This is a genomic window from Pseudomonas sp. NFX224, from assembly GCF_048565165.1.
Classification (GTDB): Bacteria; Pseudomonadota; Gammaproteobacteria; order Pseudomonadales; family Pseudomonadaceae; genus Aquipseudomonas.
Genome location: NZ_CP183416.1, coordinates 4,795,519 through 4,851,089 on the forward strand (window position 1 = coordinate 4,795,519; position 55,571 = coordinate 4,851,089).

The following is a 55,571-nucleotide window of genomic DNA, read 5'->3' on the forward strand; positions in this document are numbered from 1 at the left end:
TGGACAACCCGGCAATCGACTTCTGCACGCGCATCACCACGGCCTGGCCGCTTCCGGCGAGGGTATCGGCCGATTGCGAGAGGTCACGGGTGGCGCCGGCATGCTGGGCGATGTGGTAGACCGTGGCGGTCATTTCGTTGATGGCGGTGGCGGCCTGGTCGGTTTCGCTCTGCTGGCCGAGCATGCCGTGGCGCACTTCGTTCATGCTTGACGCCAGCCGAGCGGCGCCGTCGTCCAGTTGCCGCGCGGTGTTGGCGACGGTGTTGACCACCCGTTGATAGCCGGCCTGCATGGCGTTGAAGGCATTGGCCATTTGCCCGACTTCGTCGCTGCACGCCAGCGGGACGCGGGACGAGAGGTCGCCGGTTTTCTCGACGTGCAGCATCACGTCTTTCAAGGTGTTGAGCTGGCTGAGCAAGAAGCGGATCAACAATTGAGAAGCGCCGAGCATCGCCAGCATCAGGATGAACACCGCTACCGCATAGTTGGCAAAGCGCTCGCCGAATACCTGGCTGAGGCTCTGGCCATGAGCAACAACTGCCACCTGCTGGCCGTCTGCGCGTGTAAACACCTCGGCGCCCATCAGCAGATTGTCACCGAACAGCGGGGGGGTGTTGATCTCGACCCAGCCGTTGGCATCGGCCAGTTCAGGTACCGATTGATGGTTCAAGACAGGTGCTCGTCCGCGGTTGAACGTCAGTAGGTTTTCGGCGTTGGGCAGCGGTTGTCCGGCAGGCCAGGCGCTGAGCAAGCGCGCCTGGGCTTGGGCCGATGCCTGAAAGGCGTGATTGCGAGCCTGTTGTTCGAGTTGTACGGCGTACAACACCAGCAAAAGGGTGGTGACAAAGGCGACGGCATTCACCGCCCAGAATTTGTACTTCAGCGAGATATTGCTAAGCCAGGCACCCATGGAGGTCTTCTCTGATAGCGGAAACAGTATTGGCAAGGTGCCAGCATTGTGCCGCTATGCAGGGCTTCAGATCTTGACGCAGGTCAATGGCAGGAGCGAGCTGTGTTCACAGGGGGATAGTCGGCAAGCCATAAAATGCCCGTGCGCACGCGGTCGTGTGCGCCGCCAGATCTTCCGCTGTCTCCTCCCGATGTAGCGCCACCTCACGCAACACCTCGGTCAGATACGCCGGCTCATTGCGGCCGTTCTTCGGCTTCGGCCGCAGGCTGCGCGGCAGCAGGTACGGCGCATCGCTTTCGAGCATCAGCCGCCCGCGTTTGATCTCTTTCACCAGCGGATGCAAATGAGTACCGCGGCGTTCATCGCAAATCCAGCCGGTGATGCCGATGTGCAGGTCCAGGTCGAGGTAACTGAACAGCGCCGACTTTTCCCCGGTGAAGCAGTGCACCACGGCGGCCGGCAATTGATCGCGGTATTCGCGCAGGATTTCCAGCAGGCGTTGGCTGGCATCACGTTCGTGCAGGAACACCGGCATCTGCAACTCGACGGCCAGCGCCAGATGCTCTTCGAGGACTTTCTCCTGTTGCGGGCGCGGCGAGAAATCGCGGTTGAAATCCAGACCGCATTCACCCACGGCCACGACGTTCGATTCCTTGAGCAGGCTGCGCAGTCGACTGGCACTGTCGGCGTTCCAGTCGCTGGCCGCGTGGGGATGAATGCCAGCGGTGGCGAACAGGCGTTGCGCGCTTTCATCCAGTTGCTGGCACAGCTCCAGCGCCTGTTCGCTGCCCTCGACGTTGGTGCCGGTCAGCACCAATTGGCAGACGCCGGCGGCATAAGCGCGGTCGAGTACAGCCTGGTGCTTGTCGGCAAAACTGGGGTTGGTCAGGTTGACGCCGATATCGATGAGTTGCATGGTGCTACCTCGGACCAAAGGCCGGAAAGCATATCAGAGCTGTAGATTTATAAGAAAAACCAAGAACTACAACGAGTTATAGCTGTCATTTGATTCCGCGGGAGTGGGCAGGGTGGTCAGAGTGCCATCACTGTGCCAGTCTTTCGCACTTTGCCAGCGCTCAGGCGCTCTGTTTTTGTCGTGTGATTTCATGAAATCACTCATGTGATCAACCCGAATTCTTTGCGGAGAGTGGATGATTCGTCCCTCGGTTTTGCTCCTGCTGTGCTGTTCGCTGCTGCTGCCGGTCTCGGCGGTCGCGCGTCTGCCCGGGCCGCTGCAAGCCGTGCCGGCCGCCAAGGTCCGGGACCTGACGGAAATCCGCAGCGGTCGCGTGCTCCGAGTGCTGGTCAACCAGAGCCGCAACAGCTCCGGCGAAGTCCAGGGCCAGGCCATCGGTGTTGAATACCATCGTTTGCGCGCCTTCGAGCAATACCTCAACGGTCACGCCCGTGACGGTCAGGAAATCTCTCTCAAGATCATTCCCAAGGCCAAGGATCAGTTGCTCGGCGCGTTGCAGCGCGGGGAGGGCGATCTGGTGGCGCCGGGTGAATTGCTTGACCTGCGAGCGGGATACGCCGTCAGTACCAGTGAGCCGATTGCCAGCAACATTGCGCTGGTGCTGGTCGGCATTAAGGGCGAACGCCGCTATACCCGTCTCGAACAACTGTCGGGCAAAACCCTGGCACTGCCCACCGGCAGCGCCGCCGGGGATGCCGTCAGCCAGATCAATCAAAAGCTCGCGCTGCACAAATTGCCGCCGGTCACCATTGAGTGGGTCGATCCGAGCCTGGCGGTCGAGGACGTGCTGGAGATGGTCCAGGGCGGGATTTTTCACCTGACCATCGTCGAACAACCGATTGCCGAGCGCTGGAGCAAGATCCTGCCGAAATTGCGTCTCGACCGGCAGGTGCTGATCAGCGAGCCAGGCGAGGAGTTCTGGTTTGTGCGTCGCGATGCCTCGATGTTGCGGGCCAGCATTGACCGTTTCCTCGCCGGCTACAAAAAACCGTCGGACCAGGACGTCGCTTTCCTGCGCATCTATCGGCGTCTCTATCAAGTGCACTATCCCTTGGCCAAGGCTGACCGGCAGCGTCTGGAAAAGCTTCGTCCTGTGCTGCAAAAACATGCCGACGGCCAAGGCATGGACTGGCTGAACCTGGCGGCGCTGGCGTTCAAAGAGTCAGGTCTGCAACCCAAGGCGCGCAGTGGCGGTGCGCCGACCGGCCTGATGCAGATCACGCCTTCCGCAGCGCAGCGAGTCGGTGTCAGCAATATTCAGGATCTCGATGCCAATGTGCAGGCCGGGGCCAAGTACCTGGCAATGATTCGTCGCAAGTTCTTCGCCAGCCCCAAACTCAACGAGCGCGAGCGCATGGCGTTCGTGCTGGCGGCCTACAACATTGGCCCGGAGCGGGTGCAAGGGATGCGTGCCGAGGCACGGCGACGTGGGTTGAATCCCAATCAGTGGTTCTTTCAGGTGGAACGCATCGCCATGGAGCAGGTGGGAATGGGACCTGTCAGCTATGTTAATAGCGTGAACAAGTACTACTTGGCGTTCGATCGGGAGCGGGAGTCGTTGGAGCCCCAGGGGCAAAAAGTTGCCCTTCGTAAATGATCGAATAAACTGATTGTTAATGCGAGATTTTTGCGCTTTTAACATGAGATTTACTGATTAATATAGCGGCCAACCAACACACTCTCACAATGGATGACACAGCATGAGCACACTGATCAACAAGGTTCTGTTTACCCGCGCTGGCTACGGCCTGACTGTTCTGCGAATTTTCGTCGGCATCATCTTCGCTGCCCACGGTTCGCAGAAACTCTTTGGTGCGTTTGGCGGCTACGGTCTGGCCGGCACCGCGCAGTACATGGAAAGCATCGGCCTGGCGCCGGGTTACCTGATGGCGACGCTGGCGGGCGGTACTGAGTTCTTCGCCGGTCTGGCATTGATCATCGGCCTGCTGGCTCGCCCGGCGGCGTTGGGTTTGACCTTTCTCTCGCTGGTGGCGATTTTTTCGGTACACATCAGCAACGGTCTGTTCATGGCCAACAACGGTTACGAGTTCGCCCTGGCCTTGCTCGGTGGCAGCATCGCGGTACTGATCGAAGGCGCCGGCAAGCTCTCGGCCGACCGTGCCATCGCTGGCTGACCGCTCTGGCTCAAGCAAAAGGCCTGCATTGCGCAGGCCTTTTTGTTGTGCGTCATTCTTGACACTGTCCGGTCAGCTTCACTAGGATGCTGCCCATGCGCCGATTTAAACAGCTACTTGCGGGGCGCCAGGTGACTCATCCAGTTGCCGATAGAAGCTTGAAACAGGCTTCGAAATACCGCTAAAGCGCTGGTTCGGTGTTGCCTCTCACCTGCCATGCAGACTTTGAGGCAGAGACACGACACGATGAATGCACTAAGCCCCGTTATACGTCCCGCGCCGATCACGGCACATCTGACCCAGCGCAATCCAAAAATCCTGCTTGGCGGCAAACATCAGCCGACGCTCTTGCGTTACCTCGATGGCTGGCCACGTCGCACCGGTGGTCCGGCAGCTTTCCTGATCCAGTTTGTCGAAGATGGCGAATCTTTGGCTCGCTTTGCCGGCGACAGTTTCGACCTGGCGGTGATTCAGTCGCCCAACGCTGAAGATGCCCCCGAAATGATCCGGCAGCTGACCCGCGTCGCCCGCCAAGGGCTGATTACCCGGCGCTGAAGCGTCAGGGATAATCGATCGCCACGATATACACGCACTGTTCGCCGGTAGGCGTCTGGACCCGTACTTCGGCGTCCAGTGCCTTGCCGATCAGGGCGCGAGCCAGCGGTGAGTCGATGCTGATCAGGCCTTGTTTCAAATCCAGTTCATCCGGCCCGACGATGCGATAGCGCGATTCTTTGCCGTCTTCGTCTTCGATGGTGACCCACGCGCCGAAATAGACTTTGTTCGGATCGCTGGGTTTTTCGCTGACGACCTTCAGGGCTTCCAGGCGTTTGGTGAGAAAACGCACGCGACTGTCGATTTCGCGCAGCATCTTTTTACCGTAGGTGTATTCGGCGTTTTCTGAACGATCGCCCTGTGCCGCTGCTTCGCTGACAGACTGCGTCACTTGCGGTCGGCGAACGTGCCAGAGCTCGTGAAACTCGGCGCGCATCCGCGCTTCACCTTCGGGGGTGATCAGCGCGGTGCCGGCGGTGCGGGGAGGGCGATAACGGCTCATGGCGACTTCTTGTGATTAAGAACGCTCGAGTTTATCAACCCTCGCGCAGAACTGTCAGCGGGCTGGCATTCAAGGCGCGTCGGGTGCCAAACACACCGGCACCGCCGATCAGCACGGCGCCGATCAGAGGCAGCACCAACAGCCACGCATGCGGATGCCAGGGCAGGTCGAACGCATACCGGTAAAGCACCAGGCTCACAACTTCCGAGCCGATCGCCGCCAACAAACCGCTGACCGCGCCGAGCAAACCGAACTCGATCCGCCGCGCCTTCACCAGCAATTGCCGCTCCGCCCCCAGTGCGCGCAGCAGCGCACCCTGACGGATGCGCTCATCCAGCGTCGCTTGCAGGCCGGAGAACAGCACTGCCATCCCGGCTGCCAATACAAACAACAGCACATATTCCACTGCCAGGGTGACCTGCGCGAGGATGCTGCGCAGCTGCGCCAGCAAAGCTTCGACTTGCAGGATGGTGACCGCCGGGAAAGACCGGGACAGATCGACAATCTGTTGATCGTGACCCGCCGCCAGATAGAAGCTGGTCAGGTAAGTCGCTGGCAGGTCCTTCAAGGTGCCGGGCTGGAAAATCATGAAGAAGTTCGGCTGGAAATTGTCCCAGTTAATCTCGCGCAGGCTGGTGACTTTCGCCTCGCGATTCGCCCCGCCGACGGTGAAGACCAGGTGGTCGCCGAGTTTGAGCTTCAGGCTCTCGGCGACTTTGCCTTCCACCGAGACCCCGGGAATCTCATCCGGTGTCTGCTGCGGCCACCAGTCGCCGGCGGTAAGTTTGTTGCCCGCTGGCAGGTCCGCCGCCCAGGTCAGGCTCAGGTCGCGCTGGATCGCCCGGTCACCCGCCGACTCTTTGGTGACGATTTGCTGCACCGGTTCGCCGTTGATGCTGATCAGTCGCCCCGGCACCACCGGGTATAGCGGCGCCGATTGCGCGGATAGTTCCATCAGGCGGTCGGCGAAGGCCTGCTTGTCCGCGGGCAGGATGTTCAGGGCGAAATAGTTTGGTGCGTTCTTCGGAAGCTGGTTTTGCCAGGTGTCGAGCAATTCGCCGCGGAGCAAGGCGATCAATGCCATCGACAGCAGAATCAGGCCGAATGCCAGGGATTGTCCGGCAGCGGCCAGAGGATGACGCAGTAACTGGCCCAACCCGAGGCGCCAGGGCAGGGAGGCACGGGCGAGCATGCGTCGCAGGCTTTTGAGCAGCAGCAACAGTAAACCGCCCAACACCAGTGCGGCAATGACGCCGCCGCCGAGCAGGGCGAAGGTCAGCACCAGGTCCAGGCTCAGGCGCCACATGATCAGGCCGAGGGCGCCCAACGCAGCGCCATAAACCATCCAGGTGCTTGAAGGGATCGGCAGCAAGTCCCTGCGCAATACCCGCAACGGTGGCACCCGACCCAGCGCCGCCAGCGGTGGCAAGGCAAAACCGGCCAATGCCACCAGCCCGGTGCCGATCCCGGCGATGGCCGGAAACAAACCACCCGGTGGTACATCGCTGGGCAGTAAATCATGCAGCAGGGCAAACAGCCCCAGTTGCGCCAGCCAGCCAATGACGGCACCGCTGATGCTGGCGAGTAATCCAAGGACCGTCAGTTGCAAACTGAACAGCAACAGGGTTTCCCGGCGGGACAATCCCAGGCAACGCAACAGCGCACTGGCATCGAAGCGGCGAGTGGCAAAGCGCGTCGCCGACAACGCCACCGCCACCCCGGCCAGCAACACCGCCACCAGACTGGCCATGTTCAAATAACGCTCAGCCTTGCCCAGGGCACCACCGATCTGCCGGTTGCCATCGCGGGCATCCTGAATACGCTGGTTGGCGGCCAGGCCCGGTTTGATCAGTTGGCGATAGGTTTCCAGCGCCGTGGCGTTGCCGCGCCAGAGTTCGCGGTAACTGACCCGGCTGCCGGGTTGCACCACGCCGGTAGCTTCAAGATCGCTGAGGTTGATCAGCACCCGTGGCGTCAGGCTGTAGAAGTTGCCGGCACGGTCCGGCTCGTAGGTCAGCACGCGTGCCAGTGTCAGGGTTTTCATACCGACATCGATGCTGTCGCCGATCTTCAGGTCAAGTGCCGTCAGCAACCGCGCCTCGACCCAGGCTTCGCCGGGTTTCGGTCCGCCACCGGACTGTTCCGGGGCGAAGGGCGCAGGTGCGCTCTTCAGTTCGCCGCGCAGTGGGTAGACGCTATCGGCGGCCTTGATGCTGGACAGTTGAATGCCGTTGTCGGTGGCGATGACGCTTGAAAACTCCACGACTTGCGCGTGTTCGAGGCCCAGCTCGGTGCCGTTTCTGATCTGTTCGGTTCGCGCTGGCGAGCTGCCTTCAAGCACCAGATCGGCACCGAGAAACTCGGTGGCGCGCAACATCATGGCGCCGTTGAGGCGGGCACCGAAATAACCGATGGCGGTACTCGCGGCCACGGCCACCAGCAGCGCGAAAAACAACACGCGCAATTCACCGGCGCGGGCATCACGCAGCAATTGGCGGATGGCGAGACTGAACAGGCGCAACAGCGGCAGGCGTGCCATCAAGGCTCCAGAGGGGCGACCAGCAGGCCGGCTTCAAGACGGATCAGGCGCCGGCAGCGATGTGCCAGGCGTTCATCGTGAGTCACCAGCACCAGGGTCGTGCCGCGCTCCTTGTTGAGTTCAAACAACAGATCGCTGATGCGCTCGCCGGTGTGGCTGTCGAGGTTGCCGGTCGGTTCATCGGCAAACAACACATCGGGCTCGGCGGCAAACGCGCGGGCAATTGCCACGCGCTGCTGCTCGCCGCCGGAGAGTTGGCGAGGCGAGTGGGTCAGGCGCTGTCCCAGGCCGACCCGTTGCAGCAGTTCGGTGGCACGGCCTCGGGCGTCTTTGCGGCCATCGAGTTCCAGCGGCAGCATGACGTTTTCCAGGGCGTTGAGGCTGTCGAGCAACTGGAATGACTGGAATACAAAACCCACGTGTTCGGCGCGGATGCGCGCACGCTGGTCTTCATCGAGATTGCTCAGGCCCTGGCCGGCGAGGGTGACTTCGCCGCTGCTGGGCAGATCGAGGCCGGCGAGCAAGCCGAGCAGGGTGGATTTGCCGGAACCGGACGCGCCGACGATGGCCAGGCTGTCGCCCTTGTTCAGTTCCAGGCTGAGTTCGTGCAGGATAGTCAGTTCACCTTCCGCGCTGGGAACCACTTTGCTGAGGTTCTTCGCGGTGAGAATGCTTGCGCCCATGGAGAATCCGATGCGTGTGTGGTTTTTGAGTGCTGGCCTGGCCTTGATGTGCATGGCCCAGAACGCAGCGGCGGGTACTGTCCTGATCGTTGGCGATAGTATCAGCGCCGGTTTCGGGCTGGATACCCGGCTGGGGTGGGTGTCGTTGCTTGAACAACGGCTCAAACACGAAGGTTTCGACGATAAGGTGGTCAATGCGTCCATCAGCGGCGACACCAGTGCCGGTGGCCAGGCGCGGCTGCCTGCGCTGCTTGCAGAGCATAAGCCGGCGCTGGTTATCCTCGAGTTGGGTGGCAATGACGGGCTGCGCGGATTGCTGCCAACGCAATTGCAACAAAATCTTGCTTCGATGATCGACAGCTCCCGCGCCAGTGGCGCGAAGGTGCTGCTGCTCGGCATGCAGTTGCCACCCAACTATGGCGCGCGTTACACCAAGGCTTTTGCCGAGGTCTACAGCAACGTTGCCGAAGAGAAGAAAATCCCGCTGGTGCCGTTTTTTCTCGACGGCGTGGGCGGTCATCCGGACCTGATGCAGGCCGACGGCATACACCCGGCGGCCGGGGCTCAGGACAAGTTGCTGGAAAATGTCTGGCCTACGCTAAAACCGCTGTTATGACACTTTTCTAGAGGCAGGCTTTCGGCTAAGGTGGCGCCCCCGATTTGGAGCCCCCGATGCCGCGTCCCGCCTGGTCACTTTTTGCCTATCAACTGATCGAGCCTGACGAACAGCTGGATCTGTTCGCCTGCCAGGAAGTGCGGGTGCATCTGGTGACTCGTCAGCTGGAGTTGGGTGGTTCGGCTGATCGCACTTTGTGCGGGAGCCTGTTGCCTGCGCAGCCACGTTGGTCGAGTGTTGATCGGCGGGTGTTTCAGGATCAGCGGTTGTGTTCGTTGTGCCGGGCTATTCTGGAGTCGCAGAAGCGTGGGACTTCGCCGATCTGGCCTGAGTTGCGGTTTGAGCTTTAGTCTTTTGATGCCCTGGGCACCTGTGGGAGCAAGCCTGCTGGCGATGACTCGCTTCGCTCGACCGCTGCTACAGGGGGCTGGGTGCTGATCCAAAGCAGAAGAACGCCTTGCATCGCCTGCAATCGGGCGATTTCCCCGAAATAACAGACAGCGGTGTACAATCGCGTTCTTATACCCTCTGTTGATCATGCGAAGGATTTTCCGGATGTTGCCGCGCTTTCCTGCCGTCACCCGCTGCCTGACTCTTGCCGCCCTCTGCGTGGCGGGTCCCGTTGCAGCTTTGGAGCTGCCACTACCACCGCCTGGGGAAGACATCGTCGGCCAGGTACAAGTGATCAAGGCCAAGTACGAAGATACCTTCGCTGACCTTGGCACCACCTACGACCTGGGCTACACGGAAATGGTCGCGGCCAACCCGGGCGTCGACCCATGGTTGCCAGGCGCCGGCACCGAGATCGTGCTGCCGACCCGCTTCATCCTGCCGCCCGGCCCGCGTGAAGGCATCGTCATCAACCTGGCCGAGTATCGCCTCTACTACTACCCGAAAGGCAAGAACACGGTATACACCTTCCCGCTGGGTATCGGTCGTGAAGGCTGGGGTTCGCCGATTGCCCACACCAGCATCATTGCCAAGACGCCGAACCCGACCTGGACGCCTCCAGCGTCGATCAAGGCCGAGCACGCCGCTGACGGTGATCCGCTGCCCAACGTGGTGCCGGCAGGTCCAGACAACCCGCTGGGGCCGTTCAAGTTCACTTTGGGCACGCCTGGCTACCTGATCCACGGTTCGAACAAGAAGTTCGGCATTGGCATGCGCACCAGCCACGGTTGCTTCCGCATGTTCAACAACAATGTGCTGGAAATGGCCGGCATGGTGCCAGTCGGGACGTCGGTGCGTATTATCAACGACTCGTACAAGTTCGGCGTGAGTGGTGGCAAGGTTTACCTGGAAGCGCATACGCCGCTGGACGACAAGGGCAACCCGTCGGTGGTCGACAAGCACACCGCGGTGATCAACGCGATGCTCAAGCGTGAAGACATCACCAACAATCTGCGCATGAACTGGGATGTGGTGCGTGATGTGGTCGCGGCCGAAGACGGCCTGCCAGTGGAAATCGGTGTCCCGAGCGGTGCGGCGCCAATGGTGACCAGTGCACCCCTCGACCCGCTGCAGTAACGTTTGAACCGAACCCGCCGACGCAGACCGCGTCGGCGGGTTTTTTATTGGTGCGCCAGGCATGGCGCGTTGCGCGTAAGCGCAACCAGCTTGGCTGTGGTGGCCACGCTGGTGACTTGGAGGTGAAAGTCCTCTACACACCCGGCAAGGGGAAGTGTTAGCCAGAGGCAAGGGTGTCGCGGGTGACTGCGAATCTGAAGGAAGCCCGAGGCAAAATGCTGGCCTGACGAACAGGAAGCGGATTAGGCGGTGCAGCGGGGTAAGAAGGCCAATATCTTCAAAGCCCAATACTTGTACGGAACGCTGTGACGTAGATCCGACAGGCATAAGCAGGAAGGTCGCGCGAATTACCCAGGGAGATCTGTATAGCCTGCCATGTGCTACCGGCGTCGCGAGATGACGGGATGGGCGACAGAAGTCAGCAGAGGCCGTAGTAGTTGCTCGACACCGGAGTAACGAAGGGCTGAACCTGCCATGAGTGGATAGTCGGGTGTGATCTCTGTTGGAGCGTAAAGCAGAAACACCGCATAGCGGGGGTCGAGACCATCAGGAGGTAGGAGCCGGAAGCTCCGAGGGCCGGTCTGGGCGCTTAGATACCACAGGCGACACATCAACGGAACCAAGCTCGCTGACGTTGTATGTCAGTAGGCAGGAACCGCCGTATACGGAACCGTATGTACGGTGGTGTGAGAGCACGGCGGGGGCAACCCCGCCTCCTACTCGATCTCGTAACAAATGCCAGGCAATAAAAAAGCCGACCCAAAAAATGGGTCGGCTTGATAACAATCCCGAAGGACTATTACTTGCGGCTAGCTTTTTCCAGCATGCGCAGAGCACGCTCGTTAGCTTCGTCAGCAGTCTGTTGTGCTTTTTGAGCAGCAGCCAGAGCTTCATCAGCTTTACGGTAAGCTTCGTCTGCACGAGCCTGGGAGCGAGCAGCTGCGTCTTCAGTAGCGGTCAGACGTGCTTCGGTTTCTTTCGATGCGCTGCTGCAACCGGTAGCCAGAACTGCGGCCAGAGCCAGAGCAGAGAATTTCAGAACGTTGTTCATCGTGTTCCCCTTCAAGGACTTTCTATTAAGTAGCTGTCTCCTCAGAGTGAGGAAATAGCCGGCATACATACTACCCATAACTTGTAGTAAGTAAAACTGACGTGAAGCAAGAAGCAAAAAAAATTGTAGGCGTTGATTCTTTTTCGAGCAACTTTTAACTGCACTGTTTAAAAAACATCCAGCTGGGAGGCCCGAGATGAGCGAGCTGGATAAGAAAAGTTCCCCGCACCCACAGCTCTTTTTGCGGTCTTGGATAAAGTCTGGCTAGATGGATTCGTCTACACTTTTGTTCGGATTTTGCACGGCGCCTCTCAATATCTTTCTCCATGTTCAGGTGACTTTAACTACGGGCGCTCGTCTTAAGTCTCAACATCCGGCAATGTTCAGGCTATCGACCTTGGAAAACCTCCGGTCGGGCCGTTCCTGCGTATCCCGGAGCAGCACCTTCCAACCAGCACGATGACGAGCGCACCTTGAGCATTTCGGTCAATGGTGGCTACTATTTGTACGTGCTCGGTTGCGCGAGATCGGTGTAGCTCTTCTCGGTGTCCATTCAGGCACGGGGTGGCGTAGATGTTCCTTCGCCGGAAAAACATCGGTAAGGTAGGGGTCGGAATTCAAGACCCGCGAGGAGTAGTGATGAGCGAGGCGTTGTCCATCCACCATGACCAGGCTGGTCATCAGTTCGAGACCAATGTGGACGGTCATCGTGCCTACCTGACTTATATGGATCTGGGGAAACAGACCCTGGATATCTATCGCACGTTTGTGCCTAACGCGTTGCGCGGTCGTGGCATTGCCGCCGCGCTGACCGAGCAGGCGCTGCAATACGCCGAGGAAATGGGCTACACCGTCATTCCATCGTGCTCCTACGTCGAGCGCTACATGGAGCGTCACCAGCGGCATGCGGCCAAGCTGAGCCAGTGACATTCAGCAAATCGAACACATAAAAAAAACGCCGGGTATTGCCCGGCGTTTTTTTGTCTGCAACAAACAGCGATCAGGTGCGCTCGCGTTTCGGCAGAACGTCCTTGAGCTTGGCGTGCATGCTGCGCAAGGTGTTCTCGGTCGCGGTCCAGTCGATGCAGGCATCGGTGATCGACACGCCGTATTGCAGGTCGGCGAGGTCTTTCGGGATGGCCTGGCAACCCCAGTTCAAATGGCTCTCGACCATCAGGCCGATGATCGACTGGTTGCCTTCGAGGATCTGGTTGGCGACGTTTTCCATCACCAGCGGTTGCAGGGCCGGGTCTTTGTTGGAGTTGGCGTGGCTGCAATCAACCATGATGTTCGGCTTGATCTTGGCCTTGTTCAGCGCCTGCTCGCACAGGGCGACGCTGACCGAATCGTAGTTCGGCTTGCCATTGCCTCCGCGCAGTACGACGTGACCGTAGGCGTTGCCCTTGGTGGTCACGATCGACACGCCACCTTCCTGGTTGATCCCCAGGAAGCGGTGCGGGCTGGAAACCGATTGCAGGGCGTTGATCGCCACGGTCAGGCCGCCGTCGGTGCCGTTCTTGAAGCCGACGGCCGAGGATAGGCCCGAAGCCATTTCACGGTGAGTCTGGGATTCGGTGGTACGCGCGCCGATGGCCGACCAGCTGATCAGGTCCTGCAAGTATTGCGGGGAGATCGGGTCGAGGGCTTCGGTGGCGGTTGGCAGGCCCATTTCGGCCAGGTCCAGCAGCAACTGGCGACCGATGTGCAGACCGTCCTGGATCTTGAACGAGTCGTCCAGGTACGGGTCGTTGATCAAGCCCTTCCAGCCGACGGTGGTGCGCGGCTTCTCGAAATACACGCGCATGACCAGATACAGGGTATCGGACACTTCCGCGGCGAGAACCTTCAGGCGCTCGGCGTATTCGTGGGCTGCCTTGATGTCGTGGATCGAGCAAGGCCCGATGACCACGAACAGACGGTGGTCGGTGCCATCCAGAATGTTGCGAATGACTTCGCGGCCCTTTGTGACGGTGCGCAGGGCAGCGTCGCTCAGGGGGATGTCACGCTTGAGCTGGTCGGGAGTGATCAGCGTCTCATTGGAGGCGACGTTTAGGTCGTTGATCGGTAAATCAGCCATCGTTTACTCGTCAGGTCACGGGTGCCGGCCGCCAGCGAACCCGCGCGGCGGAGCACAGCAAATTAAGCGCGTCGGGGAGCCGAACCTTAGCGCGTTACACCGTGGCTAGACAATGGGCTGGCCGCTGTTTAATCCACTACAGGCTGGGCAAATGCCTTACGAACCGTTTCGTGGGAGAACTCGTCGGCGTGTTCCTGGACCCACTCCAGCGCCAGCGCTTGAACTTCCTGCAGGTCATCATGGGCGTCGTGCTGGCGGCAATAACGCTCGATCTGGCACACCTGCTCGCCCATCCGGGCACTGAACAGCGTTTGCTCGTCAACGAAGGCAATGCCCACCAGATAGCCGCGCTTTCGTCGCAGACACCAGGCCACATAGCCCAGAAAACGCATGTCGGGGTTCAGCGTCGGCATGCGAACTTCCAGCGCCGTGCCGTAGCGCCATGCGCGGTGATAATTGCAAGCCATGCCCCCGAGGCTGATAGTGTGCAGCTGGCGCCGCGAAATACACTCAGATTTGTGCAGCGTTAATTCCACAGGCACATCGTCAGGATGAGGAATGAATCGACCCATGAACACGGACTCCCTGTGTCGGCCATCTGACATTGTTTCCCCCAGTATAGTGATCGAATTGGATCTGACCGATTTCGACGCCGACCAACGGCTGCTGACGATGAACGGTGTGTCGCTGGTGATTTTCACCAGTGTCGGCTGTTCCAGTTGCCGTTTTGCCCGTGAACAACTGCCAGCACTCGACCTGGCGGTCGACCGCTTGTGCTGGATCGATGCCGGGAACAATGGCGGGGTGGTCGAGCGTTATCAGGTCTTTCATTTGCCGGCGCTGTTTGTGGTGCGCGACGGTGAGTTCTTCGGGGCATTGCATTCGCGCCTGACCGGCACCGAACTCAATCGGGCGATACGTCAGGCGCTGAGTCGAACAGCAGAGGAGTTGCCATGATGGGGGCAGTTGCCAAACCGACTATCGGGATTATCGGGACCGGTGCAATCGGCGGGTTTTACGGGGTAATGCTGGCGCGTGCCGGTTTCGAGGTGCATTTTCTGTTGCGCAGCGAGTTTTCTGCGGTGGCCGAACGCGGGTTGCAAGTCGACAGTGCGCCGCACGGTGCGTTGACGCTGAACCCGGTCCAGGCCTATTCGAATGCGGAAGACATGCCGCCCTGTGACTGGCTACTGGTGGGCGCGAAAACCACCAGCAACGCGGATCTGGCACCCGCCATTCTGAAAGCCGCTGCGCCGAATGCCAAAGTGCTGCTGTTGCAAAACGGTCTGGACGTCGAGGACAACCTGCGCGGGTTGCTTCCCGATTCACTGCATGTTCTCGGCGGGCTCTGCTATATCTGCGTTCACCGCGAAGGACCTGGCGTGATCACCCACCAAGCGCTCGGTGCAGTGCATGTCGGCTACCACAGCGGTTCGGCAGATGATGACGCGGCGCGTACAGCGATTGTCGAGGAGGGTGTCGGACTGTTCCGTGCTGCGGGCATCGACTCTCAAGCCATGGCGAACCTTCATCAGGCGCGCTGGCAAAAACTGGTCTGGAATATTCCCTACAACGGTCTGTCGGTGTTGCTCGGGGCGAGTACCACACCGCTGATGGCCGATGCCGACAGCCGTGAGCTGATCAAGGCGTTGATGGCCGAAGTGGTCCAGGGCGCCATCGCTTGCGGGCACAACGTTCCGCCCGGCTATGCAGAGCACTTGTTTATGGTGACCGAAAAAATGCCCGACTACTGGCCGAGCATGTATCACGATTATCTGCACAAACGGCCGCTGGAACTGGACGCCATCTATGCCCGGCCACTGGCGGCCGCAAAAGCCGCAGGGTGCGAGTTGCCGCGTATCGAGGCCTTGTATCGCAGCCTGGGTTTCATTGATCGACGCAACCGGTAAGCAGATCCACCTGAGGGGGAAGGGCATGGCGAAGAACATCGACGACAAACTGGTGCTGGCGATTTCCTCGCGCGCGCTGTTCGATCTGAGTGAAAGTCATAAGGTCTACTTGTCGAGCGGCGTCGAGGCCTACCGGCAGTATCAGATCGAGCACGAGGACGAAATCCTCGAACCCGGCGATGCCTTTCCTCTGGTGCAAAAACTCCTGAATCTCAATGCCCACTTGGGTCGCGCCCGGGTCGAAGTGATCCTGGTCTCGCGCAACAGCGCCGACACCGGCCTGCGGGTGTTCAATTCGATCGATCACTACGGGCTGGCGATTTCCCGTGCGGCGTTCGTCGGCGGGCGCAGTCCTTATCCGTACCTCAAGGCCTTTGGTTGCGACCTGTTTCTGTCGACCCACGCCGAAGACGTGCGCAGTGCGCTGGACGCAGGGTTTGCCGCAGCGACCATTTTGTCCGGTGGCGCCAGCCGCGCCGCCAGTGATGAATTGCGCATAGCATTCGACGGTGACGCCGTGCTGTTTTCCGACGAATCGGAGCGCGTGTACCAAACCGGTGGCCTGGAAGCGTTTCAGGCCAGCGAACGTGAAGCCGCCCGCGAACCGTTGCGTGGCGGGCCGTTCAAAGGTTTTCTCGCAGCGCTGAACCTGTTGCAGCGCGAGTTCCCGGATGGCGCCTGCCCGATCCGCACGGCGTTGGTGACGGCCCGTTCGGCGCCTGCCCACGAGCGCGTGATCCGCACCTTGCGTGAATGGGACATCCGCCTGGATGAGTCGCTGTTCCTCGGTGGCCTGACCAAATCGGCATTTCTCGAAGCCTTCGCCGCCGATGTGTTTTTCGATGACCAGGCCGGTCACTGCGAGTTGGCCCGGGAAGTCGTCGCCACCGGTCATGTGCCCCATGGCATAAGCAACGAGCAAAAGGTTTAAGCCCGCCGATCAACGTGTTGCGCCGGACGTCGTACTCGCCAAGGCACTGCTAAGCTGAATCAATCTCCGCCATGTTGGCAATCGAGGAGGTCATATGATTCGCTCGATGCTCTATGCCACTGACCTCGGCCTGTACGCACCTTTGGTGATGCAGCATGCCTTGGCATTGGCCCGGACATTCAATGCCGACCTGTACGTGGTGCATGCGGTGGAGCCCATGGGGCTGTTCGCAGAATCGGTGTTACAGAGTTATCTCGATGAGCAGGCGTTGAACGAGTTTCACAGTCAGGGACTGAACACGGTCATCGCCAATATCGAGCAGCGGGTACTCGACAGTTTTCGTGAAGAGTTGGGGGGTGAAGGGGAGTTGGACCTGGAGCGGATTCAGGCGGTGCGGGTGCTGCAGGGCGATCCGTCGCAGGTGATTCTCGACCAGGCACAGAAACTCTCCGTGGATTTGTTGATCGTAGGTAGTCATAGCCATGGTGCTGGCGCGGAAACGCCTTTGGGCCGGACCGCAGCGCGGGTGTTGCAGTTGGCTCGGGTCCCGGTCTATCTGGTGCCGCTGGTGGAACGCCGCCGTCAAGGGGATCGCTAGAGCACGAAGAGTGGCATTTCGACAAAAAAGTTCTAGATTTATTCTTCAAACCATTAATATAGTTATATACCGTCGCTGATGCCCGTGGCGTCTATCTGCTTTGAGGGATTCATATGAAGCTTCAACAATTGCGCTACATCTGGGAAGTGGCGCACCACGACCTCAACGTTTCGGCTACAGCCCAAAGCCTTTACACCTCGCAACCGGGCATCAGCAAACAGATCCGCCTGCTGGAAGACGAACTGGGCGTCGAGGTCTTCGCGCGCAGCGGCAAGCACCTGACCCGTGTGACTCCGGCCGGCGAGCGCATCATCACCACCGCAGGCGAAATCCTGCGCAAGGTGGAAAGCATCAAGCAGATCGCCCAGGAATTCTCCAATGAGAAGAAAGGCACCCTGTCGATCGCCACCACCCACACCCAGGCGCGTTATGCGTTGCCACCGGTGATCAGCAATTTCATCAAGCAATACCCGGATGTTGCCCTGCACATGCACCAGGGTTCGCCGATGCAGATCGCCGAAATGGCCGCTGACGGCACCGTGGATTTCGCCATCGCCACCGAAGCGCTGGAGCTGTTCGGCGACCTGGTGATGATGCCGTGCTACCGCTGGAACCGCTGCGTGGTCGTGCCGCAGGGTCACCCGCTGACCAAGCTGCCGAAGCTGACCCTCGAAGCCCTGGCCGAATACCCGATCGTGACTTATGTGTTCGGTTTCACCGGCCGTTCGAAACTCGACGAAGCCTTCAGCCATCGTGGCCTGACGCCGAAAGTGGTGTTCACCGCCGCCGACGCCGACGTGATCAAAACTTATGTTCGCCTGGGTCTGGGCGTGGGTATCGTGGCGAAAATGGCCGTCGACACCAAGCTCGACAGCGATCTGGTGGTGCTCGATGCCAGCGAATTGTTCGAATCCAGCGTGACCAAGATCGGCTTCCGTCGCGGCACGTTCCTGCGTGGTTTCATGTGCGACTTCATCGAGAAGTTCGCCCCGCACCTGACCCGCGAAGTCATGGCCAAGGCCATCCAGTGCCACAACAAGCAGGAGCTGGAAGAGCTGTTCGACGGCGTCGAACTGCCGGTCCACTAAGCCCGCTTAAACGACCTCGGTGACAGCGAACTGTTGCCGAGCACCCGCCACCAGAATCTCCACCTCATCGCCCTCGAATTTGCCCAGCAGGCTTTTGCCCAGCGGTGAGCGCGGGGTGATGACGGTAATCATCTGCCCGACCAGATCGACTTTCAGGCCCGCCGCATCAGGCGCCAGAAACAGCCACTGCTCGCGACCCTTTTCGTCTTCCAGCCCCAGCAGGGTTCCGACTTCAATGCCACGTTGCTCGTCATAAGGGCGCAGCGCCAGATTCTGACAAAGCGTCAGTGACTGGCGAATTTCCTCCACGCGCCTGGCCTGCCCGGCGGCCAGATACGACGCTTCAAGCCCCAGCGTGTCGTACTTGTTTTCGGCGATGTTTTCTTCGTGGGTCGCAGTTTCATAAGCGGTCTGCGCGGCCCGTTCGGCGATGTCGAGGTCGACTCGCAATTTGTCGAGAATCAGTTGATGGACGGTTTGCTTATTCATGATCAATCGCAGAATTGCAGGACATTGGCGCGACTTTTTTCGCTCGGTGCCGTCTGGTCCTGTTGCAGCCAGAACTGGCATTTGGCGTTCGACAGATTGCGGTTGCTGCTGCGCGCCTGGTCGAGCCGTTGCGCCTGCTCGTTCTTGCGCAGGTTCTCTTCGTACTGCTGGAACAGAGGGCTTTGAGGCGGAATGTCCGGCGCCTGCTGCACCACCGGTGGGTTGACCAGTTGCTGTACAGCCTGGGCCACGGGGGCCAGTTGCTCGCTGAAGAACAGGCGCGAGGCGAGCCAGCAGGTCAGTGCGATGGCAGTGAACCCCAGCCACAAACCGAGGGCGATGCTGCCGGTCAGTTGCACGGTATTGAGCTGGATCGGCAACGGACGACGCGGGTTGGAACGGTAGGGCATGACTGCCTCCTGGCGGTAGGTCGCGGGCGTGTGGCAATTGTCGCACGAAGATTAATCGTCGTCGGCTCTTCTGCACGGGGTAATTTATGCGGACAATTGCGGCTTTTGCCAACGGGAATCTGGAATGTCTGAAATGCCTCAAATGAAAAAAAACAGGCGCTGGGACATTTTTTGCACCGTGGTCGACAACTACGGTGACATCGGCGTGACCTGGCGTCTGGCCCGGCAACTGGTGGCCGAGCATGGGTTGGCGGTGCGTTTGTGGGTCGACGATTTACGTGCTTTTGAACGCATGTGCCCGGAAATCGACATCCACACCTCGCAGCAATGGCAGCAGGGCGTCGAGGTGCGTCACTGGGCGGCCGACTGGCAACCGACTGAAGCCGCCGATGTGGTGATCGCCGCGTTCGCCTGTCAGTTGCCGAGTGCCTACATGGACGCCATGGCCGAACGGGAAAAAACGCCGTTGTGGATGAACCTCGATTACCTGAGTGCCGAGGACTGGGTGATCGGTTGCCACGGTTTGCCGTCGGTGAAGTACAAGCACGTACAGAAATTCTTCTTCTTTCCAGGATTCCAGAAAGGCACGGGCGGTTTGTTGCGTGAAAGCGGTTTGCTGGATCGGCGTCGACAGTTTCAGCAAAGTCCTGAGGCACAGCGAGAGTTCCTGCAAAGCCTGGGGATTGATCGAGCGCCAGGTGCGCAGCTGATTTCACTGTTTGCCTACGAAAATGCCGGGCTGGCCAGTTGGCTGGACGTGTTGGCGGGCGATTCCTCACCCACGCATCTGCTGGTCCCGGAAGGGCGGGTGCTCGGCGATGTCGAGCGCTGGCTCGGCGTGACGAATCTGAAAGCCGGTGCGCTGCATGTGCGCGACGCCTTGACCGTGCAAGTGCTGCCGTTCGTCCGACAGGATCAGTATGACCTGTTGCTGTGGAGCTGTGATTTCAACGCCGTACGCGGTGAAGATTCCTTTGTTCGCGCCCAATGGGCGGGCCGGCCGCTGCTCTGGCACATCTATCAGCAGGAAGAAGACGTCCATCTGGACAAGCTTGAAGCCTTCCTTGCGCTCTATGTGAAAGACCTCTCAGCGCCTGCGAGCGAGGCGATCAGCGGTCTTTGGCGGGCATGGAACGCCGGTGAGAAAATGACCGACCACTGGCAATCCACCCGTAAACACTGGCCAGAGCTGGAAAAACACGCTGAGACGTGGTGTCTGGAACAGGCCTTGCAGGCCGATCTTGCCACGGCGCTGGTACAGTTTTATGGAAATTGGATATGATACGCGGCCTAGATTTTTGTAAATCCCATCCAAATTCGGATATTCGCAATGAAAACTGGTAAAGAACTGAAACCCGGTACCGTGATCCGTCTCGAAAACGATCCTTGGCTGGTTCAGAAAGCTGAATTCACCAAGTCGGGTCGTAACAGCGCGATCATGAAGACCAAGCTGAAGAACCTGCTGACCGGTTACAAGACCGAGATCGTTTACAGCGCCGACGACAAACTGGACGACGTAATCCTCGACCGCAAAGAAGCGACCCTGTCCTTCATCAGCGGCGACACCTACACGTTCATGGACACCTCCGACTACACCATGTACGAGCTGAACGCTGACGATATCGAAGCCGTTCTGCCGTTCATCGAAGAAGGCATGGAAGACGTTTGCGAAGCCGTGTTCTTCGAAGGCCGTCTGGTTTCCGTTGAGCTGCCGACCACCATCGTGCGTCAGGTTGACTACACCGAAGGTTCCGCTCGCGGCGACACTTCCGGCAAGGTAATGAAGCCTGCCAAACTGAAGAACGGTACCGAACTGTCGGTTGCTGACTTCATCGAAATCGGCGACATGATCGAGATCGATACCCGCGAAGGCGGTTCCTACAAAGGCCGTGCTAAATAAGCACCGCTTCAGGAATGAAAAAGCCCGACCATCGAGTCGGGCTTTTTTTGGTGCGCCAGGCATGGCGCGTTGCGCGAAGCGCAACCAGCTTGGCTGTGGTGGTCATGCTGGTGACTTGGAGGTGAAAGTCCTCTACACACCCGGCAAGGGGAAGTGTTAGCCAGAGGCAAGGGTGTCGCGGGCGACTGCGAATCTGAAGGAAGCCCGAGGCAAAATGCTGGCCTGACGAACAGGAAGCGGATTAGGCGGTGCAGCGGGGTAAGGTAGCCAAAATTGCCAAAGCCCAATACTTGCACGGAACGCTGTGACGTAGATCCGACAGGCATAAGCAGGAAGGTCGCGCGAATTACCCTGGGAGATCTGTACGTTTGCCACTGTGCTACCGAGCGTCGAGAGGCGACGGGATGAACCTGCAGAAGTTAGCCGAGGCCGTAGTAAGTGGCGGAAAAAAACCACGCCACCAAGGGCCGAACAGGTTATGCCGCCAGTAGGCGTCACAGTCTCGTTGAATACCGAAATGCAGAAATTTCTCCCAGAGAAGACTGTTACTCCGAGTCCCGGACAGAATCCGAGGATGACGGCTGACAGCGCACAGGTATCAGCGGCGTCTGTGGCGTGGACGAACGCGGAGCCGGACACGCTGATGGAGCGGGTGCTTGCACCGGCTAACCTCAAGCGTGGGTATCAACGCGTAGTCAGCAACAAGGGCGCACCGGGTGCCGACGGCATGACGGTCGCCGAATTGGCGGGCTACGTGAAGCAGTATTGGCCGACTCTCAAGGCTCGGTTGCTGGTCGGCGAGTATCACCCGCAAGGTGTGCGCGCCGTTGACATCCCCAAACCCAAAGGCGGAACACGGCAGCTGGGCATTCCCTGCGTCGTGGATCGCCTTATCCAACAGGCCCTGCTGCAACAGCTCACGCCGATCTTCGACCCCCTGTTCTCGGATTACAGCTACGGCTTCCGTCCGGGCAGAAGCGCTCACCAAGCCATCGAAACCGCCCGTACCCACGTGGCGGCAGGTCACCGCTGGTGCGTGGAACTCGATCTGGAGAAGTTCTTTGATCGGATCAACCACGATGTCTTGATGGTCTGCATCGAGCGCCAAATCGAAGACAAACGTGTGCTCACGCTGATCCGTCGCTATCTCGAAGCGGGAACGATGTCGGGTGGACTCGTCAGCCGACGACAGGAAGGGGCGCCGCAAGGCGGGCCGCTCTCGCCGTTGCTATCGAACATCCTGCTCAACGAACTCGACCGCGAGCTGGAACGGCGGGGGCATCGCTTTGTGCGTTATGCCGATGATGCGAACATCTATGTGCGCAGTCGCCGTGCCGGCGAACGAGTGATGGCCGGCGTCGAGCGCTTCCTGAATCAGCGCCTTAAATTGACGCTGAACCGGGAAAAGAGCCGCGTGGCACGGCCTTGGGTCTGTGATTGCTTGGGCTATGGGATGAGCTTGCATCGCCAGCCGAGGTTAAGAGTGGCGACGATGAGTCTGGGTCGCTTACGCGACCGACTCAGAGATCTGCTGCGTGGAGCGCGGGGTCGAAAGTTGTCGGATGTCATCGAGCAACTAAACCCTGTACTGCGTGGCTGGGCCGGTTACTTCAGACTCAGTCAAAGCAAAGGCTCCCTTGAAAATCTAGATGGATGGGTACACCGAAAACTTCGTTGTGTCGTGTGGCGCCACTGGAAGCTGCCTTCTACGAGGGCTCGCAACTTGATGCGTGCAGGACTCAACGAAGCCCGGGCCTGTCACTCGGCCTTCAATGGCCGAGGCCCTTGGTGGAACTCTGGAGCATCCCATATGAATCGGGCACTGCCCAAGAAACAATGGGATGCGCTGGGCCTAGTCTCAATACTGGATACGATCAATCGGCTTAGTCGCATAGCCTGAACCGCCGTATACGGAACCGTATGTACGGTGGTGTGAGAGGACGGCGGATGTAAATCCGCCTCCTACTCGATCCTGTGCTTTATTTCAGGTGTTCCTTGAGCTCTTGCGAAGCCTGCAACATTGCTGAACGCACCGCCGGCACCTGACTCACCACGTTGAGCAAACCGTAGTCGTGGATCATGCCGTTATAGCGAGCCGAGGTCACCGGCACGCCGGCCTCATCGAGTTTGCGGGCGTAGGCTTCACCCTCGTCGCGCAGTACGTCGGCGCCTGCGGTTTGCACCAGAGCCGGTGGCAAGTCTTTGAGTTGCGCCGGGGTTGCCCGCAACGGTGAGGCGTAGATCTCGTTACGTTGCTTGGCGTCGGTGGTGTAGTTGTCCCAGAACCACTTCATCATGTTTTTGGTGAGGAAGTGCCCCTCGGCATACTGGTTGTAGGAACCGGTATCGAAGTTGGCATCGGTCACCGGCCAGAGCAGCACCTGGAACTTGATCGCCGGTGTGCCCTTGTCTTTGGCCATCAGGGCGACCACGGCGGCCATGTTGCCGCCGACGCTGTTGCCCGCCACGGCCAAGCGTTTGCCATCGACGTTGATCTCTTTGCCGTGCTCGGCCACCCATTTGGTCGCGGCGTAAGCCTGGTTGATCGCCACCGGGTAATGCGCTTCCGGCGACGGAGTGTAATTGACGAAAACCGCTGCGGCACCCGAACCGACAACCAGGTCCCGAACCAGTCGTTCGTGGGTCGGGAAATCCCCCAGTACCCAGCCACCACCGTGGAAGAACATGAACACCGGCAATTCACCCTTGACCCCGGCCGGACGGACGATGGTCAGGCTCAGCGGTTGACCGTCGACCTGAATGGTCTTCTGGCTGATATCGGCTTTTGGCAGCGTCAGCTTGACTCCGGCCTGCGCACCCACCAGCACGGCGCGGGCATCGGCAGGTGTCATCTGCTCCATCGGCTTGCCGGTGCCGGCGTTCAGCACATCAAGAAATGCCTGGGTGTTGTGTTCAACGTCGCCGGCAAAAGCGCTGTGGACGGACAGGGCGAGAAGGGTACCGGTCAAGACTTTGCTGAAAGTGTTCATGTTCATTTCCTGTTCGGGCCTGAGTGGATATCAGTGGGTTAGACGGTGACGTGCAGGCGCACTTCGACGTTGCTGCGGGTGGCGTTGGAGTACGGGCAGACCTGGTGGGCAGCGTCGACCAGGGTTTGCGCGTCGGCCTGTTCAAGACCTGGCAGGCTGATGTGCAGGTCGATGTCCAGACCGAAACCGCCAGGGATTTGGCCGATGCCGACGTGTGCGGTGATCGACGCGTCGTTAGGGATGCTGCGCTTGGTCTGGCTGGCGACGAATTTCAGGGCGCCGATGAAGCAGGCCGAGTAGCCGGCTGCGAACAGTTGTTCAGGGTTGGTTGCCGCACCGCCAGCACCGCCAAGTTCTTTTGGGGTAGCGAGTTTGACATCGAGAATGTTGTCACTGGAAATCGCACGACCGTCACGGCCACCGGTGGAAGTTGCGATTGCGGTGTAGAGAGTTTGCATGGTGAAAGCCTCGTTCAGGTTTAGTAGTTTGCGCTAAATGTTTGCGCGCTAATTAAGTACGGAGTGAATGTATCGCGCTAATGTTTAGTGCGCAAGATAAACTTTTGAAGAAAATTGAAAAAATAAAAAAGCGACCAGGGCTTTCGCCTTGAATCGTTGATTTAGAGCGGTCGAAGGGGGAGTTTTTTTCAGCAGGAAATTTTCAGTAGGAGGGCGCGAACCTGATGTATTGCTTCAACGCAGAACAAATGTAGGAGCGAGCCTGCTCGCGATGGCGGCGTGTCAGTCAACACAGGGGCTGAATGTGACACCGCAATCGCGAGCAGGCTCGCGCAGGGGATCTTCGGTGGATTGAAGGTCAGAGGCTGTCTTGCAGGTGACGACGCAGCTCTTGCAGCTCCGCTTGCAGCTTCTGCAATCGCTCCAGGGTCATGCCGCTGGCGCCGAGGATGCACTGGGGAATGCCGCGTGCCTTATCGCGCAAGGCGCGACCTTTTTCGGTGAGCTCGATGATCACCACACGCTCGTCCTCACGGCTGCGGGTGCGGCTGAGCACACCTTCGACTTCCAGGCGTTTGAGCAGCGGCGTGAGCGAGCCGGGATCGGTCAGCAAGCGAGCGCTGATTTCGCCTACGGTCAAACCGTCTTGTTCCCACAGCACCATCATCGCCAGATATTGCGGATACGTCAGGCCCAACGCCTGCAACAAGGGTTTGTAGACCTTGGTCATCATCAGCGAAGTGGAGTGCAGGGCGAAGCAGGCCTGGTTGTCCAGCAGCAGGTCGTCGCAGTTGTCCGGAGTGTTGCGCTCGGTGGTCATTTCAAAGCCTTCGATCAGTGATCGTCATGAATCTAGCGGGCAAATCTTTAATGCGCCAGATAATTCTGGACTAATGGTGGTGCAGTTGGCTTTGCAGCACCAGATCCCACGGTGGAATGGGGCTGAAGCGGGTTTTCAGGTACTCCAGCAGCAGCCGGCTGCGGGAATTGGGTTGCTGCTGCAGGCGCAAGGCATAGATCCCGGCGCTCTCCGGTTTGGGCAGGCCGTTTTCGCAGAACAGCGGCACCAGTTCACCGCGCAACAGGTATTCGCTGGCGAGCCACGTCGGCAAGTGCGCAATGCCCAAACCGGCCAACGCGCCACAGACCAGTGCTTCGGCATTGTTGGCGCTCATGCGCACGCGCGACGGGCGATGCAGTTGCATCTGGCCGTCTCGTTCGAAGCGCCAGGCAAAGGGTGGGGCGAGGCCGTCCCAGTCGAGGCCGTCGTGTCCAGTCAGCTGCGCCGGGTCGGTGGGTACGCCACGGCGCTGCAAGTAGTCCGGGCTGGCGCAGGCGATGCGCACTATGCTGGCCAGCGGTGTGGCGACCAAACGGGTGTCGGCCATTTGCCCGGCGCGCAGCACCAGATCGACCTTGCCAAGGTTCAAGCCCTGCATGTCGACGAAACTGTCGATCAGATGTAGCTGCACGTCGAGGCCGGGATAGAGCATCAGAAAGTCGGCAATCACCGGCGCCAGATGCCGTCGTCCGAACGCGGCCGGAGCATCAATTCGAATCAGGCCTTCCGGCTCGCTGCTCAGCGACACCGCCTCGGCACGGGCCAAACGCAATTCCGCGACGATGCGCCGCGCGCGCTCAGCAAACGCCAACCCCGCCGGTGTGGCGCGTACCGCATGGGTGCTGCGAATGAACAACTGACTGCCGACTGCGCTTTCGAGACTATCGATACGCCGGGCTACCGCTGAGGGGGTCAGTGGATGACGACGTGACGCGGCGGAAAAGCTGCCGGTTTCCAGCACGTCGAGAAAAATGCCCAGTTGTTCGGTCAGTTGATTCGGGTTCATGGTGGACCTGAGCTTATGCGAGTTTGGCAAAGCCATTGTGCGTTGCTGTGCGTTTCCGTGCCATAACCAACTGCGTAGGATGAACGGCCTGATGTGGGAGGAAATCGCGGTGATTGAGTTTTTGATGTATCTGGTCTTCGGTGCGGCGTTGGGCACCCTCGGCGGAATCTTTGGCATCGGCGGAGGCCTGATCGCCATTCCGCTGTTGGGCGTGTTGTGTGGTCTTGACCAGCAGATTGCCCAAGGCACAGCGCTGGTGATGGTGGTGCCGAACGTGATGTTGGCGCTGTGCCGCTATCACCAGCGCAACAAAATCGAATTGCGCCACGCGCTGCCGCTGGCCTCCATGGGGTTCTGCTTCGCCTGGATCGGTTCGATCTGGGCGGTGGGTATCGACGCGCAAACCATGCGCATCGGTTTTGTCGCGTTCCTCATCGCGCTGTCGGCCTACAACCTGGTGCGCATGTTCTTCGCCAGCGCGCCGGCTTCTTCACAGATGAACTATTCGTGGCCTTGGCTGGGTGTGCTCGGAGCGGCGTCCGGCACCATGGGCGGATTGTTTGGTGTGGGCGGGGCGGTGGTGGCGACGCCGGTGTTGACCAGCCTGTTCGGCACCACTCAAGTGGTTGCCCAGGGCTTGTCGCTGGCGCTCGCGCTACCGAGTACCGGCGTCACGCTGGTCACTTATGCCGTGCATCATCAGGTGGCCTGGATGATTGGCGTGCCGTTGGCGGTGGGTGGCCTGATGAGCATCAGTTGGGGCGTGAAGGTCGCCCACGCCATGCCGGAACGCGTGCTGCGTGCCCTGTTCTGCGGCTTTCTGGTGCTCAGTGCAGTGATGCTCGCCTTTAAAGTTTGAAGCCGTCGATGATGTGTTCGGCCAGGCATTCAGTGATCGGCGATGGATTGTGCAGGTTGCGCACGAGCATGATGCTGGCCTCGGGCAGCAGCGGCAGATCTTCGGCTTCACCGAGGATGCGCATGTCCGGGGTGATCAGGCTTTCCAGTTGCGCAGTGACCGCCAGGCCTGCGCTGACCACCGCCATAATCGCCGACAGGCTGTCGCTGTTGTACGCCACGCGGTAATCGCGCCCCCGAGCATCCAGGGCATTGCAGGCCCACAAGCGGCAGAAGCAATCACTGTTGAACATCGCCAGCGGCAGCGGTGTTTGTTCGTGGGCGCTATAGCATTGCGCCTCGGCCCAGACAAAACGTTCCTTGCGCAACAACTGGCCAATTTCGCTGCCCGGCTCACGGGTGACGATGGACAGGTCCAGGTCCTGACGCATCAGTAATTGTTTTGATGATTCGCAATGCACTTCGATCTGGATCAGCGGATAGGACTGGGCAAACCGTCGCAGAATCCCCGGCAGAAAACGCATCACATAGTCGTCCGGCGTGCCGATGCGCACGGTGCCGATCATGTCGGGTTCGCGCAAGGTGTTGAACACTTCGCTGTGCAACTTGAGGATGCGCCGCGCATAACCGAGCAGCACCTGGCCTTCAGCGGTGAGCCGCACCTGTCGCCCGTCACGCTGGAACAACTGACGCTGCAACACATCTTCTTCCAGCCGTTTCATCTGCATGCTGACGGCCGACTGGGTGCGATGGACCAATTCCCCGGCGCGGGTAAAACCGCCCTGGTCGGCAATCGCGACAAAGGTGCGCAGCACTTCGGTATCGATAGTCGGGTAGCTCGACATACATCAATCTCCGAGATGGTTGCCATCAGAAACATTTGTTGGATTGATCTTAGACCCGGCGCGATATTGGAGCCATCCAAACGGAGGGCAACAAGATGAAAGGTCAACATGAGTTTCACGGCGCAGAACACCATTCGGTTCACCTGATCTCCGATCTGCTGCACAAGATCAGCCGCTGGTATGAGTTGCATCGCGAGCGCGAACTGCTGGCAAGCTTGAGCGATGAGGCACTGAAGGACATCGGCATGAGTCGGGCGGACGTCGAGAACGAGTCGATCAAGCCGTTCTGGAGCGACCCGATGCATAAATGATCCATCAATAAATGATGAATTCGACGCTACACAAACCACTTACCGGTGAGGTAGGTTGCGAGCAGACAAGGAGATGCTCATGCCCGCAACGTTGTCCTTTACCCTCAAACAGGCTCGGCGTCTGGCACTGGCCGCCCAAGGGTTCAACGGGCGCCAGTCGCCAGCGACGATCAAGGCTTCCGGGCTCAACCGTCTGATCGAGCGGTTGGGTATCCTGCAAATCGATTCCGTCAACGCCGTGGTGCGCTCGCACTACCTTCCACTGTTTTCCCGTCTGGGTTCCTATTCATCTGACTTGCTCGACCAGGCTGCCTGGAGTTCGGGGCGTCGTCGCACGCTGTTTGAATACTGGGGCCATGAAGCGTCGTTGTTGCCCCTGTCGATGTACCCGCTGATGCGCTGGCGCATGCAGCGCGCCACCCGTGGAGAAGACATCTATCAGCAGCTGGCGCGTTTTGGTCGTGAGCAGCAGGACACGATTCGCCGGGTGCTGGCTGCGGTTGAGCAGCAGGGCGCGCTGGGCGCCGGGAGCCTGTCGACCCGCCAGGAACGGGCCGGACCGTGGTGGGACTGGAGCGCGGAAAAACATGCGCTGGAATGGTTGTTCGCCGCGGGGGAAGTGACCGTAGCCGGCCGGCGCAGGTTCGAGCGGCTCTATGATTTGCCGGAACGGGTGATTCCTTCAGCGATTCTTGCGCACCCCTTGCCCGACGAGGCCGAGGCCCAGCGCGGTCTGTTGCTACACGCCGCGACAGCGTTGGGTGTGGGCACCGAGAAAGACTTGCGCGACTATTTCCGCTTGAACCCTTCGGACAGTCGTCCGCGTCTGGCGGAGCTGGTCGAGGCGGGCGAGTTGCTCATTTGCGACGTTCAGGGCTGGAAACAACTCGCTTATTGTCTGCCTGAGCCGAAAGTGCCGCGCAAGGTCGAGGCCAGTGCGTTGCTGTCACCGTTCGATTCGCTGATCTGGGAGCGCAGCCGCACCGAGCGCCTGTTCGATTTTCGCTACCGGCTGGAGATTTACACGCCGCAGGACAAACGGGTCTACGGCTATTACGTGCTGCCGTTTTTGCACAACGAACGGATTGCCGCGCGAGTCGATCTGCGCGCCGAGCGGGCGGCGGGTCGGCTGGCGGTGCATGCGGTGCATGAGGAGGAAACAGGGCTGGATGAAAAGGGGATGCTGGCGTTGGCGGTGCATTTGCGGCGGATGGCGGGTTGGCTGGGGTTGGCGCAGGTTCAGTTGAATTGCCCGCGGGCGAGTGCGGATCGGTTACGGGTGGCACTGGCACAGATTGACGATGACTGAGCTGGCCTCATCGCCAGCAGGCTGGCTCCCACACTGGATCTGTGTCGTACACAAAACCTGTGGGGCTAGCCTGCTAGCGATAGGTGCGACGCGATTTAGCGCCGGACTTGCTTCAAAGTTTCAGCAATCAAAAACGCCAGCTCCAGCGACTGATCGGCATTCATTCGCGGATCGCAATGGGTGTGATAACGATCCGACAAACCGTCTTCGGTAATCGGCCGCGCACCGCCGATGCACTCGGTCACGTTCTGCCCGGTCATCTCGATATGGATACCACCGGCATACGAGCCTTCCGCCTCGTGCACCTGGAAGAACTGTTTCACTTCGCCCAGGATCTGCGCAAAGTCGCGGGTTTTGTAGCCGCTGCTGGCCTTGATGGTGTTGCCGTGCATCGGGTCGGAACTCCACAGCACTTGCTTGCCTTCACGCTGCACCGCGCGAATCAGTTGCGGCAAGTGATCGCCAACCTTGTTCGCGCCCATCCGCGCAATCAGATTCAGGCGACCGGGATCGTTGTCCGGGTTGAGCACGTCGATCAGGCGGATCAGGTCTTCGGGGTTCATGCTCGGGCCGACCTTGACCCCGATCGGGTTGTTCACCCCGCGCAGGAATTCCACGTGGGCGCCGTCGAGTTGGCGGGTGCGGTCGCCGATCCACAGCATGTGAGCCGAGCAGTCGTAGTAATCGTTGGTCAGGCTGTCGCGGCGCACGAAGGCTTCTTCGTAGTTCAGCAGCAGTGCTTCGTGGGCGGTGAAGAAACTGGTTTCGCGCAGTTGCGGCGAGCTGTCCATGCCGCAGGCGCGCATGAACGCCAGGGTTTCATCGATACGATCTGCCAGGTGGCTGTATTTTTCCGCCAGCGCCGAGTTGGCGATGAAATCCAGGTTCCACTTGTGCACTTGATGCAGGTCGGCAAACCCGCCCTGGGCGAAAGCACGCAACAGGTTCAGGGTCGCGGTGGACTGGTGATAGGACTGCAGCAGGCGTTCCGGGTCCGGCACGCGGCTTTTTTCGTCGAAACCGATGCCGTTGACGATATCGCCACGGTAGGCGGGCAGGGTCACGCCATCGATGGTTTCGTCGTTGGCCGAGCGCGGCTTGGCGAACTGCCCGGCCATGCGCCCGACCTTGACCACCGGACAACCGGCCGCAAAGGTCATGACAATCGCCATTTGCAGCAACACTTTGAAGGTGTCACGGATTTTCGCGGCGGAGAACTCGGCGAAGCTTTCGGCACAGTCGCCGCCCTGCAACAGAAATGCGCGGCCCTGGGTCACTTCGGCAAACTGACGACGCAATTCCCGGGCCTCACCGGCAAACACCAGCGGCGGATAGCTGGCCAGCGTTTGCTCGACTTGCTGCAAATGCGCAGCGTCGGGATATTGGGGTTGTTGCTGGATCGGCAAGGCGCGCCAGCTGTCAGGGCTCCAGGGTTGGCTCATCACGGTCTCTAATGTTTTACGCTCGGGCAACCATGTTATCAGCAATTAGTGCGTGACCTGTTCCCGTCGCTTCGCGGACAATCGCGCCTTTGCCGCAGCCTGTTCGCGGTTTGATTGCGTCGCTGCTTACGGTGACGATCGGGAGACGAAATGACTGAGGAGCGCGTCGAGCATTTGCTCGCCGAGGTGCAGGATGAATTTGGCGTGATTCGGGTGCTGGAAGTGGCCGACTACCGTTTTCTCGAATTCGGTGATGCCATTGAGCAAAGCTGTGTGTTCACCGCCGATCCGAGCTGGCTCGAATACGACTACACCCGGGCGATGCTGATCGGTGCCTTGTGTCATGAACAACCGGAAACCGCGCTGTTCCTTGGTCTCGGCGCCGGTACGCTGACCCAGGCTTGCCTCAAGTTCCTGCCGCTGGAAGATGTCGAAGCCATCGAGTTGCGCCCGGATGTACCGCGCCTGGCCATCGAATACCTGGGTCTGGATGACGACCCACGCCTGTATATCCGCGTGGGCGATGCGCTGGAGCTGCTGGACACCGCCGAGCCCGCGGACCTGATTTTCGTCGACCTTTATACCGACATCGGCCCGGGCGTTGGGCATCTGGCCTGGACCTTCCTGGAAAACTGCCAGAAACGCCTGAATCCGGGTGGCTGGCTGGTGATCAACCAATGGGCCACCGACGATGGCAAGCCGCTGGGCGCTGCGTTACTGCGCGGGCTCTATCATCGGCACTATTGGGAGCTGCCGGTGAAGGAGGGCAATGTGATTCTGATTGTACCTTCGGAGCTGGATCAGGAGCTGGATATGGAAGGCCTTGTTGCCCGGGCTGAAGCGTTGGCGCCGCGCCTGGGGTATTCATTGCAGACATTGATCAAGTGCATTCGCCCGGCGACATAAGGAATACAACCGCAGCTACACGGATTTCAGCAACCTTTGAACACGCCGGGCCGCCGCTCCACCAGCGAGCGCACCCCCTCCTGCGCATCCTCACTGGTCAGCAACTTCTTCACCAGCGTCGGTAATCCTTGTGCCGCAGCGGTTTCCCCTTCGTAACGCGCCTGCCGGGCCGACATCAGCGTCGCCTGAACCCCCAGCGGCGCCTGTCGTGCGATTCGCTCGGCCAACTCAATCGCCCTAGGCAGCAAGTCTTCACTGGCCATGACTTCCTGCACCAGGCCCAAGTGCAAGGCATCATGGGCATCAAACTCATCCCCGGTCAGCATCCAGCGCATGGCATTGCCCCAACCGGCCACCTGATGCAGGCGCAAAGTGGCACCGCCAAAGGGGAAGATCCCGCGCTGTACTTCCATTTGCGCGAAGCGGGTGTTACTGGCGCACAGGTTGATATCCGCGGCCAGCATCAATTCGATGCCGATGGTCAGGCAATAACCCTGCGCGGCGACGATCACCGGTTTGCTGACCCTGGGCCCGGCGAACACCCCCCAGGGATCGCATCCGCCGGGTGGCGCCTGCCAGCCTTCGGTCAGTGCTGCGCTGGCGTTCACCAGATCCAGCCCGGCGGTGAAATGTTCGCCATGACCAAAGACCACCGCCACTCGCGCCTCACTGTCGGCTTCGAACTCGCCGTAGGCCAGGCTCAGCTCGTTGAGCAGGTCGAGGTCGAAGGCGTTGCGTTTGGCCACCCGGTCCAGGCCGATCAACAGGACGTGACCGCGCTTTTCACGGCTCACACGACTGGTGTTGAGCTCTTTCATGGTGCATTTCCTCGGGCGGGAAGGGGAGTCGGACCAACGGTCCGGATGGTCAGGGTGAATCGTTTTAGCGCCATAACCCGCAAGGCTGGGCCTTTGAAAAATAGACGCTTGCACGATTATCCGCAAAGCCTGTGACAGAACGCCGTACGCGGGAGTTTTGCGATAAAAAAAGCTCCCTTTTTCGGCAAATTCCGGTATAGTGCGCGCCGGCCTTTAGCCGGGCCGCGTTTAGGTAGAGCAATTCCCCGAAGTCAGCTTCGGCTGCACGTCCGTACTGCGGACTCTCCCTTGACGATTCTTTTCATTCATTCGTTTTCGCAAATCCCCGCCGACAAAGCTGCCAGGGCGACTCTTGAGTCTCAACACGGCACGCGCAGCTTTGGAGCATGGGTCTTTGCGGATGCACTTAGAGGCAGACCCATGACCCAGGAAACCGGCGGCTTCGCCGCTTTTAATCTTAATCCGAATATTCTTGCAGCCGTCACCGCGACTGGCTACGAAGAGCCATCGGCTATTCAGCAGCAATCGATCCCGATCATCATGGCCGGTCACGACATGATTGGTCAGGCGCAAACCGGTACGGGTAAAACCGCCGCGTTCGCCCTGCCGATCCTGCATCGCATCGATCCTGCAAAGCGCGAACCGCAAGCCCTGATCCTGGCCCCGACTCGTGAGTTGGCGCTACAAGTTGCAACCGCTTTCGAAACCTACGCCAAGCAAATGCCGGGCGTAACTGTTGTGGCTGTCTACGGCGGCGCGCCGATGGGCCCACAACTGAAAGCAATCCGTAATGGCGCACAGATCGTTGTCGCCACTCCGGGCCGTCTGTGCGACCACCTGCGTCGTGACGAAAAAGTACTGGCGACCGTGAACCACCTGGTTCTCGACGAAGCCGACGAAATGCTCAAGCTGGGCTTCATGGACGACCTGGAAGTTATCTTCAAGGCTCTGCCTGCAACCCGTCAGACCGTATTGTTCTCGGCCACCTTGCCGCAGTCGATCCGTGCCATTGCCGAACGCCACCTGCGCGATCCGCAACACGTAAAGATCCAGACCAAGACCCAGACCGTTACCGCGATCGAACAGGCTCACCTGTTGGTTCACGCTGACCAGAAGACTTCGGCCGTTCTCAGCTTGCTGGAAGTGGAAGATTTCGACGCGCTGATCATGTTCGTGCGTACCAAGCAAGCGACCCTGGACCTGGCCAGTGCCCTGGAAGCCAAAGGCTACAAAGCCGCTGCCCTGAACGGTGACATCGCCCAGAACCAGCGTGAGCGCGTGATCGATTCCCTCAAGGATGGCCGTCTGGACATCGTTGTGGCGACCGACGTTGCTGCTCGTGGCCTGGACGTTCCGCGCATCACTCACGTGTTCAACGTTGACATGCCGTACGACCCAGAGTCCTACGTTCACCGTATCGGCCGTACCGGCCGTGCCGGTCGCGAAGGTCGTGCACTGCTGCTGGTGACTCCACGTGAGCGCCGCATGCTGCAAGTGATCGAGCGTGTAACCGGTCAGAAGGTTGCTGAAGTTCGCCTGCCGGACGCTCAAGCCGTTCTGGATGCACGCATCAAGAAACTGACCAACAGCCTGTCGCCGCTGGTGGCTGATGCCGAATCGACTCACGGTGATCTGCTCGATCGCCTGACCGCCGACATTGGTTGCAGCCCGCGTGCCCTGGCCGCAGCCCTGCTGCGCAAGGCAACCAACGGTCAAGCGCTGAACCTGGCCGCTATCGAGAAAGAGCGTCCACTGGTGCCGAACAACGCACCGCGTGGCGATCGTCCAGAGCGTACCGGTGACCGTCCTGAGCGTGGTGACCGCGAGCGTCGCGCACCAATGCCGCTGGGCGAAGGCCGTGCCCGTTGCCGTACCGCGCTGGGTGCGCGTGACGGTATCGCTGCCAAGAACCTGCTGGGCGCCATCCTTAACGAAGGTGGTCTGGCTCGCGAAGCAATCGGTCGCATCCAGGTGCGTGACAGCTTCAGCCTCGTCGAGCTGCCGGAAGATGGTCTTGAGAAGTTGCTGACCAAGCTGAAGGACACTCGCGTTGCCGGTAAGCAGTTGAAGCTGCGTCGCTACCGCGAAGATTGATCCGCTCTCGGGCTGATTGATCGAACATAAAAAATCCCCGACTGGTTCGGGGATTTTTTTTGGTGCGCCAGGCATGGCGCGTTGCGCGAAGCGCAACCAGCTTGGCTGTGGTGGTCATGCCGGTGACTTGGAGGTGAAAGTCCTCTACACACCCGGCAAGGGGAAGTGTTAGCCAGAGGCAAGGGTGTCGCGGGCGACTGCGAATCTGAAGGAAGCCCGAGGCAAAATGCTGGCCTGACGAACAGGAAGCGGATTAGGCGGTGCAGCGGGGTAAGGTAGCCAAAATTGCCAAAGCCCAATACTTGCACGGAACGCTGTGACGTAGATCCGACAGGCATAAGCAGGAAGGTCGCGCGAATTACCCTGGGAGATCTGTACGTTTGCCACTGTGCTACCGAGCGTCGAGAGGCGGCGGGATGAACGTGCAGAAGTCAGCCGAAGCCGTAGTAAGTGGCGAATAACCCCGTCACCAAGGGCCGAACAGGTTATGCCGCCAGTAGGCGTCAGAGTCTCGTTGAATACCGAAATGCAGAAATTTCTCCCAGAGAAGACTGTTACCCCGAGTTCCGGACAGAATCCGCGGATGACGGCTGACAGCGCACAGGTATCAGCGGCGTCTGTGGCGTGGACGAACGCGGAGCCGGACACGCTGATGGAGCGGGTGCTTGCACCGGCTAACCTCAAGCGTGGGTATCAACGCGTAGTCAGCAACAAGGGTGCACCGGGTGCCGACGGCATGACGGTCGCCGAATTGGCGGGCTACGTGAAGCAGTATTGGCCGACTCTCAAGGCTCGGTTGCTGGTCGGCGAGTATCACCCGCAAGGTGTGCGCGCCGTTGACATCCCCAAACCCAAAGGCGGAACACGGCAGCTGGGCATTCCCTGCGTCGTGGATCGCCTTATCCAACAGGCCCTGCTGCAACAGCTCACGCCGATCTTCGACCCCCTGTTCTCGGATTACAGCTACGGCTTCCGTCCGGGCAGAAGCGCTCACCAAGCCATCGAAACCGCCCGTACCCACGTGGCGGCAGGTCACCGCTGGTGCGTGGAACTCGATCTGGAGAAATTCTTTGATCGGATCAACCACGATGTCTTGATGGTCTGCATCGAGCGCCAAATCGAAGACAAACGTGTGCTCACGCTGATCCGTCGCTATCTCGAAGCGGGAGCGATGTCGGGTGGACTCGTCAGCCGACGACAGGAAGGGGCGCCGCAAGGCGGGCCGCTCTCGCCGTTGCTGTCGAACATCCTGCTCAACGAACTCGACCGCGAGCTGGAACGGCGGGGGCATCGCTTTGTGCGTTATGCCGATGATGCGAACATCTATGTGCGCAGTCGCCGTGCCGGCGAACGAGTGATGGCCGGCGTCGAGCGCTTCCTGAATCAGCGCCTTAAATTGACGCTGAACCGGGAAAAGAGCCGCGTGGCACGGCCTTGGGTCTGTGATTGCTTGGGCTATGGGATGAGCTTGCATCGCCAGCCGAGGTTAAGAGTGGCGACGATGAGTCTGGGTCGCTTACGCGACCGACTCAGAGATCTGCTGCGTGGAGCGCGGGGTCGAAAGTTGTCGGATGTCATCGAGCAACTAAACCCTGTACTGCGTGGCTGGGCCGGTTACTTCAGACTCAGTCAAAGCAAAGGCTCCCTTGAAAATCTAGATGGATGGGTACGCCGAAAACTTCGTTGTGTCGTGTGGCGCCACTGGAAGCTGCCTTCTACGAGGGCTCGCAACTTGATGCGTGCAGGACTCAACGAAGCCCGGGCCTGTCACTCGGCCTTCAATGGCCGAGGCCCTTGGTGGAACTCTGGAGCATCCCATATGAATCGGGCACTGCCCAAGAAACAATGGGATGCGCTGGGCCTAGTCTCAATACTGGATACGATCAATCGGCTTAGTCGCATAGCCTGAACCGCCGTATACGGAACCGTATGTACGGTGGTGTGAGAGGACGGCGGATGTAAATCCGCCTCCTACTCGATCCTGCGTAAAAGCTTCAACCGAAGCGATAGATGTCCATGCCCAGCGCACCCATGGTGAACCCTTTGTGGGCAACGCTGAAGTCACCTCCGGCACCGCGGGCAAAGTACAGCGGCAACAAATGCTCATCGCTGGGGTGGTTGCGCACGGCGTTCGGTGCTTGTTGGCGATAATCATGCAGGGCCGCTTCGTCGTTCGCCGCCAGCTTCTCGATCATCCAGTCGCGGAAGGCCTGTGCCCACGGCTCGACGCTTTCCGGGCCGGCATGCCAGTCCAGTTCACGAAGGTTGTGGGTGATGCTGCCGGAGCCGATCAGCAGCACGCCGTGTCCGCGCAGGCTGGCCAGGGCATGACCGACGCGGGTTTGCAGGGCGGGACCGCCTCGGGTGGGCAGCGAGACCTGGACAATCGGGATATCCGCCTGGGGGTACATCAAGGACAAAGGCACCCAAACGCCATGATCGAACGGTCGCCGGGTATCGATGCGAGTCGCAAGGTCGGCGGCGTTCAACAGTTCGACAACCTCTGCGGCCAGTTGAGGTTCGCCAGGCGCTGGGTACTGCACTTCGAACAGAGCCCTTGGAAAACCACCAAAGTCATGCCAGGTTTCGGGCTGAGGATTGCCGCTGACTAATAGCTCATGGCTTTCCCAGTGCGCGGAAACGATCACGATGGCTTTGGGTTTGGGCATTTCTGCCGCCAGACGAGCCAACGCCGGTCCACTGGCACCCGGTTCCAGCGCAAGCATCGGGGAGCCATGGGATATGTACAGGCTGGGGAACATGAATGAGCTCCTGAGAGTTAAGATGCACCATATTCAGTCAGATCATTGATCTAAATCTAATATAAGTTTTAGGGTGTTTTGATCGAATTTTCGGGGTTATTTATGCAGCCGGAGTTTTGGCACAAGAAGTGGGCGTCGAATCAGATCGGCTTTCATCTGCCGCAGGTGAACCCTCATCTGAAGCGGTTCTGGCCAGCATTAAGCCTTGAAGAAGGTGCACGTGTGTTGGTGCCATTATGTGGGAAAAGTCTGGATTTGCTGTGGCTCGCCCATCAAGGCCACGAGGTTTTGGGGGTAGAACTGTCGGAAAAAGCCGTCGAAGAGTTTTTCAGTGAACATGGCTTTGATCCGGCCGTCAGCGAGCAGGGGGCGTTCAAGGTTTATCGGGCAGGTTCCATTGAGCTGTGGTGCGGCGATTTCTTCGAGCTGACGGCAGGCGATGTTGCCGATTGCTCTGCGCTTTATGATCGTGCGGCGCTGATCGCGCTGCCGGGGGAAATGCGAGAGCGCTATTGCGTCCATTTGACGCGGATACTGCCGAAGGCGTCTCTCGGACTGCTGATTACACTGGACTATGACCAATCGCAAATGTCCGGTCCGCCATTTGCCGTGCTCGATGAAGAAGTGCAGCGGTTGTTCGCGGCTTCATGGGGGCTGAAGATCCTGGAAGATCGGGATGTGCTGAGCGAGAGCGGGAAATTCCTGGAGGCGGGTATCACCCGGCTTGAGGAGCGGGTGTACCGGGTTTCCACTCGCTAAAAGACAGTTGTCTGTGCGGGTCTCGGCAGATAAAAAAAGGCCCGCATCGCTGCGGGCCTTTTGCTTGTGCGCCAGGCATGGCGCGTTGCGCGTAAGCGCAACCAGCTTGGCTGTGGTGGCCTCGCTGGTGACTTGGAGGTGAAAGTCCTCTACACACCCGGCAAGGGGAAGTGTTAGCCGAAGGCAAGGGTGTCGCGGGCGACTGCGAATCTGAAGGAAGCCCGAGGCAAAATGCTGGCCTGACGAACAGGAAGCGGATTAGGCGGTGCAGCGGGGTAAGGTAGCCAAAATTGCCAAAGCCCAATACTTGCACGGAACGCTGTGACGTAGATCCGACAGGCATAAGCAGGAAGGTCGCGCGAATTACCCTGGGAGATCTGCAGGTTTGCCACTGTGCTACCGAGCGTCGAGAGGCGACGGGATGAACCTGCAGAAGTCAGCCGAGGCCGTAGTAAGTGGCGGAAAAAAAACCACGCCACCAAGGGCCGAACAGGTCATGCCGCCAGTAGGCGTCACAGTCTCGTTGAATACCGAAATGCAGAAATTTCTCCCAGAGAAGACTGTTACTCCGAGTCCCGGACAGAGTCCGAGGATGACGGCTGACAGCGCACAGGTATCGACGGCGTCTGTGACGTGGACGAAAGCGGAGCCGGACACGTTGATGGAGCGAGTGCTTGCATCCGCCAACCTCAGGCGTGCGTATCAACGCGTAGTCAGCAACAAGGGCGCGCCGGGTGCCGATGGCATGACGGTCGAGCAGTTGGCAGGCTACGTGAAACAGTATTGGCCGATCTTCAAGACTCGGTTGCTGGCCGGCGAGTACTACCCGCAAGGTGTACGCGCCGTCGAGATTCCCAAACCCCAAGGCGGCACCCGACAACTGGGCATTCCCAGCGTTGTGGATCGCCTGATCCAACAAGCTTTGCTGCAACAGCTCACGCCGATCTTCGATCCTCTGTTCTCGGACTATAGCTACGGTTTTCGTCCGGGCAGAAGCGCTCATCAAGCCATTGAAACCGCTCGCGGCCATGTGACAGTGGGTCACCGCTGGTGCGTGGAACTCGATTTGGAAAAGTTCTTCGATCGGGTCAATCACGATGTATTGATGGCCTACATCGAGCGTCAAATCGAAGACAAGCGTGTGCTCACGCTGATCCGTCGCTATCTCGAAGCGGGAACGATGTCGGGCGGGCTCGTCAGCCGACGGCAGGAAGGGACGCCGCAAGGCGGCCCACTGTCGCCGTTGTTGTCGAATATCCTGCTCAACGAACTCGACCATGAGTTAGAGCGACGGGGCCATCGATTCGTGCGCTATGCCGATGATGCGAACATCTATGTGCGCAGCCAACGGGCAGGCGAACGAGTGATGGCTGGCGTTGAGCGCTTCCTGAGACAGCGCCCGAAACTGACGCTGAACCGGGAAAAGAGCCGAGTAGCCGGGTCGTGGATGTGTGATTACCTGGGCTACGGGATGAGCTGGCATCAACAGCCGAGACTGAGAGTGGCGACGATGAGTCTGAATCGCCTACGCGACCGACTTAGAAGCCTGCTGCGTGCAACGCGGAGCCGCAAGATGGCGAACGTCATCGAACGGATAAACCCCGTACTGCGCGGTTGGGCAGGCTATTTCAAGCTAAGTCAGAGCAAGCGGGCACTTGAGACACTGGATGGGTGGGTGCGACATAAACTTCGCTGTATCATCTGGCGCCAATGGAAGCAGCCCTCTACGAGGGCCCGCAACTTGATGCGCTTGGGACTCAACGAGGCGCGTGCTTGTAACTCGGCATTCAATGGTCGAGGCCCTTGGTGGAACTCCGGAGCCCCCCATATGAATCAGGCGCTGCCGAAGAAACTATGGGATCGACTCGGGCTGGTCTCGATACTGGATACGATAACCCGGCTTAACCGCTAAACCTGAACCGCCGTATACGGAACCGTACGTACGGTGGTGTGAGAGGACGGCGGATGTGAATCCGCCTCCTACTCGATTGCTGTGGAGTCGCTTAGCCCCGACGACGAGCCAGGGCGTCGATACGCTCTTCCAGCGGCGGGTGGCTCATGAACATGCGTGCGAATCCTTGCTTGATGCCACCGTTGATGCCGAAGGCGTTCAAGGTGTCGGGCATGTGCACCGGCAGGCCTTGTTCGGCACGCAGGCGTTGCAGGGCGCCAATCATCGCGGCCGTACCGGCCAGGTTTGCACCGGCCTCGTCAGCGCGGAATTCGCGTTTGCGCGAGAACCACATCACGATGGCGCTGGCCAGGATGCCCAGGACCAGTTCGGCGACGATGGTCGCGACGTAGTAGGCGATGCCCTGGCCTTCTTCGTTCTTGAAGATCACCTTGTCGACAAAGTTGCCGATGATCCGGGCGAAGAACATCACGAAGGTGTTCACCACGCCCTGGATCAACGCCAGGGTCACCATGTCGCCGTTGGCCACGTGGCCGATTTCGTGGGCCAGAACGGCTTTCACTTCATCCGGCGAGAAGCGCTCGAGCAAGCCCTGGCTGACCGCGACCAACGCGTCGTTCTTGTTCCAGCCGGTGGCGAAGGCGTTGGCCTCGTAGGCCGGAAAAATCCCGACTTCGGGCATCTTGATCCCGGCTTCGCGGGACAGTTGCTCGACGGTTTGCAGCAGCCATTGCTCGTGACGAGTGCGTGGCTGGGTGATGATCTGGGTGCTGGTGCTCATCTTCGCCATCCACTTGGAGATGAACAGCGAGAACAAGGAACCGGCGAAACCAAAGACCGCACAGAAAATCAGCAGCTGATTGAGGTTGAGGTCAACCCCATTGGCCGCCATGAACCCGTTGAAGCCGAAAAGGCTCAGGGTGATGCTGGCAATCAGCACGACCGCCAGGTTAGTGGCCAAAAACAGCAGGATGCGCATCATGGTTGTAGAAATCTCCTTATGCTAAAGATGTAGCGTACTGCGGGGTTATATAAGGTGCTGCACCGGGGTATTCAACCGGGTGACTATTTCAAACTGTGTCCTACGGCAATAGCTTAGTCGCTTGAAGGACTTTTCCGATGGCGCAGAGGGAAGTATTTGTCAGCCATTGGACGCCCCGACCCCCGTCGTTGTTAGGCGCGAACAGGCAAGGTGTTATCGATCAGGGGGTGAGCTGGTAGGGGGCGGCAGGGCACAAGCATATGTTGCTGAATGAATCACCGTGCGATGTATTGGCATCGCACGGTGAAGGCCATTTACTGGCGATAGGATTTGAGGAAGTTGCCGATGCGTCCGATGGCCATGTCGAGGTCATCGACACGTGGCAGGGTCACGACGCGGAAGTGGTCGGGCCATGGCCAGTTGAAAGCCGTGCCTTGCACCACCAGCAGCTTCTCGGAGAGCAGCAGGTCGAGGACGAATTTCTCGTCGTTGTGGATCGGGCAGACTTTCGGGTCGATGCGCGGGAATGCGTACAGCGCGCCCATCGGCTTGACGCAGCTCACGCCCGGAATGTCGTTGAGCAGTTCCCAGGTGCGGTTGCGCTGTTCCAGCAGGCGGCCCGGCGGCAGCACCAGGTCGTTGATGCTCTGATAGCCACCCAATGCGGTCTGGATCGCGTGCTGGCTCGGCACGTTGGCGCACAGGCGCATGTTGGCCAGCATGTCGATGCCTTCGATGTAGCTCTGTGCGTGGTGTTTCGGACCGGAAATGGCGATCCAGCCGGAGCGGAAACCGGCGACGCGGTAGGACTTGGACAGGCCGTTGAAGGTCAGGCACAAGAGGTCAGGTGCCAGGGACGCGGTGCAGATGTGCACGGCATCGTCGTAGAGGATCTTGTCGTAGATCTCGTCGGAGAACACCACCAGATTGTGCTGGCGGGCCAGTTCCAGCATGCCCAGCAACACTTCCCTGGAGTACACCGCACCGGTCGGGTTGTTCGGGTTGATGATCACCAGCGCCTTGGTGTTCGGGGTGATCTTGGCCTTGATGTCAGCCAGGTCCGGCCACCAATTGGCCTGTTCGTCGCACAGGTAGTGCACCGGGTTGCCGCCCGACAGGCTCACCGCGGCAGTCCACAACGGGTAGTCCGGAGCCGGCACGAGCACTTCGTCGCCGTTGTTGAGCAGGGCCTGCATCGACATCACGATCAGCTCGGAAACGCCGTTGCCCAGGTAGATGTCTTCAATGCCGACGCCTTCCACCTGCTTTTGCTGGTAGTACTGCATCACGGCCTTGCGTGCGCTGAACAGGCCCTTGGAGTCGCTATAGCCCTGGGCGGTCGGCAGGTTGCGGATCACGTCCTGGAGGATTTCATCCGGCGCTTCGAAACCAAAGGGCGCCGGGTTGCCGATGTTCAGCTTGAGGATGCGATGGCCTTCCTCTTCCAGGCGTTTGGCGTGCTTGAGCACTGGGCCGCGAATGTCGTAGCAGACGTTGGCGAGCTTGTTCGATTTGCTGACCTGCATGGCGATGTGTTCCTGAAAATGAACGATCCAGGCGGCGTGTGAACAACCGTTCTGGGAATCCTGCGTAATCACACAGGCCTGACGCCTTGAGAGGCAGCATCCATAAATCCGTTTGAATGCGCGTGGTCTGGCTGCCAGACTGGCGTTTGACGAGGCGCAATCATACGTGCCGCCCGATCCGTGGAAAAGGTACAGATCGGGCTTTTTCAGCTGCCGAGGTGTGATGATGGAAAAGTTGGAAAAAACCCTGGAAGAATGGAAGGCGATGCTCGATCCAGAGCAGTACAACGTGTGCCGCCTCAAAGGCACCGAACGACCGTTCTCCGGCAAATACAACGCCACCAAGACCGATGGCGTTTACCACTGCATCTGCTGCAACGAACCGCTGTTCGACTCGAAGACCAAGTTCGATTCCGGCTGCGGTTGGCCGAGTTTCTACGCGCCGATCGGCGACAGCGCCATGACCGAGATCCGCGATGTTAGCCACGGTATGATCCGCACGGAAGTGGTCTGCGCCAAATGCGAAGCGCATCTGGGGCACGTGTTCCCGGATGGCCCGCCACCCACCGGTCTGCGTTACTGCATCAATTCGGTGTGCCTGGACCTGATGCCTCGCGAGTAAACCTCGAAAGCGATCAATCGATCGCTTTTCATTTATTTGAATTGCACACAATTCAATTGCTCGCTATGTTTTGCTCATCTTCCCGAATCTGGAGCTTTCATCGTGAGCGACAATCTGCTGAGCATCCCGTGCACCACCATCAAGGGCGAGCAAAAGATCCTGGCCGATTTCGCCGGTAAAGCCGTGTTGGTGGTCAACACTGCCAGCAAATGCGGTTTTACCCCGCAGTACAAAGGCCTCGAAGAACTGTGGCAGACCTACAAGGATCAAGGCCTGGTGGTGCTGGGCTTTCCGTGCAATCAGTTCGGCAAGCAGGAGCCGGGCAACGAAGGGGCGATCAGCGAGTTCTGCGAGCTGAACTACGGCGTCAGTTTCCCGCTGTTCAAAAAGATCGAAGTCAACGGAACGGGCGCTCACCCGCTGTTCGTGCAGTTGAAAAAGCGTGCGCCCGGCTTGCTCGGTTCACAAGGCATCAAGTGGAACTTCACCAAGTTCCTGATCGGCAAGGACGGCCAGTTGGTCAAGCGTTTTGCTCCGGCGACCAAGCCGCAGGACTTGAGCAGCGAGATCGAAGCCCTGCTCAAATGAACAGCCTGTCCATCGATTCGCTGAATCTCGACAGTCAGCTCTGCTTCAAGCTGTACGCCGCTTCCCGGGCGGTGATCCGTGCCTACAAGCCGATGCTCGATCAGTTGGGCCTGACGTACCCGCAATACCTGGCGATGCTGGTGTTGTGGGAATGGCAGGAATCAGCGCCAGAGCAGCCGACCGTCAAGGCGCTGGGTGAGCGGCTGGCGCTTGATTCCGGCACGCTGACGCCGTTGCTCAAGCGCCTTGAGCAACTGCAACTGGTTCAGCGGCAGCGTTCGGCACGGGATGAGCGCGAGGTGCACTTGAGCCTGTCGCCCAGCGGTCTGGCGTTGCGCGATCGGGTCGGGCCGTTGAAGGCCCGGCTGCTGTGCGACAACGGCGTGGACCTGGATCGGCTGAATGAACTGCGCGACGGCCTCGATCACCTGTTGGGGCAAATCAAGGCGCTGTCGTAGCGGGTAACCACACCTCCAGCAAAGCGGCCAGTTCTTCCCGGCGGAAGGGCTTGGCCAGATAGTCGCTCATGCCCGCCGCGCGACAGCGTTCGCGCTCTTCGGACATGGCGTTGGCGGTCAGCGCGACAATGGGCAATTGCGGCCAGCGCCCGCTGCGGCGAATCTGCCGACTGGCTTCATAGCCATCCATCACCGGCATGTTGCAGTCCATCAACACCAGATCGAATTCGCTGCTTTCCAGCTGATCCAGTGCCTCGACCCCATGAGCGGCGACAATCACCTCGCAGCCGAGTTTGCCCAGCATGCCTTTGGCCACCAGTTGATTGACCGGGTTGTCCTCGACCAGCAGCACCCGGGCGCGGCGTTGCGGGGATTGGGCATCGACAGGGGTGTCGTTGATGGTGGCGATTGTCGGTTGCAGGATACGTCGAAGATTCTGATGCAGCGCATTGCGTGCCAACGGACGAGCCTGTTGTTGCAAAGGGGCGAGGGCGTTGGCTTGTTCGCTGGGCATGAAACTGCCGTAAGCGGTCACCAGCAAAATCGGCGCGGTGATGGTGGGGCGCAGGTTGAACAGGCATTCGGGGCAATCGGTGATCAGCACATCGGGGTTCAAACCGATCAATGGATCGTCGATCGAGCGTTGCTGATAGTCCAGCCCCCAACCGGGCAACACGCTGCCCAGCAGTTCCGCCAAGCCGCTACTGGCGGCGGTGATGGCGATGACCTTGCCTTGCAACGCAGGCGGAACCTGGGCCCGGGTGTGGCGGGGCAGCGGCAGTTCCGCGCAGAACTGGCTGCCGAAACCGGCTTCCGAGCTGATGCTCAGGCGTCCTTGCATCGCTTCGCAGAGGTTGTAAGTCAGGGCCAGGCCCAACCCGGTGCCGCCGAATTGCCGGGTAATCCCGGCACCGGCCTGGGTGAAGGGCTGGAAGATCTTGACCTGAGCGTCCTGGGGGATGCCGATGCCCGTGTCGCAGACTTCGATTCTGACGCCGTCGCCGGATGTCGACAGGCGCACATCGACCCGCCCGAAACGGGTGAATTTCAGCGCGTTGGACAGCAAGTTGCTGACGATCTGCCGGACCCGGGTCGGGTCACCGAGCACCAGCGCCGGAAACTGCGGGTCGATGAGGCAGGTCAGTTCGACACTCGGCGCAGCGTTCTGCGACAGCAGGTTGGCGGTGTCTTCGATCAGTGAGCCGAGGTCGAACGGGATGTGTTCGAGTTCCAGCTGACCTGCATCGAATTTCGACAGATCGAGAATATCGTTGAGCAATTCCACCAGTACCTTGCCCGAGTCGTGGGCGATGGACAGCTGTTGCTGTTGCTCGGCATTCAGCGGGCCGTCCAGGGACAATGCGATCATCCCCAGCAGGCCATTGAGCGGTGTCCGAATTTCGTGACTCATGTTGGCCAGGAACACCGAGCGCGCTTCGGCCATGTCCAGTGCGGTACTGCGGGCGACTTCCAGTTCCTGATTGGATTGGCTGAGGCGGGCGTTGATCGCCTTGAGTTCGGCGGTGCGCGCCGAAACGATATTTTCCAGTTGGCTGAGGTAGTCGGTCAGGCGGTTTTCCGCATTGCGTCGCTGCTGGATTTCAGTGGCGACGTTTTCGAATTGCTGGTTGGCGACTTTCACCAGTACGCCAATTTCATCGTTGGCGTGTCCGGCCGGGCATTCCAGAGTGGTGGGTTCAATGCTGCGCGAGTCGCGGCTGCTGAGTTCGCGGATTACCCGCACCAACGGCTTGGTCAGCATCACATAGAACAGCGCCAATAGAAGACCGGTCAGGATCAGGCTGCGGGCAAAGCCGTTGAGCAAGGTGACTTCGGCGCGACGCAGAAAACGGTAACCGAATGAGTAAGTATCGACGTCCAGTCGCAGCGTGCCGAGGGATTCGTTCGGCAAGTGGTCCAGATAGAGGCGGTCTTCGAACCGCCGGTCGGCACCGAACAACAAGTCACTGAGCACGCGATAACCGCTTTGCAGGCCGGGGCGCTTGACGTTGGCCAGCACGTTGCCGTTGTTGTCGGTCAGTCGTGCGCCGATGATCGCCGGGGAGCGCAACAGGCCCAGGGTCAGTTCCTGAGCGAGTTCGGCATCGATGTTGTAGGCGATACGGGAGGCCGGGTTGTGACTGATTTCCAGCAAAGACAGGATTTCACGGTTGATGGAGGCGTCTTCGCTGGCATAATCGATGCCTATTTGCAGCAGGCTGAGCAGCGTGCCCAGAATGAAACCGACCAGCACGGTAAGCTTGGCTTGCTTGTAAGACAGCCGGTTGGTGAATTTGATATCCATGGGGTGTTGAACCACTTCCGTTTCCCTTCGCTGCTCAAGCATAGCCGATCATGCATGGATACCGACGCTCTCGCGAGCCCTTGTACCGGGGCTTGTCCCGGTTGTCTAACGCTGTGTTTCGTCGCTGTATCGCCATCATTACTGTGAACGTGCCCGAGGAGAAGACGTGGATTCCCGATTGAATGCTTTTCTTGAACGCGCCGATGCCGTTCTGGCCCGCATCGAGCCGCTGCTGCCCACCCCTCGGCAATCCATCGACTGGACAAATTGCCTGGCCGCGCGCTGGCAGCGCGAGGGTCGCAGCGGTTTTCTGCTGCCGCTGGAAGTCAGCCTCGACATGCGTCTGTCCGACCTGATCGGCGTCGACCGCCAAGTGGAACAACTGGGGCGCAATACCCAACAGTTCCTCGATGGAATGCCGGCCAACCATGCCTTGCTCTGGGGTTCACGCGGCACCGGCAAATCGTCGCTGGTCCGCGCCTTGCTGGCCGAGCACGCCAAGGCCGGTTTGCGCCTGATCGAGATCGAGCGCGATCACCTGGCGGACTTGCCACGGGTGGTCGAACAAATCGCCAAATTGCCCCAACGCTTCGTGCTGTTCTGCGATGACCTGTCGTTCGAGTCAGGCGAGGGTGATTATCGCGTGCTCAAAAGTGTACTCGACGGCTCCCTCGAACAGGCACCGGACAATGTGTTGCTGTATGCCACCTCCAACCGTCGCCACCTGGTGCCGGAGAAGGAAAGCGATAACGAAAACTGGAAACGGGTCGACGGTGAGTTGCACCCCAGTGAGGCGGTGGAAGACAAAATCGCTCTGTCGGACCGCTTCGGCCTGTGGCTGTCATTCTATCCATTTACCCAGGAACACTTCCTCAATGTCGTCGAACACTGGATCGGCCAACTGGCCGACAAGGCCGGCCTCAAGTGGCAACGCACCGAAGAGCTGGACATCCTTGCGGTGCGCTGGGCCACGGGGCGCGGCAATCGCAATGGACGTTGCGCGTATCAATTTGCCCGTTATTGGGTCGGGCTGAAACTGTTGGAGCACAAGGCATGATCGATTTACAAAAGAGCGGCCAGGGCCTCGACGGCTACGGCATGCTGCACGCACAGTTGGAGTCGCTGCTGGCGGACGAGCGGGATTTCATTGCCAACGCCGCGCAACTTTCGGCGTTCCTGTTCAACCAGCTCGATGATTTGAACTGGGCCGGGTTTTACCTCAATCGCAATGAAGAGCTGGTCCTGGGTCCGTTCCAGGGGCAGATCGCCTGTGTACGGATTCCATTCGGTCGCGGTGTTTGCGGGACGGCGGCGGCGACCTTGCAGACTCAACTGGTCAAAGACGTGCACGAGTTTCCCGGGCATATCGCCTGCGACAGCGCGTCGAACAGCGAACTGGTCGTGCCGCTGGTCAAGGACGGTCGCCTGATCGGCGTGCTGGACCTCGACAGCCCGAAACTGGCGCGTTTCACCGCCGAGGACCAGGCCGGTATCGAACAACTGGCAGCGATTTTCCTGCGCCTGACCGATTGCTGATCAAACCTTGAGGCCTGCCTTGATCAGCAGGCCTGACGCGTCTACCGCGTCGATTTGCTGTGGGTCGAGAAAACGCTTGGCGTACTGCAAATAGATGTGGCCGTTGATGAACAGCTCGAACAGCTGCGGATCAATGTGCGCATCGCGGCACATGTACGCCATGATGCCCAGCGCCTCGCTCAAGGACTTGGCTTTCTTATAGGGGCGGTCGGCAGCGGTCAGCGCTTCGAAAATATCGGCAATCGCCATCATCCGCGCCGGCAGGCTCATATCTTCGCGCTTCAAGCGTTTGGGGTAGCCGGTGCCGTCCATTTTTTCGTGGTGGCCGCCGGCGATTTCCGCGACGTTGCGCAGATGCTCCGGGAAGGGCAGGTGGTTGAGCATCAGGATCGTCTGCACGATGTGGTGATTGATGATGTAGCGCTCTTCGCCTGTCAGGGTGCCTCGGGCAATGCTCAGGTTATAGAGTTCGCCGCGGTTGTACTTGTAGCGAGGTACATCGAGTTTGAAGCCCCAGGGATTGTCCGGTGCTATCAGCTCGGCTTCGGCGCGCTCGAACAGATGCTCGGACTTGTCCGCCAGCAGTGATTCGGTAACCGGTAGTGTCGGCGCCGGGTTGCGGGCTTGACGCTGGTTCTCTTCCCAGGAAACCCCGAGCCGGTCATCCAGTGTTCGCGTCCAGGTACGTTGGCCAATGCTGCGCAAGCGTTGCAGGTCGTTCTCGGCCATGGCTTCGCCGCCGAGGTTGCAGCGGGCAATGAAGGCGAAATCGTCGTCCAGCTCTGCCAAAGACGAGTCGCGAAGTTGAGCCAGAGGTTGTTCGTCACCCCCCTTGGCAAGGGCTTGCCAGTAACGGATCCACGCATCGCGCTTGAGTACTTCGAAGCGGGTGCGGATTTCGTGGATGCGGTCGTTCAGGGTTTCCAGTTTCGTGGCTTTATCCACGACGTATTCCGGCGTGGTGATCTTGCCGCAGTCGTGCAGCCAGGCAGCGATGTGCAGGGCTTCCCATTCATCGTCGGTAGGTTGATAGCTGCGGAAGGCCGGGTCCTCACTGGCTGCCGCCGCCTGAGCGAGCATCAGGGTCAGGACCGGTACGCGCTGACAGTGCCCGCCGGTGTAAGGACTTTTGGCATCAATCGCTCCGGCCAGCAGCTTGATGAACGCGTCCAGCAATTGTTTTTGCCGGGCTTGCAACCTCTGGCTTTCGATACTGACCGCGGCGGCACCGGACACTGCCTGTAGAAACGCGATGCGGTCCGGACGAAGTTTTTCCAGGTCGCTTTGGTTGCCGTTGTCGGCCAGCAGAAACACCAGCAGGCCCACGGTTTCGTTATGACGATTGTGCAAGCGGATGCCAATCAGATGAACCCGGGGGCATTCCAGTGCGAGCAGCACTTTTTGCAAATCCCCCGCCTGCTCGAAACCGAGGTTGCTGACGACATTGTCGGCACTCGACAACTGCTGCAGCCAGGCAGGGCTCAGCGGGTTCTGAAGCTCGTGGGCGCCGATGTCGAATGACGCCAGAGGTTGAGCGGTATCGTTGATGACCAGGCCCTGGGGTTCCATGCGATCGCCGTCACCTTCGCGCAGGTAGATCAAGCCGGCCTGGGCCTGGCCGATTTTCACGGTTTCAAACAACACCCGTTCGAGCAAAGGCGCGAAACGGGTTTCGGCGCTCAGGCTGTCGGTGATCTGGAAGAAGCTCGTCAGGGTGTCTTTCATGCGCGCCATCGACACGCTCAGTTGATCGACTTCGAGTACCGGAGAGCGACTGGACACTGGAAAGTTGAAATCGAAACTGCGAATGGCGTCCGCTTCCTGTACCAGTGCGCGCAGGGGCTTGACCAGGATGCGCGACGTCAGCCAACCCAATGGCACGCACAACAGCAGCGTTGCCAGGGTTATCAGCGCGCCTTGCCAGCGCATGCGGTAGGCATCGGCGAGCAATTCATCTTCCGGCACCAGCAACGCCAGTTGCAGCCCCTGGGGGCCACCTTCCTGCATGCTGCTGCGGGCCACGATCCATTGTCGGCCATAGGCGTTCAGGCGATTGCCCTCGGGAGGGCTTTTGAGTAACGCACCAAGGCCGGGGCTCAGATCAGCGGCCTTGATCAGGCGGGCGGTCTGGTCGTCGATGATCAGTCGGCTGGCGTCGGGATAGGCAATGGCATTGCCATGGGCATCGAACAGCACGATCTCCGTGGAGGGGGTCACCACATGTTTGGCCAGGGTGGCGCTGAGCTCGGCCAGGGTCAGGTCGGCGCCCATCACCACCTGTTCACCGCTGCGCCGGGCGAGGGTGGTGCCGACGTTGTGGGTCGAGAAAAAGACGTAGGGTTCGGTGGTGATCTGATCGTTGTCGCGGCTGGCGCTGGTAAACCAGGCGCGGAGGCGCGGATCGTATGGGTCCCCGGGATTGTCCTGGCGACTGATCAAAACCAGGTTCTGATCGAAAAACAACGATTGGGAATACGTCTGGCCGCTAGCGCTTCGCTCGATGCTCCACACTTGATAAGCCGCTGACTCCGGGGTTTTTAGCAGTGTTTTCAGATGTGCGGTGCGCAGAGGACGAACCATGAAGAAGTCACCGTTGCCATAACCCAGGTACAGCGATGCCAGATCAGGGTTGTCGGTCAGCGCCTGGCTCAAGGGCTTGAGCAGCGCCAGGCGTTGCTCCAGGTCCGGCGCCTGGATCGCGGGGTTGACGACCAGCAGGTTCAGCAGGTGCCGAATCGGTTCGTAGGTGGCCTGCAGGTCGAGGCGAACATCCTGCTCGATGCGATTGAACAGCTTCTCGCTGCTGGACAGAATGATCTGTGTGGTTTGCCGATAATTGAAAATGCCCAGTACTACCCCGGTCAGCAACAGCAGGAAGGTAAACATCACGCTGATATGAAGGTGCAGGGGAAATCGCCGTTGGTCCGGACGCAGTGGGCTGGGCATGCAGGACACTCCGTGATGGTTAACACACTGCTCAGCGTCCAAGCATAGTTAAGCCTCTGTCATTCTGCTTTCGTCGTTTTCACCGATTTGTTGCAGCAATGCCTGGTCCAGTTCCATCAGGGCGCGCTCCACTGCCGCACAGCATTCGGCCACTTTTTCCGCCTGGAATGGGGCGCGGCAGGTGGATTCGAGCGCCTCGCAGCTGTCGATCAACCGAGCGGCCTGAGCAATTCGGGCGGCTCCCTTGATTTTGTGAGCAATGTCGAGAAATGCCTGCGCATCCGTGGAGCCGTAAAGCACCTGCAACCCTTGGCGGTCCAGACGGTTGCTGTTCAGCAGTTCGGTCAACAAACGCTGGTTCAATGCCGGGTTGCCTCCGGTCAACTGCTGTAACCCTTCCGGATTGAAGGCTGGTGTGCGGGACGTCGGTGCGATGCCTTCAACCCATTGGCTCAGGGCGCCCAGGGTCAGGGGTTTGAACAGGCAGTCATCCATCCCGGCGTGTTTGCAGCGTTGAACTTCTTCCGCTTGAGCGTTGGCGGTGAAACCCAGCACAGTGCATGGCGGTTGTTGCGTTGACTGTTCGTGTCGGCGAATGGCTCGGACAAGTTCGTATCCATTCATGACCGGCATGTTGCAATCGGCGATCACCAGATCGAATGATTCGGCTTTCCACGCCTCGAACCCTTCCTGGCCGTCTACCGCGACACTGAAGCGATGTCCCAGAAACTCCAGTTGCTGACACATGAGCAAGCGATTGGCTGCATGATCATCGACCACCAGAACATTCAACGGGATGCTGGCGGTCGGGATCGGCGTTTCAATCGACTCCACCCTGGGTTCAGAGGGCAGGGCAGGCAGGGGCAGTGACATTCGCACTTGCGTCCCCGTGCCTGGCTGACTGTTCAATTGCAGGCTGCCGCCCATCATTTCGCACAGGCTGCGGCTGATCACCAGGCCAAGCCCGGCGCCACCTCTGGCCGACCGCACGGCGTTATCCGCCTGGGCAAAAGGCTCGAACAGACGCTGCTGATCCTGCTCGCTGATCCCTATACCGCTGTCCTCGACCTGCAGTTGCAACAGCACTTGATCGGTTTCGGCAGTCGGATACAGGTCAACGGTAATCCTCACTTGACCCTGCTCGGTAAACTTGATGGCGTTGCTGACAAGATTCGACAGCACCTGCTTGAAGCGCAGCGGGTCCAGCAGCACATCGATTGGCGGATTGGCCGGGTTGAAATCCAGATGCAGTTCAAGCTCTTTCTGCCGGGCCAGACCATCGAAAATTCGTACTACCGCCCCCACGATCTCTCGCGGATTGACACGTTCCGGGCTCAGGCTGAGGTGCCCGGACTCGATGCGTGCAATGTCGAGAATATCGCCGATCAGTTCCAGCAAATCCCTCGCAGAGTGATAGGCCACATCGATAGCCGAGCGGTCAGGGTGGTGGTGTTCAATTCGTTTCAGCGTCAGTTCGAGCATGCCGATGACTGCATTCATCGGTGTGCGGATTTCATGGCTCATGGTCGCCAGAAATGTACTTTTGGCCCGGTTGGCTTCATCGGCGCGCTCTTTGGCACTGCGCAGGTCGTCGAACAGTTGCCGCCGTTCGCTGATGTCGATCCAGCCACCGATAATGCCTTGCACCTCACCGCTTGAATCCCGGTAGGGGAGAATCCAGTGATAGATCGTCAGCCGGCGACCGCCAATATGCAATGCACGGTCGAGAATCAGCGGCCTGCCCTCGGCCACGACACGCTGGTAGTCGGCCTGATATTCGCGGGCTTCGAACGCATTGCTCATGGCGCCCTGGATGACGCTTTTACCGATCACGTCTTCGCGTCTGGCGCAGAAGGCTTGCAGGTAACTCTCATTGCAGCTTTGCAACAGTCCCTGGCGATCTCGTACATAAAGTGGATGAGGCGTGCCATTGACCAGCGAACGCATGAATTCGAATTGATCGTTCAGTGCGCGCTCAGCTGCCTTGCGCTGATTGATCTGGCGCTGCATGTAGGCATTCCAGGCCACGGAAATCAGTAACAGCACGCCGGCAGCGATGACGATCTGATAGAACAGTCGGTGATAGTTGCGCCAGGTGCTTTGTGAGGACGCCGAGTAACCACGCCAGCGGCTGTTGATGATGCCCAGTTCCTCCGGCGCGATACTCAATAGCGCCTTGTTGAGGATGTCATTGAGTTCCTTGGCTTCACGGCCTGTCGCCAAGGAGAAAGCGGCTTGTTCCGTTCCGATGGTGGTGCTGATTTGCAGCGTGGGCTCAAAGAGTCGCGAGGAAATGAAGTAGTTGGCAATCACCAGTGAGTTCACCGCACCTTCCACCTGACCCTCCGCGAGCATTTCGACGGCGCTGAAAGTGTCCGGGGTTTCAATGAGCTTTATGTGCGGGAACTCGCTGCGCAAATAATCCATCAACGGATTGCCATGGGCGATTGCCAGGCGCTTGCCCTGAAGCTGGGTGAGGTTGGCGGGGCTGTGCGCGGCCTTGCGCGTCAGCAGGACATAGGAGTTCTGCAGATACGGCCGGCTGAAGTTGAGGAGGGTGTCCCGTTGCGCGCTGGGGAGCAGTGCGGCGATCAGGTCAGCCTCGTTGTCCTTGATGCGCTGGATCATTTCATTGTCGTTACGGCTGCGCTGGATGTCGAAGCGCAACCCAGTGCGCAACCGGATCAGCTCAAGCAAGTCCGCGGCAATCCCGCGGAAGTTACCCGCGCTGTCGAAAAACGTCAGCGGCGCGAACGCCTCGTTGACGACTACGCGGACTACCGGATGTTGCGCCAGCCAGCGCTCCTCGCTGTAACTGAGCTCCAGTTTGTGATCGGTGAGCAGAATGTCACTGCCGGCACTCCAGCGCTTGGCGATGTTTTCTCGAACGCTGGTGGGGATGGCTAGGAGCATTGCATTGATGATAGCGAGCAGTTCCGGATTGTTTTTATGCACCGCAAAACTGAATCCGTGGGCTTCGTGTTTGCCGAAGTTGGCCATGCGAATATTGTTCAGGTACCCCTTGTTGATCATGTAGTGGGTGGAAATGGTGTCGCCGAGAAACACGTCGGCCTGGTCGAAGGCAACGGCATTGATGGCATTCTGGTAGGACGGATAAGAGGTAATGATTGCCTTCGGATACAGTGCCTTGACCTCATCCAGCGGCAAGTAGTGATACACCATGCTCAGGCGCATGCCGGCAAGGCCATCGGTCAGGGAACGGGTTTCGCCTTCACGTGTTACCAGTACCGGTTGATCCACGGCGTAGGGCCTGGACAGTACAATGTTGGCGTTACGCGCCTCGAACCCGTTGGCGGTACCGAGCAAATCCACTTCGCCGTTTTCGAGCGCCTCAATGGCCGCACCCCGGGACGTAAAGCGCTGAATCGTGATGGGCAGGCCGGTCGCTTTGCCGAGAATTCCGGCGTAGTCGGCGGTGAATCCTTCATAGTCGTGGCCACTGAGGGTCAGGTCGAAGGGCGGATAGTCTGGCGCTGAAGTGCCGAGGATCAGTTCATGTTTATTCAGTAGCCATTGTGTTTGTGGTGGGTCCAGCTGGACTTCCAGATGCCCGACAGTCGAGCGACTCAGCAGGGCGTAGTTTCCAATACCATGTCCTGCGGACAATGGGGTACTCAGGCATAGGCCCGCGGTCATCAGTATCAGACATTCCTTCAAACGGCTGGGCATCCTGACTCTCACACTAGTGCATTACGTTTTGCCATCTCTATGAGTTCAACCAGTGATTTGGCCTTGAGTTTTTGCATGAGACGCTTTTTGTAAGTGCTGACGGTTTTGTTGCTCAAGAACATGCCCTTGGCAATTTCCTTGTTCGTTCGGCCTTGTGCGAAAAGTTGCAATACCATCAGTTCCCGATCGTTGACTGATTTGAACAGTTCCAGTTCGGCGCAACGCGCCTCATCGCCGCGTACAGGATTCAATGCCTCGCTTGGAAAATAGTTGTAACCTGACAATACCGCTTTAATGGCACTGACCAGTTCGCTGAGATCTTCCCGGTCATTTTCAACAAGACTTGTACTAGCGACTCGTTTTTAAGCAGTTTTTTTCAAGAGGTCTAAATTAAAGTTTCAAAAAAATTAGTATTGATGAATTTTGGTCCGGGTAGCTCGGATTAGCATAAGTGTTTCAGTCGATCCCGAATTGACCTACATGGCGACGCGTTACTGATCCACCACCAAGTCGGCATGTGCCAATTTAGGTATTGGTTCGCGACGAGTCAGGCCAGGTCAGTGACATATCGGCACTTGGGTCAAATCGGTGACAGCGTCAACACTCACTTCAACCTTCAGACGTTCATCCAGCGCGTTTGCGTATACAAGGTAAGGAAACGTGAATTTGGCGGTGGGAGAGTGCATACCACTTTTCCTCAATTCAGAAAT

General features: G+C 59.3%; 51 protein-coding genes and 1 pseudogene (1 of these 52 running past the window's edge). 28 read left to right on the plus strand and 24 right to left on the minus strand.

Features of this window, described 5'->3' with window-relative positions; all coding sequences use genetic code 11:
• Both ACNYC6_RS21980 and ACNYC6_RS21985 read right to left on the minus strand, forming a co-directional pair.
• Positions 1-910, minus strand: the 5' portion of a protein-coding gene (locus ACNYC6_RS21980; protein ID WP_419709133.1) for a methyl-accepting chemotaxis protein. The gene continues 572 nt to the left of window position 1, outside the view; only the first 910 of its 1,482 coding nucleotides appear in the window; the start codon lies at positions 908-910; its stop codon lies off the left edge, out of view.
• 106 nt (positions 911-1,016) lie between these two features.
• A complete protein-coding gene (locus ACNYC6_RS21985; protein ID WP_419709134.1) occupies positions 1,017-1,826 on the minus strand; it encodes a TatD family hydrolase in 810 nt (269 codons plus the stop codon).
• Positions 1,827-2,061: 235 nt separating this feature from the next.
• Here ACNYC6_RS21985 and ACNYC6_RS21990 point away from each other — a divergent pair, with 235 nt between their 5' ends.
• From ACNYC6_RS21990 to ACNYC6_RS22000, 3 genes are all read left to right on the plus strand, one after another.
• Positions 2,062-3,483 (plus strand): transglycosylase SLT domain-containing protein, encoded by a 1,422-nt coding sequence (locus ACNYC6_RS21990; RefSeq protein ID WP_419709135.1) that lies wholly within the window; start codon positions 2,062-2,064, stop codon positions 3,481-3,483.
• A 103-nt stretch (positions 3,484-3,586) separates the two neighbouring features.
• Positions 3,587-4,021: a DoxX family protein gene (locus ACNYC6_RS21995; RefSeq protein ID WP_338582278.1), complete on the plus strand. Its 435-nt coding sequence runs from the start codon at positions 3,587-3,589 to the stop codon at positions 4,019-4,021.
• Positions 4,022-4,267: 246 nt separating this feature from the next.
• Entirely contained in the window at positions 4,268-4,576 is a 309-nt protein-coding gene (locus tag ACNYC6_RS22000; RefSeq protein WP_419709136.1) for a class I SAM-dependent methyltransferase, read from the plus strand.
• A 4-nt stretch (positions 4,577-4,580) separates the two neighbouring features.
• Here ACNYC6_RS22000 and greB read toward each other — a convergent pair whose 3' ends face one another.
• From greB to ACNYC6_RS22015, 3 genes are read right to left on the minus strand one after another with little or no spacing between them, the layout of a single operon-like run.
• On the minus strand, positions 4,581-5,078 hold the full coding sequence (greB, locus tag ACNYC6_RS22005) for a transcription elongation factor GreB (RefSeq protein WP_034150173.1): 498 nt from the start codon (positions 5,076-5,078) through the stop codon (positions 4,581-4,583).
• Between the two features lie 34 nt (positions 5,079-5,112).
• The gene (locus tag ACNYC6_RS22010; protein WP_419709137.1) at positions 5,113-7,617 is read right to left on the minus strand and encodes an ABC transporter permease; all 2,505 of its coding nucleotides are present in this window, start codon (positions 7,615-7,617) and stop codon (positions 5,113-5,115) included.
• The gene (locus tag ACNYC6_RS22015; RefSeq protein WP_034150171.1) at positions 7,617-8,300 is read right to left on the minus strand and encodes an ABC transporter ATP-binding protein; all 684 of its coding nucleotides are present in this window, start codon (positions 8,298-8,300) and stop codon (positions 7,617-7,619) included. The genes ACNYC6_RS22010 and ACNYC6_RS22015 overlap by 1 nt, the downstream gene beginning before the upstream one ends.
• A gap of 10 nt (positions 8,301-8,310) precedes the next feature.
• On the opposite strand from ACNYC6_RS22015, the gene ACNYC6_RS22020 reads away from it, so the two are divergent.
• The 3 genes from ACNYC6_RS22020 to ACNYC6_RS22030 all read left to right on the plus strand — a co-directional run bounded on the left by ACNYC6_RS22020 (position 8,311) and on the right by ACNYC6_RS22030 (position 10,443).
• Positions 8,311-8,916, plus strand: coding sequence for an arylesterase (locus ACNYC6_RS22020; protein ID WP_419709138.1), 606 nt, complete (start codon positions 8,311-8,313; stop codon positions 8,914-8,916).
• A 56-nt stretch (positions 8,917-8,972) separates the two neighbouring features.
• Entirely contained in the window at positions 8,973-9,266 is a 294-nt protein-coding gene (locus ACNYC6_RS22025) for a hypothetical protein (protein WP_003226812.1), read from the plus strand.
• Positions 9,267-9,471: 205 nt separating this feature from the next.
• Positions 9,472-10,443, plus strand: coding sequence for a L,D-transpeptidase family protein (locus ACNYC6_RS22030; protein WP_419709139.1), 972 nt, complete (start codon positions 9,472-9,474; stop codon positions 10,441-10,443).
• Between the two features lie 799 nt (positions 10,444-11,242).
• On the opposite strand, the gene oprI is transcribed toward ACNYC6_RS22030, so the two are convergent.
• Positions 11,243-11,494, minus strand: a complete 252-nt coding sequence (gene oprI, locus ACNYC6_RS22035; protein WP_003183784.1) for an outer membrane lipoprotei OprI — start codon at positions 11,492-11,494, stop codon at positions 11,243-11,245.
• 639 nt (positions 11,495-12,133) lie between these two features.
• Between oprI and ACNYC6_RS22040 the strand changes: the two genes are divergently transcribed.
• A complete protein-coding gene (locus tag ACNYC6_RS22040; protein WP_020800382.1) occupies positions 12,134-12,421 on the plus strand; it encodes a GNAT family N-acetyltransferase in 288 nt (95 codons plus the stop codon).
• A gap of 73 nt (positions 12,422-12,494) precedes the next feature.
• On the opposite strand, the gene ACNYC6_RS22045 is transcribed toward ACNYC6_RS22040, so the two are convergent.
• Positions 12,495-13,571: a 3-deoxy-7-phosphoheptulonate synthase gene (locus ACNYC6_RS22045; protein ID WP_419709140.1), complete on the minus strand. Its 1,077-nt coding sequence runs from the start codon at positions 13,569-13,571 to the stop codon at positions 12,495-12,497.
• 128 nt (positions 13,572-13,699) lie between these two features.
• Complete coding sequence (locus ACNYC6_RS22050) at positions 13,700-14,143, minus strand: PilZ domain-containing protein (RefSeq protein WP_419709141.1); 444 nt, start codon at positions 14,141-14,143, stop codon at positions 13,700-13,702.
• Between ACNYC6_RS22050 and ACNYC6_RS22055 the strand changes: the two genes are divergently transcribed.
• From ACNYC6_RS22055 to cysB, 5 genes are all read left to right on the plus strand, one after another.
• Positions 14,142-14,528 carry a thioredoxin family protein gene (locus tag ACNYC6_RS22055; protein WP_419709142.1) on the plus strand — a complete coding sequence of 129 codons (387 nt, stop codon included), beginning with the start codon at positions 14,142-14,144 and terminating at the stop codon, positions 14,526-14,528. The genes ACNYC6_RS22050 and ACNYC6_RS22055 overlap by 2 nt on opposite strands.
• Positions 14,525-15,481: a putative 2-dehydropantoate 2-reductase gene (locus ACNYC6_RS22060; RefSeq protein WP_419709143.1), complete on the plus strand. Its 957-nt coding sequence runs from the start codon at positions 14,525-14,527 to the stop codon at positions 15,479-15,481. The genes ACNYC6_RS22055 and ACNYC6_RS22060 overlap by 4 nt, the downstream gene beginning before the upstream one ends.
• Positions 15,482-15,506: 25 nt before the next feature.
• A complete protein-coding gene (locus ACNYC6_RS22065) occupies positions 15,507-16,412 on the plus strand; it encodes a 5'-nucleotidase (protein ID WP_419709144.1) in 906 nt (301 codons plus the stop codon).
• A 94-nt stretch (positions 16,413-16,506) separates the two neighbouring features.
• Entirely contained in the window at positions 16,507-17,010 is a 504-nt protein-coding gene (locus tag ACNYC6_RS22070) for a universal stress protein (protein ID WP_419709145.1), read from the plus strand.
• A 113-nt stretch (positions 17,011-17,123) separates the two neighbouring features.
• Positions 17,124-18,098: an HTH-type transcriptional regulator CysB gene (gene cysB / locus ACNYC6_RS22075; protein ID WP_003199376.1), complete on the plus strand. Its 975-nt coding sequence runs from the start codon at positions 17,124-17,126 to the stop codon at positions 18,096-18,098.
• Between the two features lie 6 nt (positions 18,099-18,104).
• On the opposite strand, the gene ACNYC6_RS22080 is transcribed toward cysB, so the two are convergent.
• Together ACNYC6_RS22080 and ACNYC6_RS22085 are read right to left on the minus strand one after the other, a co-directional pair.
• Positions 18,105-18,587, minus strand: coding sequence for a GreA/GreB family elongation factor (locus ACNYC6_RS22080; RefSeq protein ID WP_419709146.1), 483 nt, complete (start codon positions 18,585-18,587; stop codon positions 18,105-18,107).
• A gap of 2 nt (positions 18,588-18,589) precedes the next feature.
• Positions 18,590-18,997, minus strand: coding sequence for a hypothetical protein (locus ACNYC6_RS22085; protein ID WP_419709147.1), 408 nt, complete (start codon positions 18,995-18,997; stop codon positions 18,590-18,592).
• A 124-nt stretch (positions 18,998-19,121) separates the two neighbouring features.
• On the opposite strand from ACNYC6_RS22085, the gene earP reads away from it, so the two are divergent.
• From earP to ltrA (ACNYC6_RS22100), 3 genes are all read left to right on the plus strand, one after another.
• Positions 19,122-20,279 carry an elongation factor P maturation arginine rhamnosyltransferase EarP gene (gene earP, locus ACNYC6_RS22090; protein WP_419709148.1) on the plus strand — a complete coding sequence of 386 codons (1,158 nt, stop codon included), beginning with the start codon at positions 19,122-19,124 and terminating at the stop codon, positions 20,277-20,279.
• A 48-nt stretch (positions 20,280-20,327) separates the two neighbouring features.
• Complete coding sequence (locus ACNYC6_RS22095; protein WP_075949301.1) at positions 20,328-20,897, plus strand: elongation factor P; 570 nt, start codon at positions 20,328-20,330, stop codon at positions 20,895-20,897.
• A 478-nt stretch (positions 20,898-21,375) separates the two neighbouring features.
• On the plus strand, positions 21,376-22,797 hold the full coding sequence (ltrA, locus tag ACNYC6_RS22100) for a group II intron reverse transcriptase/maturase (RefSeq protein WP_419709149.1): 1,422 nt from the start codon (positions 21,376-21,378) through the stop codon (positions 22,795-22,797).
• 79 nt (positions 22,798-22,876) lie between these two features.
• Here ltrA (ACNYC6_RS22100) and ACNYC6_RS22105 read toward each other — a convergent pair whose 3' ends face one another.
• The 4 genes from ACNYC6_RS22105 to ACNYC6_RS22120 all read right to left on the minus strand — a co-directional run bounded on the left by ACNYC6_RS22105 (position 22,877) and on the right by ACNYC6_RS22120 (position 26,192).
• Positions 22,877-23,887, minus strand: coding sequence for an alpha/beta hydrolase fold domain-containing protein (locus ACNYC6_RS22105; RefSeq protein ID WP_419709150.1), 1,011 nt, complete (start codon positions 23,885-23,887; stop codon positions 22,877-22,879).
• A 38-nt stretch (positions 23,888-23,925) separates the two neighbouring features.
• Positions 23,926-24,345 (minus strand): organic hydroperoxide resistance protein, encoded by a 420-nt coding sequence (locus tag ACNYC6_RS22110; RefSeq protein WP_419709151.1) that lies wholly within the window; start codon positions 24,343-24,345, stop codon positions 23,926-23,928.
• 358 nt (positions 24,346-24,703) lie between these two features.
• Positions 24,704-25,165: a MarR family transcriptional regulator gene (locus tag ACNYC6_RS22115; RefSeq protein WP_338582257.1), complete on the minus strand. Its 462-nt coding sequence runs from the start codon at positions 25,163-25,165 to the stop codon at positions 24,704-24,706.
• 70 nt (positions 25,166-25,235) lie between these two features.
• Positions 25,236-26,192, minus strand: coding sequence for a LysR family transcriptional regulator (locus ACNYC6_RS22120; RefSeq protein ID WP_419709152.1), 957 nt, complete (start codon positions 26,190-26,192; stop codon positions 25,236-25,238).
• Between the two features lie 109 nt (positions 26,193-26,301).
• On the opposite strand from ACNYC6_RS22120, the gene ACNYC6_RS22125 reads away from it, so the two are divergent.
• A complete protein-coding gene (locus ACNYC6_RS22125; protein WP_419712998.1) occupies positions 26,302-27,051 on the plus strand; it encodes a sulfite exporter TauE/SafE family protein in 750 nt (249 codons plus the stop codon).
• On the opposite strand, the gene ACNYC6_RS22130 is transcribed toward ACNYC6_RS22125, so the two are convergent.
• Positions 27,041-27,895 carry a LysR substrate-binding domain-containing protein gene (locus tag ACNYC6_RS22130; protein ID WP_419709153.1) on the minus strand — a complete coding sequence of 285 codons (855 nt, stop codon included), beginning with the start codon at positions 27,893-27,895 and terminating at the stop codon, positions 27,041-27,043. The two genes, ACNYC6_RS22125 and ACNYC6_RS22130, sit on opposite strands and share 11 nt — an antisense overlap.
• 95 nt (positions 27,896-27,990) lie before the next feature.
• Between ACNYC6_RS22130 and ACNYC6_RS22135 the strand changes: the two genes are divergently transcribed.
• Positions 27,991-28,206, plus strand: a complete 216-nt coding sequence (locus ACNYC6_RS22135) for a DUF1127 domain-containing protein (RefSeq protein ID WP_419709154.1) — start codon at positions 27,991-27,993, stop codon at positions 28,204-28,206.
• 79 nt (positions 28,207-28,285) lie between these two features.
• Positions 28,286-29,515, plus strand: coding sequence for a winged helix-turn-helix domain-containing protein (locus ACNYC6_RS22140; protein ID WP_419709155.1), 1,230 nt, complete (start codon positions 28,286-28,288; stop codon positions 29,513-29,515).
• Positions 29,516-29,610: 95 nt separating this feature from the next.
• Here the strand turns inward: ACNYC6_RS22140 and ACNYC6_RS22145 are convergent, their stop codons facing one another.
• Complete coding sequence (locus ACNYC6_RS22145) at positions 29,611-30,957, minus strand: class II 3-deoxy-7-phosphoheptulonate synthase (RefSeq protein ID WP_419709156.1); 1,347 nt, start codon at positions 30,955-30,957, stop codon at positions 29,611-29,613.
• A 150-nt stretch (positions 30,958-31,107) separates the two neighbouring features.
• Here ACNYC6_RS22145 and ACNYC6_RS22150 point away from each other — a divergent pair, with 150 nt between their 5' ends.
• Positions 31,108-31,863 (plus strand): spermidine synthase, encoded by a 756-nt coding sequence (locus ACNYC6_RS22150; protein ID WP_419709157.1) that lies wholly within the window; start codon positions 31,108-31,110, stop codon positions 31,861-31,863.
• Between the two features lie 26 nt (positions 31,864-31,889).
• Here the strand turns inward: ACNYC6_RS22150 and ACNYC6_RS22155 are convergent, their stop codons facing one another.
• Positions 31,890-32,681 carry a crotonase/enoyl-CoA hydratase family protein gene (locus ACNYC6_RS22155; RefSeq protein WP_419709158.1) on the minus strand — a complete coding sequence of 264 codons (792 nt, stop codon included), beginning with the start codon at positions 32,679-32,681 and terminating at the stop codon, positions 31,890-31,892.
• A gap of 420 nt (positions 32,682-33,101) precedes the next feature.
• Here ACNYC6_RS22155 and ACNYC6_RS22160 point away from each other — a divergent pair, with 420 nt between their 5' ends.
• Together ACNYC6_RS22160 and ltrA (ACNYC6_RS22165) are read left to right on the plus strand one after the other, a co-directional pair.
• Positions 33,102-34,775, plus strand: a complete 1,674-nt coding sequence (locus ACNYC6_RS22160; RefSeq protein ID WP_419709159.1) for a DEAD/DEAH box helicase — start codon at positions 33,102-33,104, stop codon at positions 34,773-34,775.
• A 487-nt stretch (positions 34,776-35,262) separates the two neighbouring features.
• Positions 35,263-36,684 carry a group II intron reverse transcriptase/maturase gene (gene ltrA / locus ACNYC6_RS22165; RefSeq protein ID WP_419709160.1) on the plus strand — a complete coding sequence of 474 codons (1,422 nt, stop codon included), beginning with the start codon at positions 35,263-35,265 and terminating at the stop codon, positions 36,682-36,684.
• An 85-nt stretch (positions 36,685-36,769) separates the two neighbouring features.
• Here ltrA (ACNYC6_RS22165) and ACNYC6_RS22170 read toward each other — a convergent pair whose 3' ends face one another.
• Positions 36,770-37,537 (minus strand): DODA-type extradiol aromatic ring-opening family dioxygenase, encoded by a 768-nt coding sequence (locus ACNYC6_RS22170; protein WP_419709161.1) that lies wholly within the window; start codon positions 37,535-37,537, stop codon positions 36,770-36,772.
• Between the two features lie 102 nt (positions 37,538-37,639).
• Between ACNYC6_RS22170 and ACNYC6_RS22175 the strand changes: the two genes are divergently transcribed.
• Both ACNYC6_RS22175 and ltrA (ACNYC6_RS22180) read left to right on the plus strand, forming a co-directional pair.
• Positions 37,640-38,296 carry a thiopurine S-methyltransferase gene (locus tag ACNYC6_RS22175; RefSeq protein ID WP_419709162.1) on the plus strand — a complete coding sequence of 219 codons (657 nt, stop codon included), beginning with the start codon at positions 37,640-37,642 and terminating at the stop codon, positions 38,294-38,296.
• 496 nt (positions 38,297-38,792) lie between these two features.
• Complete coding sequence (gene ltrA, locus ACNYC6_RS22180; protein WP_419712999.1) at positions 38,793-40,208, plus strand: group II intron reverse transcriptase/maturase; 1,416 nt, start codon at positions 38,793-38,795, stop codon at positions 40,206-40,208.
• Between the two features lie 91 nt (positions 40,209-40,299).
• Here the strand turns inward: ltrA (ACNYC6_RS22180) and htpX are convergent, their stop codons facing one another.
• Positions 40,300-41,190 carry a protease HtpX gene (gene htpX / locus ACNYC6_RS22185; protein ID WP_338582242.1) on the minus strand — a complete coding sequence of 297 codons (891 nt, stop codon included), beginning with the start codon at positions 41,188-41,190 and terminating at the stop codon, positions 40,300-40,302.
• Between the two features lie 314 nt (positions 41,191-41,504).
• Positions 41,505-42,716 (minus strand): pyridoxal phosphate-dependent aminotransferase, encoded by a 1,212-nt coding sequence (locus ACNYC6_RS22190; protein ID WP_056856383.1) that lies wholly within the window; start codon positions 42,714-42,716, stop codon positions 41,505-41,507.
• A 226-nt stretch (positions 42,717-42,942) separates the two neighbouring features.
• Here ACNYC6_RS22190 and msrB point away from each other — a divergent pair, with 226 nt between their 5' ends.
• The 3 genes from msrB to ACNYC6_RS22205 all read left to right on the plus strand — a co-directional run bounded on the left by msrB (position 42,943) and on the right by ACNYC6_RS22205 (position 44,384).
• Positions 42,943-43,338 (plus strand): peptide-methionine (R)-S-oxide reductase MsrB, encoded by a 396-nt coding sequence (gene msrB, locus ACNYC6_RS22195; protein WP_419709163.1) that lies wholly within the window; start codon positions 42,943-42,945, stop codon positions 43,336-43,338.
• Between the two features lie 102 nt (positions 43,339-43,440).
• Entirely contained in the window at positions 43,441-43,926 is a 486-nt protein-coding gene (locus ACNYC6_RS22200) for a glutathione peroxidase (RefSeq protein WP_419709164.1), read from the plus strand.
• The gene (locus tag ACNYC6_RS22205; RefSeq protein ID WP_419709165.1) at positions 43,923-44,384 is read left to right on the plus strand and encodes a MarR family winged helix-turn-helix transcriptional regulator; all 462 of its coding nucleotides are present in this window, start codon (positions 43,923-43,925) and stop codon (positions 44,382-44,384) included. The genes ACNYC6_RS22200 and ACNYC6_RS22205 overlap by 4 nt, the downstream gene beginning before the upstream one ends.
• Here the strand turns inward: ACNYC6_RS22205 and ACNYC6_RS22210 are convergent.
• Positions 44,368-46,689 carry a response regulator gene (locus tag ACNYC6_RS22210; RefSeq protein WP_419709166.1) on the minus strand — a complete coding sequence of 774 codons (2,322 nt, stop codon included), beginning with the start codon at positions 46,687-46,689 and terminating at the stop codon, positions 44,368-44,370. The genes ACNYC6_RS22205 and ACNYC6_RS22210 overlap by 17 nt on opposite strands.
• A 166-nt stretch (positions 46,690-46,855) precedes the next feature.
• On the opposite strand from ACNYC6_RS22210, the gene ACNYC6_RS22215 reads away from it, so the two are divergent.
• The gene (locus ACNYC6_RS22215) at positions 46,856-47,746 is read left to right on the plus strand and encodes an ATP-binding protein (protein ID WP_419709167.1); all 891 of its coding nucleotides are present in this window, start codon (positions 46,856-46,858) and stop codon (positions 47,744-47,746) included.
• Complete coding sequence (locus ACNYC6_RS22220; RefSeq protein WP_419709168.1) at positions 47,743-48,225, plus strand: GAF domain-containing protein; 483 nt, start codon at positions 47,743-47,745, stop codon at positions 48,223-48,225. Before ACNYC6_RS22215 ends, ACNYC6_RS22220 begins: the two co-directional genes overlap by 4 nt.
• On the opposite strand, the gene ACNYC6_RS22225 is transcribed toward ACNYC6_RS22220, so the two are convergent.
• The 3 genes and pseudogenes from ACNYC6_RS22225 to ACNYC6_RS22235 all read right to left on the minus strand — a co-directional run.
• On the minus strand, positions 48,226-51,171 hold the full coding sequence (locus tag ACNYC6_RS22225; RefSeq protein WP_419709169.1) for an HD domain-containing phosphohydrolase: 2,946 nt from the start codon (positions 51,169-51,171) through the stop codon (positions 48,226-48,228).
• Positions 51,172-51,219: 48 nt separating this feature from the next.
• On the minus strand, positions 51,220-54,861 hold the full coding sequence (locus ACNYC6_RS22230; RefSeq protein WP_419709170.1) for a transporter substrate-binding domain-containing protein: 3,642 nt from the start codon (positions 54,859-54,861) through the stop codon (positions 51,220-51,222).
• 8 nt (positions 54,862-54,869) lie between these two features.
• A pseudogene (locus ACNYC6_RS22235) lies at positions 54,870-55,187 on the minus strand (LuxR C-terminal-related transcriptional regulator); the annotation flags it as partial.
• Between the last annotated feature and the right edge of the window lie 384 nt (positions 55,188-55,571).

What these genes read in the sequence shown, in the direction of transcription:
- ACNYC6_RS22175 (WP_419709162.1), top strand. Translation starts at nt 37,640, where the DNA reads ATGCAGCCGGAGTTTTGGCACAAGAAGTGGGCGTCGAATCAGATCGGC.
- ACNYC6_RS22060 (WP_419709143.1), top strand. Translation starts at nt 14,525, where the DNA reads ATGATGGGGGCAGTTGCCAAACCGACTATCGGGATTATCGGGACCGGT.
- ACNYC6_RS22155 (WP_419709158.1), bottom strand. Translation starts at nt 32,681, where the DNA reads ATGAAAGAGCTCAACACCAGTCGTGTGAGCCGTGAAAAGCGCGGTCAC.
- ACNYC6_RS21995 (WP_338582278.1), top strand. Translation starts at nt 3,587, where the DNA reads ATGAGCACACTGATCAACAAGGTTCTGTTTACCCGCGCTGGCTACGGC.
- ACNYC6_RS22085 (WP_419709147.1), bottom strand. Translation starts at nt 18,997, where the DNA reads ATGCCCTACCGTTCCAACCCGCGTCGTCCGTTGCCGATCCAGCTCAAT.
- ACNYC6_RS22135 (WP_419709154.1), top strand. Translation starts at nt 27,991, where the DNA reads ATGAAAGGTCAACATGAGTTTCACGGCGCAGAACACCATTCGGTTCAC.
- ACNYC6_RS22030 (WP_419709139.1), top strand. Translation starts at nt 9,472, where the DNA reads ATGTTGCCGCGCTTTCCTGCCGTCACCCGCTGCCTGACTCTTGCCGCC.
- ACNYC6_RS22105 (WP_419709150.1), bottom strand. Translation starts at nt 23,887, where the DNA reads ATGAACACTTTCAGCAAAGTCTTGACCGGTACCCTTCTCGCCCTGTCC.
- ACNYC6_RS22225 (WP_419709169.1), bottom strand. Translation starts at nt 51,171, where the DNA reads ATGCCCAGCCCACTGCGTCCGGACCAACGGCGATTTCCCCTGCACCTT.
- ACNYC6_RS22080 (WP_419709146.1), bottom strand. Translation starts at nt 18,587, where the DNA reads ATGAATAAGCAAACCGTCCATCAACTGATTCTCGACAAATTGCGAGTC.
- ACNYC6_RS22140 (WP_419709155.1), top strand. Translation starts at nt 28,286, where the DNA reads ATGCCCGCAACGTTGTCCTTTACCCTCAAACAGGCTCGGCGTCTGGCA.
- ACNYC6_RS22230 (WP_419709170.1), bottom strand. Translation starts at nt 54,861, where the DNA reads ATGCCCAGCCGTTTGAAGGAATGTCTGATACTGATGACCGCGGGCCTA.
- earP (WP_419709148.1), top strand. Translation starts at nt 19,122, where the DNA reads ATGTCTGAAATGCCTCAAATGAAAAAAAACAGGCGCTGGGACATTTTT.
- ACNYC6_RS22170 (WP_419709161.1), bottom strand. Translation starts at nt 37,537, where the DNA reads ATGTTCCCCAGCCTGTACATATCCCATGGCTCCCCGATGCTTGCGCTG.
- ACNYC6_RS22130 (WP_419709153.1), bottom strand. Translation starts at nt 27,895, where the DNA reads ATGTCGAGCTACCCGACTATCGATACCGAAGTGCTGCGCACCTTTGTC.
- ACNYC6_RS22115 (WP_338582257.1), bottom strand. Translation starts at nt 25,165, where the DNA reads ATGACCACCGAGCGCAACACTCCGGACAACTGCGACGACCTGCTGCTG.
- ACNYC6_RS22110 (WP_419709151.1), bottom strand. Translation starts at nt 24,345, where the DNA reads ATGCAAACTCTCTACACCGCAATCGCAACTTCCACCGGTGGCCGTGAC.
- ACNYC6_RS22220 (WP_419709168.1), top strand. Translation starts at nt 47,743, where the DNA reads ATGATCGATTTACAAAAGAGCGGCCAGGGCCTCGACGGCTACGGCATG.
- ACNYC6_RS22025 (WP_003226812.1), top strand. Translation starts at nt 8,973, where the DNA reads ATGCCGCGTCCCGCCTGGTCACTTTTTGCCTATCAACTGATCGAGCCT.
- cysB (WP_003199376.1), top strand. Translation starts at nt 17,124, where the DNA reads ATGAAGCTTCAACAATTGCGCTACATCTGGGAAGTGGCGCACCACGAC.
- ACNYC6_RS22205 (WP_419709165.1), top strand. Translation starts at nt 43,923, where the DNA reads ATGAACAGCCTGTCCATCGATTCGCTGAATCTCGACAGTCAGCTCTGC.
- ACNYC6_RS22210 (WP_419709166.1), bottom strand. Translation starts at nt 46,689, where the DNA reads ATGGATATCAAATTCACCAACCGGCTGTCTTACAAGCAAGCCAAGCTT.
- ACNYC6_RS22120 (WP_419709152.1), bottom strand. Translation starts at nt 26,192, where the DNA reads ATGAACCCGAATCAACTGACCGAACAACTGGGCATTTTTCTCGACGTG.
- ltrA (WP_419709160.1), top strand. Translation starts at nt 35,263, where the DNA reads ATGCCGCCAGTAGGCGTCAGAGTCTCGTTGAATACCGAAATGCAGAAA.
- ACNYC6_RS22050 (WP_419709141.1), bottom strand. Translation starts at nt 14,143, where the DNA reads ATGGGTCGATTCATTCCTCATCCTGACGATGTGCCTGTGGAATTAACG.
- ACNYC6_RS21985 (WP_419709134.1), bottom strand. Translation starts at nt 1,826, where the DNA reads ATGCAACTCATCGATATCGGCGTCAACCTGACCAACCCCAGTTTTGCC.
- ACNYC6_RS22150 (WP_419709157.1), top strand. Translation starts at nt 31,108, where the DNA reads ATGACTGAGGAGCGCGTCGAGCATTTGCTCGCCGAGGTGCAGGATGAA.
- ACNYC6_RS22000 (WP_419709136.1), top strand. Translation starts at nt 4,268, where the DNA reads ATGAATGCACTAAGCCCCGTTATACGTCCCGCGCCGATCACGGCACAT.
- ACNYC6_RS21990 (WP_419709135.1), top strand. Translation starts at nt 2,062, where the DNA reads ATGATTCGTCCCTCGGTTTTGCTCCTGCTGTGCTGTTCGCTGCTGCTG.
- msrB (WP_419709163.1), top strand. Translation starts at nt 42,943, where the DNA reads ATGGAAAAGTTGGAAAAAACCCTGGAAGAATGGAAGGCGATGCTCGAT.
- oprI (WP_003183784.1), bottom strand. Translation starts at nt 11,494, where the DNA reads ATGAACAACGTTCTGAAATTCTCTGCTCTGGCTCTGGCCGCAGTTCTG.
- ltrA (WP_419709149.1), top strand. Translation starts at nt 21,376, where the DNA reads ATGCCGCCAGTAGGCGTCACAGTCTCGTTGAATACCGAAATGCAGAAA.
- ACNYC6_RS22055 (WP_419709142.1), top strand. Translation starts at nt 14,142, where the DNA reads ATGAACACGGACTCCCTGTGTCGGCCATCTGACATTGTTTCCCCCAGT.
- ACNYC6_RS22010 (WP_419709137.1), bottom strand. Translation starts at nt 7,617, where the DNA reads ATGGCACGCCTGCCGCTGTTGCGCCTGTTCAGTCTCGCCATCCGCCAA.
- ACNYC6_RS22015 (WP_034150171.1), bottom strand. Translation starts at nt 8,300, where the DNA reads ATGGGCGCAAGCATTCTCACCGCGAAGAACCTCAGCAAAGTGGTTCCC.
- ACNYC6_RS22095 (WP_075949301.1), top strand. Translation starts at nt 20,328, where the DNA reads ATGAAAACTGGTAAAGAACTGAAACCCGGTACCGTGATCCGTCTCGAA.
- ACNYC6_RS22070 (WP_419709145.1), top strand. Translation starts at nt 16,507, where the DNA reads ATGATTCGCTCGATGCTCTATGCCACTGACCTCGGCCTGTACGCACCT.
- ACNYC6_RS22160 (WP_419709159.1), top strand. Translation starts at nt 33,102, where the DNA reads ATGACCCAGGAAACCGGCGGCTTCGCCGCTTTTAATCTTAATCCGAAT.
- htpX (WP_338582242.1), bottom strand. Translation starts at nt 41,190, where the DNA reads ATGATGCGCATCCTGCTGTTTTTGGCCACTAACCTGGCGGTCGTGCTG.
- ACNYC6_RS22020 (WP_419709138.1), top strand. Translation starts at nt 8,311, where the DNA reads ATGCGTGTGTGGTTTTTGAGTGCTGGCCTGGCCTTGATGTGCATGGCC.
- greB (WP_034150173.1), bottom strand. Translation starts at nt 5,078, where the DNA reads ATGAGCCGTTATCGCCCTCCCCGCACCGCCGGCACCGCGCTGATCACC.
- ltrA (WP_419712999.1), top strand. Translation starts at nt 38,793, where the DNA reads ATGCCGCCAGTAGGCGTCACAGTCTCGTTGAATACCGAAATGCAGAAA.
- ACNYC6_RS22190 (WP_056856383.1), bottom strand. Translation starts at nt 42,716, where the DNA reads ATGCAGGTCAGCAAATCGAACAAGCTCGCCAACGTCTGCTACGACATT.
- ACNYC6_RS22065 (WP_419709144.1), top strand. Translation starts at nt 15,507, where the DNA reads ATGGCGAAGAACATCGACGACAAACTGGTGCTGGCGATTTCCTCGCGC.
- ACNYC6_RS22045 (WP_419709140.1), bottom strand. Translation starts at nt 13,571, where the DNA reads ATGGCTGATTTACCGATCAACGACCTAAACGTCGCCTCCAATGAGACG.
- ACNYC6_RS22145 (WP_419709156.1), bottom strand. Translation starts at nt 30,957, where the DNA reads ATGAGCCAACCCTGGAGCCCTGACAGCTGGCGCGCCTTGCCGATCCAG.
- ACNYC6_RS22040 (WP_020800382.1), top strand. Translation starts at nt 12,134, where the DNA reads ATGAGCGAGGCGTTGTCCATCCACCATGACCAGGCTGGTCATCAGTTC.